The sequence below is a fragment of the Sulfuricurvum sp. genome (assembly GCF_028710345.1).
GTDB lineage: Bacteria > Campylobacterota > Campylobacteria > Campylobacterales > Sulfurimonadaceae > Sulfuricurvum.
Map to the genome: position 1 here is coordinate 1 of NZ_JAQTUH010000002.1, position 57,671 is coordinate 57,671.

Genomic DNA, 57,671 nt, shown 5'->3' on the forward strand with positions numbered 1-57,671 from the left:
TGGCTATAGAGAGGGGGAAACGCCCGGTCCCATTCCGAACCCGGAAGCTAAGACCCTCTTCGCTCATAATACTGCATCTTTCAGGTGTGGAAACGTAGGTCGCCGCCTGGCCTTAGAATTTCTCCTTTATTAATAATCACAACCCCTTCTTTTTACAATCACAAATGTTTCTTCTTGCAAATTAAAATCCATCTATTGGCTTTATATTGCTATAACTTAAACATAATTGGCGTATTATAAATAAGTTTTATTTGATAGAATACTCTACTTACTATTTGATTAATACTTATCAATTATAGTATGACCTTTAAAGGAAATTTAATGAATCAACTTGTTTTACCATTAACATTTGAAGATATTAACAATCGTTTTAACGCAGTAGATGTTGATTCAAAAATGATGGAGTTTGTTTCACCAGTTATTGAAACTGAAAAAGAAATTTCAATAATTGCATCTAATATTGATAAATCTGGAAAATTAACTTTTATTTTGGGTCACCCTGGTATTGGAAAGTCAACCTTTTTACATTCTTTAAAATGGCGTAAACATATACCAATACGAGAAGTAATTGATGTTAATGCAAATGATTATTTAGATAATGGTAATCTCAATTCTTTATATGAAAAAATAAATTTTATTTGTAAAAATGAAATAGTAAATAATGACAAAGGTGTATGTGCTATTGTTATTAATTATTTAGAATATTTGGATGAATATGGTGATGAAATTATTAAAGGATTTTTTAGGCGTTTAAACGGTCTATTGCGTGAAAATCCAGTTTTAATTTTGTGGCCTGTAACTGATAAGCATGACGTTGACAAGATGCTTTCGTTTTCTAAGCATGTTTCTGGGACTTTGTATCAACGTGATAAGCAAATTATAAATGTCACTGGTCCTGAGAAAAATGAATATGTAAATATTGCTAAAGCAACAATTAAAGTGCTAAATGATGGTGCAGAGTTATCCGATTTTGGATTAACACATGATGACTTAGTAGAAACATTTAATAATTTTGTAAAACTACCTTCTATTCAGCAAAATCTACGTGAGTATTATTCTCATGTTATATCTAAGTGGGAATCAAATAGTAATTATTTGTCTTCTTTAGAGGACAAAATACCAAAACCAACAGAAATATGGTTTATTTTTCCATTTAAAGAAGCAGAATCTATTGTGAACCAATTTGCTAGAAGAGGAACAAGAATTGATGATGCTTGGACGGCTATTTCAGATAAATTTTCTGATTATATTACTGGTAATACACAAAGAGCAGCAAAATGGAATTCTACAAGATTGCAGCTTGCACTACATGGAGCATTTAAAACTAGAATAATGTATATTCCTACTAATTTAGTTGTTACTTCAGCAGCCACTTTTTCTGATAATGTAGATTTATTAACTCTTATCAATAAGCATACTTTAGATCAACATTGGAAAGATAAAACAGTAACTAAAAAATCTATAATGTCATCTGCTATTTATAAACAGTTAATCAGCGAACAATTTCCAGCAGGCAAACGCAAAGGCGGATTAACAGAACAGGCGCTTATTAAAGCTGATCCAATATATAAAGATATCGTTTCATGGATTAGCTCTGGGGGGTCAGGTAGTGATACTCATTTAAATAAGGCTTTTAGCAAGGGTTTAGAAGCTACTGGTATAAGTAATCTTAAAGTTGAGAAGAAACACCCGTGGATTGATAATATTTTCCCAGACATTCAAATTGATTTAGGACATAAAATTATATGTATTGAATTTCATTATACAAATAAAGATGAGCCTTATATTATTGCTGATTATGTATTGCGTAAATTAGATACGTATATGACACAAATAGAGAATATAAAATAAGTTGAATTATATTTGTCTAAAATTACTATCTCTACAATAGGAGTCATGTATTCAATCTTCACTTTTTAACTTCATTTCCTTTAATCATTTCTCCTGAACGAATGGAGAAGTGTTACAGTTCACCCCAACTCAGAAGAGTGTTGAGCGAGTAAAAAAGAATAAACTTATGTCTGCTATAATTATATAAAAATGAAATCATTTTGAATTCTTGAAGTGGAGAAGTTTTGGATTATAATTTTGAATGGGATTCCAACAAAGCCAAAAGTAATAGTGTAAAACACAAGATTGATTTTGACCGTGCTGTATCCGTGTTCAAAGACAAAAATGCTATCTCCATTTATGATGATGAACACAGTGAGAGCGAGGATCGTTGGGTAACAATCGGCATGGATTATGAAACAAGAACTTTGGTCGTTGTCCATACTTTTATCAGTATTGATGAAAACAATTGTAATATACGAATAATAAGTGCCAGAAAAGCAACGAAAAATGAACAAAAAATATACACGGAGCAATGAGATGAAAAAAGAGTATGATTTTTCAAAAGGTGTTCGCGGGAAATTTTATAATGAAAATGCACGGTTTAATATCCCCGTCTATTTGGAGCCTGAGGTTGAAAGTTTTATCGCCAAACTAGCGAAAGAACAAAAAACAAATATGAGCCAAATCGTCAATGCTCTATTGTTTAAAGACAAAGAACTGATTGAAATGGGAAGTGCACGTTAAGCTTTTACTTTCACCCATTTTCTCAAATATTACGGTATATAAATCTTATCTATCATCTCTTGATATTCTTTGCGACAATCACTCTCAGATGTAATACCACCACCACTTTTATAGACTAACTTTCCATTATTATTTTCGATAAATCGTATCGCAACGGCACTGTAGAGGTTTTTGCCATCACAGTAGCCAAAGACTCCTGTAAAATAACCTCTCTCATATGCTTCTATTTCTTGTATGATTTCTGTCGTTTTTTTCTTGGGTGTACCGCTGATGCTTCCCGCTGGAAGTAGTGATTTGAGGAGTGAGCCGATATTTTTATCCCAATCAGATGCTAATGTGCCGCTAATGTGTGAACTTACCTGATGGAGCGTTTTCTCTCCTGTGTTGATGGTGGTGATGGAACGGAACTCTTCGACCGTGATATTGGTTGCGACAATCCCTAAATCATTGCGGAGTAAATCAACAATCATCGTATGTTCGGCGAACTCTTTGGGGTCGTTTAAAATCGTCTCGATGGCATTGGGGTGAGATGCATCGATGGTTCCTTTCATCGGATAGGTGTGGATTTTTTCTTCTTCGATGATGATAAAGGGTTCGGGTGAAAAACAGACAAAGTGATCTTTTACCCGTAGTTTATAGGGGGCGTGTGCCATAGAGTATATCTCAGCTAACGAGTATGTTGATGTAATCGGTGTCGGCTGTGTGAGGTTTAGGAGATAGCTGTTACCTGCTTTGATATGCTCTTGGACGAGGGAAAATTTATTGTGGTACTCGTGAAAAGAGATGGGTGTATATAGGGGTTTGTGGGGGAGATTGTTAGAGGGGGCTGGGCTATTAAAACTAAACTCAATATCGTGGTTCTCTAGCTTCTCCAGTGGATAGCAATGGAGTTTTGAACCGGTAAAATCGGTATAAAAAAAACAAGGAACCCCTTTTGAGACGAGTTCGCTGAGTCTATCAAACATTAGGCAATGAGTGCTTTTAAGACAGCCATACGGATGGAGACGCCGTTTTTTACTTGTTCGAGCACTTTGCAACGGGAATCTTTGAGAAGAGCATCGTCTATATCAATGTTACGGTGTACGGGTCCTGGATGGAGGATAATGATGTTACGTTTACCCAGTAACTCTTGAGTGATACAAAAATCGCTGGCGTAATCTTTGAGTGAACCGTAGGTTTGGTGAGAGTGTCGTTCGGTTTGGGTGCGTAGCGACATAATCGCATCGACGTTGTCTATGACATCGTGGAGTGAGTGGGTGGTTGGTAGAGAAGTGGTCGGTAAAAAATGTGGAGGGGCTACAAGGGTGATATCCATCCCAAAACGGGTGAGAAGCTCGATGTTACTGTTGGCGACACGCGAGTTTTTGATGTCGCCGACGATAGCGATTTTTTTCCCTTTTATCTCCCCAAAATGTTGTTTGAGGGTGAACAGATCGAGGAGTGCTTGGGTGGGATGAGCATGAGCGCCGTCACCCGCATTGATAATAGAGGCTTTGGTGTGTTCTGCTAGAATATTTGGGACTCCGGCATGGGCATGACGGACAATCATCGCGTGAGGACCCATAGCATCGAGGTTGAGAGCGGTATCGACGAGGCTCTCCCCTTTTTGGGTAGAACTTTTTTGTACATCGAGATGAACCACTTCGGCTCCAAGGCGTTTTGCGGCGATTTCAAACGAGCTTTTGGTGCGGGTAGAGTTTTCAAAAAAGAGGGTGATAATGATTTTTTCCCGTAAAATAGGATCAAAGTGTCCATCGCTAAATTGTAAGGCATCGTTTAAAACGCTATTGATTTGCTCTACTGAAAAGTCATCGGTTCGGATGAGATGTTTCATTCGTTATCCTTAGAGTGTGGTGTAATTTTATCCAATAATGCTTGAGCGAGTGCTGGTGTATTGTGTCCGATAAAGTAGAGGTTTTCAAAACTATTTTTAAAATAGGGGAGAGAGGTTTGTTTAAAGCTCTCATCATCATGTCGGCAGTTAAAAGTCCATAAATAAGGGATGTCTACGTGTGATAATTTCTCTAAATTCAATAGTGTATCGTTGATACATCCAAGTCGGCAATGGGTTACGAGAAGGATAGTAGCGTCAAAATGGGTCGCTAAATCAACCATCATGAGTTTATCATCCAAAGGGGTCATTAACCCTCCCGCCCCCTCTATCAAGACGATATCACACAATTTTTCAATTTTTTCCAACGCATCATCAAAGATTTTAAGATTCAGAGATTTATTTTTATTGGCAACATAGGGTGCGGCAGGAAGTGATAATGCTAAAGTGACGACATCCCCAACCCGTAATGATTTAAGGGCCAGATTGAGGGTTGATGCGTGTTTTAAAAGTAAACTGCCATCGGCAGGTAAACCGTTCACACCTGTCTCGATGGGTTTATAGACTCCGACACGGTAACCCATCTGGGTATAGGCGTCGAGCAACTGAAGGGTAGTATAAGTTTTACCGATATCGGTATTGGTAGCGCTAATAAAAATTCGTTTAGACAAGGTTGGGCTCTTTTAGCTATAATTGGCGACATTTTAATACAGGTTAGATGATGAATCGCTTTGAAGAGTATACAACACAATTTGTTCAGCAAGTAGGAAAAAAAGAGGGACCGATTAGCCCTGTGATGATTAACTCGGCATCCTTTGGGTATGGAGATTGTGAAAACGGTGAGGGAATCTTTGATGGCTCTGTAAAAAAACCGCTTTATTCACGCATGGGAAATCCAACGTCGGCGCAATTGGAGCAGATTTTAGCTCAGATGGACGGTGGTGTTGGTGCGGTCGCGGCATCCAGCGGTATGGGGGCTACGGCGATGGCAACGTTGAGTCTCCTCAAAAGTGGTGATGAAATCATCAGTATCGGTGGATTATTCGGGGGGACGTATTCGTATTTTTCCGAAACGCTGGTGCGTTTTGGGATTATGACGAAATTTTTTGATGTGGACGAATTGGACGCTATCGAAGCTTCTATTACTGATAAAACAAAAATACTTTTTTTAGAGAGTGTCGGAAACCCCAATATGAGACTTCCCGATATACAAGCCATTGCCGCCATTGCCCAACAATATGGGGTGGTATTGATAGTGGATAATACCATTACCCCATTATGTGTCAAACCGATTGCATTGGGTGCCGATATCGTGGTGTATTCGACAACGAAAATTATTACGGGCAATGCGTCTGCTCTGGGTGGGGCGGTTATTTTTCGTGCTATTAATGAAGGAGAGGATAAGTTTAAAACCACTCGATACGGTGAAGTCCATCCGTTTATCAAAAAAATGGGGGCAATGGCGCTCATAGCAAATGCTAAAAAAAGGGCATTACGCGATTTTGGGATGTCGGCAAACGGATTTGGAAGTTACATGACGATGTTAGGGTTAGAGACCTTACCGCTTCGTATGGATAGAATCGTCTCTAGTGTTGAGAAAATAGCCCTTGCGCTCGATAGTGCAGGATTTGCAATCAATCACCCTGTGTTACCAAGTCACCCTCATTATGCTCGTTATAAAGAGCAGTTTTCATCAGGTTGCGGAACATTGTTAACTATCGATATGGGCTCCAAAGAGGCGGCGTTTGCATTTTTAAATTGTTCAAAATTAATCACGATTACCGCCAATATAGGAGATACCAGAACTCTTGGACTTCATATGGCATCGACGATTTATCGTGATTTCGATGATGCTACACGAAAATTTTTAGGGATTACGGAGGGGCTTATCCGAATTTCTATCGGTTTGGAAAACCCTGATGATATTATTAATGACTTTATCCGTGCACGTGGGTAATATTTATGTTAATTATTCCTTTTAAGCCAAAAAAAACGTGAGGCTTGATAAAGTATTTTTTTAAAGCTGAGGATAACCGTGAGTACAAAAACAGAGCATCAACATGAACATTCTTTGGATCTTCGAGAACCAAAAAAATATCATGTCTATTTATTAAATGATGATTATACGTCGATGGAGTTTGTAATCGATATCTTGATGGGGATTTTTCGCAAAAGTTATTCCCAAGCGCATCAGATTATGATGCAAGTGCATCAAAGCGGTCGAGGATTGTGCGGAACCTATTCGTATGAGATTGCGGAGACGAAAATCCATCAGGTGAGCTCGCTGGCACGTGAGAGTGGATATCCGCTAAAAGCGATACTAGAGGAGGCGTCATGATTAGTGCTGAACTCAATACCATTTTTCAAAAGGCGGTGGCATTAGCACGCCATCAGCGACACGAATATCTCACCATAGAGCACGTCATGCTCTCCCTATTAAACTCGGCGGAAGGTGCATCGATTATCCAAACATGCGGTGGTGATATCGAGGTAATCCGCGAATCTTTGGGGCAGTATTTATTGCAAACACTAGAGCCTTTACCCGATGAGGTCAATCAAGAGCCGTTTGAGACGGTGGCGTTAGCGCGGATGATTGATGAGATGATGCGCCATGTTAAAAGTGCTCAAAAACAGCATGCCGATGTGGGGGATTTTATCGCGGCGGTGTATGAAGAACACCATACGTATGCGTGTATGTTGCTCGAAGAGTTTGGGATTACACGGGTTGATTTACTCGAAGCGATTTCACATCGTGAGATAGAGACCGTAGTTGAATCGAATGAAACTGAGGGTGCATTGGCAAAATACGCGATTAATCTCAACGAACAAGCAAAACAAGGGAAAATAGACCCCGTAATCGGACGTGTTAATGAAATCGAACGCTCTATTCAAACCCTTTGCCGTCGTCGAAAAAATAATCCCCTTTTGATTGGAGAACCGGGTGTCGGTAAAACGGCGATTGCAGAGGGATTGGCACTGAGAATACTCTCCGGCGATGTTCCGAAAATCCTCCAAAATGCAGAAATTTTTGCCCTTGATCTGGGGGCGATGTTGGCAGGGACGAAATATCGGGGTGATTTTGAAAAACGGCTCAAAGCGGTAATCGATGAAGCCAAAGAGCACCCTAATGCAGTTTTGTTTATCGATGAAATACATACCATAGTCGGTGCAGGTGCGGTTGGCGGGGGGAGTATGGATGCCTCTAATCAGCTCAAACCGGCACTTGCTTCGGGTACATTAAAATGTATGGGGGCAACGACTCATGCTGAATATCGAAGTGTTTTTGAAAAAGATCGCGCATTAAGCCGACGATTTGCCCGTATCGATGTGAATGAACCTAGCAGTGAAGAGAGTTTTTTAATCCTCAAAGGGCTTAGAGAACGGTATGAAAAACATCACGGGGTAAAATATACCGATAAAGCATTGCGCAGTGCGGTAGAACTCTCTAAAAAATACATTACCGATCGATTTTTACCCGATGTTGCGATTGATTTAATCGATGAAGCGGGAGCTTCTTTTCATCTTCATCATCATAAACGAACCACCGTATCGCATAGTGATATTGAGACGATTATTGCCAAAATGACAGGTGTACCAATCTCTAAAATGTCAGGTGATGATACCCTTAAGCTAGCTGGGTTGGAAGGGGAATTACAATCATTGGTCATCGGACAAAACAGTGCAATTACTCAAGTGGTTCGCTCAATAAAACGCTCATACGCCGGATTGTCACAGCCGAATAAACCGATTGCCTCCTTTTTATTTTCAGGGCCTACGGGGGTTGGAAAAACAGAGCTAGCTAAATCGCTTGCCTTCTGTATGGGAATCCACTTTGAGCGGTTCGATATGTCCGAATACATGGAAAAACACTCGGTGAGTCGTCTTATCGGTGCACCTCCGGGATATGTGGGTTTTGAGCAGGGGGGATTGCTCAGTGAAGCGATTCGTAAACACCCTTATACCGTTTTGTTGCTGGATGAGATTGAGAAAGCCCATCCCGATCTTGTTAATGTATTGCTTCAGGTAATGGACAATGCTACATTGACCGATAATAACGGCTATAAAGCCAATTTTTCCAATGTTGTACTTATTATGACCTCTAATGTAGGAGCAACTGAGCGAACCGTGATGGGATTTAATGCCGACAGTTCCATTTCACGTCATGAAGCATTGAAGAGCTTTTTTACCCCTGAATTTCGTAATCGTCTTGATGCTGTTGTTGAGTTTGCACCGTTGCCGATGTCGGTGGTAGAGGGAATTGTCGATAAATTTATCCGTGAACTCAATATTCAGCTCAAAGCTAAAAAAGTATCCATCGAATTAAGTGCCCGTGCAAAAGGGTATTTAGCCTCTATCGGTTATGATAAAGCAATGGGTGCACGCCCTTTATCGCGCGTGATTCAAGAGAAAATCAAAGATCCGTTAGTCGATGAGGTATTGTTTGGAAAACTCCTCAAAGGTGGCAGTGTGACAATCGATTTTGACGAGATTCTTAGGTTTGATTTTCACTGATTGATGATTCCACGTCTTAATCACCAACTCTCATTTCCACATCCTGCCACAGCATCCGAAGAGGGGATTGTTGCTTATGGCGGTGATCTTTCCCCTTCTCGACTTATGCTAGCGTATCGAAATGGGATTTTTCCTTGGTACGGTGCGGGTGATCCCATACTGTGGTGGTCACCGAACCCACGTCTTATTTTAGAATTGGATGAGTTTAAACTTCACCGCACTCTTCGTAAAAAAATACCTCAATTTGAGGTTCGATTTGACACTGCTTTTTCAGATGTGATTCGTGAATGCTCTTCTGCTCCAAGAGCAGGGCAAAAAGGGAGTTGGCTATTACCTGAAATGGTAGAGGCATACGAAACTCTTCATGCTCTAGGGTATGCACATAGTGTGGAATCGTATCAAAATGGCGTACTGGTTGGCGGATTATACGGTGTGATGGTCGGAAAAATATTTTGCGGTGAGTCGATGTTTGCTAAAGTGAGTGATGCCTCCAAAGTCGCTTTGGCAGTATTGGTCGAACGATTAAAAAAGGAAGGATTTATTTGCATCGATTGTCAAGTACCGACGGCTCATCTTAAAAGTCTGGGGGCTAAAGAGATTTCACGGAATGAATTTTTGGAACGACTTATAGGTGCAAATACCTAAACTGTTATTTCTTTGTGAGTCTAGTCACTATTTTAACTATTTTTTTGGCATAATAATTTTTACTTTTAATAAACTCTTTGGAGCACAACCTTATGTATATCCCTACTGAACGTTTTTCCCTCTGGGCTGATTTTATCGAACGAACATTTTTAGAAGAGGGGTTTAAAGAACTCGTCACAAATGGGATAATTAATGGAGCAACATCGAATCCAGCGATTTTTAAAAGTGCTATTTTGACATCAAGTGCCTATAAAGAGCAGATTGAGACCTTAGTCGATCTGACTCCAAAAGAGAAATATGAGGCAATCGCTATTTATGATATTCAAAAAGCAGCCGATATTTTGCGCCCTTTATATAATGTAGGAGATGATGGGTATGTAAGCATCGAAGTTGATCCATTTTTGTGTGATGATGCCGATGCTACGATCGCAGAGGGGATTCGATTGTTTGAAACAATTAGTAGACCTAATGTAATGATTAAAGTTCCTGCAACGGAGGCGGGATATAGCGCAATGGAAGTATTGGCTGCGCAAGGTATCCCTGTTAATGCAACATTGATTTTCTCATTACAGCAAGCATTGAAGTGTGCAGAAGCTTTTGCGCTTGCAGCATCTAAAAGTGGCGATGTTGTGGATACTGTAATCAGTGTATTTGTCAGTCGAATAGATCGTGCTATTGATGAAAAACTTATTGCATCAAAGATTGAACCGGGATTGATGGGGATTATGAATGCTGCGGAGATTTATAATCATGTAGAAGAATTACATATTCCAAAATGTCGAATTCTTTTTGCCAGCACCGGTGTAAAAGGGGATGATTTGCGGGCATCATATTACATCGATGAGTTACTTGCATCCAATAGTGTTAATACTGCACCTATTGCTACGATTGAAGCATATGTTGCACGGGGAGATAAGATGATAAAGTTACCTCTAAGTTATGAAAAGATAGATGCACATAAAGTAAAAGTGACCAATGCAGGTGTTGATATGGATCGCGTTATTGAGGTACAGATTCAAGAAGGTTTAGATGCCTTTAAAGTAGCGTTTACAGAAATTTTGAGTGCATTGGAGTAGAAAAAATGGAAGAACAGTATCATATAAATGTAGAAGAACTAAAATTTGATGTACTTAAAAAAATACGGGGATATTTGCGCCGTATGGTGGATGCGGGTGGAAGTGATTTGCATATTAAAGCAAACGGAGTCGTCAGAGCAAGGGTTAATGGTGAGGTAATTCCCCTCTCCGGTGAGATATTTTCAAAAGAAGATGCGTTGACGTTTGCAAAAGAGCTTTTACGATCAAGATTTCATGAGTTGGTGGAAAAGAAAGAGCTCGATTTAGTTTACCCTTTTGATGAACAGACACGTTTTCGTATTAATATCTTTTTTCAAATGGAAGGGATATCAGCAGTATTTCGTCTGATCCCGGTGAAGATTTTAACCATAGATGAGCTCAATTTACCACAGATTGTCCACAGTTTTCCTCAAATGGAACGTGGGTTGGTTTTGGTAACAGGGGTTACTGGTAGTGGTAAATCAACGACACTTGCTGCAATTATTAATGAGATTAATTGGAATAAGCGTAAGCATATTATCACCATTGAAGATCCGATCGAGTTTGTTCATAAAGATCGAAAATGTATTGTTAATCAACGCAGTATTGGGCAAGATACTCACAGTTTTGGTGCCGCATTACGTGCTGCGTTACGTGAAGATCCTGATATTATCCTTGTCGGGGAGATGCGTGATATGGAAACAATCGAAATTGCACTTCATGCTGCCGATACAGGACATTTGGTTTTTTCAACCTTGCATACTTTGGATGCGAAAGAGACAATTAACCGTATTGTTTCTGTATTTCCATCGGTTGAACAAAATCGTGTCCGCATAACGCTCTCATCGGTTATTAAAGGGGTAATTTCTCAACGACTGATTCCTACAGTAGATGGGAAACGTGCGGCAGCGTTAGAAGTGCTGGTACGTACGTCACGTATAGAGCAATTGATAGCAGAAAATCGTGATATTGAGATTCCGGATACGATTGCTGAGGGGAAAGAGCTTTATGGATCGCAAACATTCGATCAAGGTATATTAGATCTCTACCTTTCTGGGCGTATTAGCCGTGAAGAAGCGTTGAATTATGCAACATCACCGTCGGATCTAAAGCTGAAAATGGAAGGCCTTGCTGGTGTAATTGACAAAAACCAACTTAATAAAGAAGATGAACCGAAAGAGTTTACTGAACATGAAGTATTTGCCCTTAAAAGGTAAATGATATTTATAATATTTTAAACAAATTTTAAGTACAATTCGCCTCATTTTATTTTTGAAGGACACATTATGCTAGAAGGCATTCTTAGAGAGAGTATTGGCAAGCCGGTTACAAAAGGGCTTCGTCGTGATGGTTATCTTATTGCCAACATCTATGGAAAAGGGCTTGAAAATATTCATGCTGCGTTCAAAATGAACGACTTTATCCGTACTGTACGTAACAAAGAGAGCGTTGCATTTCCTGTGAGTATTGCAGGTAATGAGATGAACCTTGTAGTTCAAGGGTATGAGTCTCACCCCGTTTCTGGAAACTTGTTACACGTAGATTTGATGGTAGCACAACCAGGTGTCGTAACCCATTATCATATCCCTGTTAAACCTGTTGGAAGTCCAATCGGTTTGAAAAACAAAGGGATGTTGTTTGTGGCTAAAAAACGCCTTCGCGTAAAAGCAGCGATTGAGAATATTCCTAACTTCATTGAAATCAATGTTGCACCACTTGATTTGGGTGATTCTGTATTGGTTCGAGATCTTCCACGTATCGAAAACGTTACATTTACCGATTCTGAGCGTGTAGCGGTTCTCAGCGTTATCAAAGCGAAATAATCATGCTAATCGTCGGACTGGGAAATCCCGGCTCGGCATACACATCCACCCGTCATAATATCGGGTTTATGGTGATTGATGAATTGTGCCGTCGACATAGTGTTCACGATGTTTCAAAGAGCTCTTTTGATGGAGAGTTGTTTAAAATGAGTGGACATTTTCTCCTCAAACCTACTACTTATATGAATCTCTCCGGTAAATCAATCCTTGCGGTTAAAAATTTTTATAAAATTGATGATGTCATTATTATACACGATGATTTAGACCTCCCTTTCGGTGCTCTTCGTTTTAAACATGGCGGAGGACATGGCGGTCATAATGGACTGAAATCTGCGGATAGTGTTTTAACCCCAGCATATACACGTGTACGAATGGGGATAGGGAAGCCTGAACATAAATCGCAAGTTGCGGATTATGTATTGCACCCTTTTTCAACACAAGAGCAAGGAATTTTGAAGGGATGGATTTCTAAAGCTGCCGATGCTGTTGAGTTATTATTAATTTCTCCTCTTGAAGAGGTCTCATCAAAGTGTTCTCTCAAAGCTTTAGAGGTATAATAAAAGTAATACACGTAGTTTAATAAATGGATTTGGTATGCTTTTTTTTAAAACAATAGCGTTTTTATATCTTCGTTATTGTTTCATCATACTGATTGCCCTTACTGGTTTTATGGTGGGTTTTGATATGATGAACAATAGTGAGGGGCTCCCTCATTCTGCCAATTTATTAATTTTATACAGCCTCTATAAATGGCTCTATGCCCTCGATATGATGTTACCTATTACGTTAGTATTTGCATTTATAGCAACTATCATAGAGCTGATTCGTTCCAATGCACTTACCTCTTTTTATGCCCTAGGCTATTCACGATTTAAAGTATTGTTTCCTATTTTAACAATAAGTATATCGATATTATTTTGCTATATTGCTGCACATACTACCTCTTTTGCCCGTGCAAACGAATATGCAGATAATCTGCGGGACAGCTCACAATTTTTGATACCGACAAATAACCTTTTTTTTACTCATGAGGGAAATTATATCTATTTTGGGACACTCAATCCATTGACACAACAAGCACATAATATTCGAGTATTTACCTTTCATAATGGGACACTTAAGGAGGCATTAAGTGGTGAAGAGGCTTATTACGCTGATCATTATTGGAATATTCCCAATGCGCATTCGTTAAGACCTCCTGAAGATTTAGATTTAGAATCTTCGGCAGTTGAGATAAAAGATCTTAAAAATATCCGTGTTTTACACAACTTTCGTCCTAAAATTTTGGATCAGATTTATGAGGGCAAGGTAAATTATACGATTATTGATGCTTTGGATGCTATGAATCTCTTGGAAAAACAAAATATTGATCTCTCAAAAGTAAAAAGCTCGTTGTACCGTAATTTTGTCACCCCTTGGTTTGCTTTGATTATGATAGTAGTGATCTATGCAGTTGCCCCTATTAGTCCTCGGTTCGCGAATCTTTCGTTGTACAGTTTCGGAGCTATTCTCATTACATTAATCGTCTGGGGTCTTTTATTTATGAGTGGAGAACTCGCTAATAATAAAACACTCTCCCCTGAAACCGGAATTTTAGTTCCAATCGGTTTATTGGGAATTTTTAGCACACTTTATCTAAGCTCATTTTGGATAAAATCGCGAATAAATTTAATTCAAAAAGGGTGATGCGTGATACCATTTGAATCGTTAGCACAAACCTATCAAACTCCTTTGTATCTTTATGATTTTGATGCGATGAGTGAACAATATGAAAAACTCAAAGAGGCATTTCGAGGACGTAAATCGATTTTGGCGTATGCGGTGAAAGCCAATTCCAATCTTAGTGTTATTAAACATTTTGCTTCGTTGGGCTCGGGTGCCGATTGTGTCTCTATCGGAGAGGTGCGCCGTGCATTAATGGCGGGAGTTCCGCCGTATCGTATTTTATTTAGCGGTGTCGGTAAGCGTGATGATGAGATTCGTGAAGCGATTGAGAGCGATATATTGTATATCAATGTCGAGAGTGAGGGCGAACTGGATCGTGTTGAGATGGTAGCGCGTGAATTAGGTAAAACTGCCCGCATTAGTGTCCGTGTGAATCCAAATATTGACCCTAAAACACATCCGTATATCTCTACCGGATTACACGATAATAAATTCGGGGTAGAGATTAATGCCGCAAAACGGATGTATATCAAAGCGAAAAATTCCGATCACTTAGATCCTGTAGGGATCCACTTTCACATTGGAAGCCAATTAACGGAACTAGAGCCGATTTACGAAGCGGCAGTCATTGTTGCCGATTTGATGCGTTCACTCAGTGCGATTGACGTCAATCTTAAATTTTTTGATATCGGTGGGGGGTTGGGTGTCCGTTATAACGAAGAGATTACGATTGAACCCTATGAGTACGCACAAGCGATTTTAGGTGCGCTCAAAGGGCTTGATGTAACGGTTATTTGTGAGCCGGGACGATTTTTAACGGCAAATGCCGGTTATTTTTTGACAAAAGTTTTGTATGAAAAGCAAAATGGTTCCAAACGGTTCGTGGTGGTTGATGGTGCGATGAATGATTTGATCCGTCCGAGTTTATACAAAGCGTATCACCGTATTGAAGCCTTAGACAAAGAGGGTGAACTATCGCTAGCAGATGTCGTAGGACCGGTGTGTGAAAGCGGTGACTTTTTAGCCAAAGATTATCCGTTGCCACGACTAAATCATAATGATCTTTTGGTCGTTCATAGTGCCGGAGCTTATGGATTTGGAATGGGGAGTAACTACAATACGCGAGGTCGCTCCGCAGAGATAGCGTTTCAAAACGGTGAGGGGCGATTAATCCGTCAACGTGAAAGTTTCGATGATATTATAGCTCTAGAGCGTGAGTACCTATAATGTATTTTATTGACGTACAGGGGACATTGATAGACGATCATACCAAACTTCCGATTCGTGGTGCGGTAGAGTTTATCGATCATTTAAATAGTTCAAAAATCCCCTATATGGTCATCACTAACAGCACTAAAAATCCTAGCGTAGAATTTTTAGCGTATCTCAATTCCATCGGACTCAATATCCCTCAACGCCATTATTTGGATCCATTGATGGTTTTAGAAGAACATATTGCCAAAAATGAAACAATAGCGGCGTATGGTTCAGACGAATTTTTAAATGTTCTCAAATCGATGGGATACGCTCTCGATTTTGCCTCTCCAGATGTTGTTTTAATCGCTATTAAAGAGAATTTCACTTCTGATGAATATGCCCAAATGATTGAGTTTATATTGGGCGGTGCAAAGCTTATCGGTATGCATGAAACATCATTGTATGCAAAAAATCATAAACGTTATCCCGGAGTAGGGGCAATTTTAAAAATGGTCGAATTTGCAACACAACGTTCCTATACGGTGGTTGGAAAACCGAGTAGAGCTTTTTTTAAGGCGTCATTGGAAGGGTTGAATCAGCAAGGGGTGCATCACAGTTTTTCGGATGTGACTATTATTAGTGATGATGTAACCGGTGATATTCTCCCCGCGCAAGAGTTAGGGATGAAGGGTGTATTCGTCCTAAGCGGTAAATACCGCGTGGCTGAGGAGATTATTCCCAATTTAAAAGTGCAACCTGATGCAATTTATGCGGATATGCAAGCAGTACTGGAGAGTCTATGAAAACATTAGAAGAGTGTCGAGAGATTATTGATGCATTGGATAATGAGGTTATCCAACTTTTAAATCGTCGTATGGAAGTGGTACGACGAGTCGGTGAGATAAAGCATCAAAATAATGGTGCAGTCTATCGTCCGGAGCGGGAAAAAGCGATTGTCGATCGTTTAAGCAAATTGAGCCATGATGCGGGGGGGCTACTCAACGCACAAGCAATAGAGGCTATTTTTTTAGAAATATTTGCTGTTGCCCGTAATCTTGAGTTACCTGAAAAAATAGCTTATCTTGGGCCAGAGGGGAGTTTCACCCATCAAGCGGCGGAATCACGTTTTGGTGCGATGAGCGATTATCTCTCATTAGGCTCTATTGATGCCGTTTTTAAAACGCTTGAAGCTTCCCGTGCGAAATTCGGAGTTGTCCCTATCGAGAATTCTCGTGATGGCGTTGTGGGAGAAACACTCGATTTACTGGGCAAAAGCAGCGTTAAAATTGTGGCAGAACTCTATATGCCGATTCATATGGCATTTGCGAGCAAAGCTGAAAAGGTACACCATATCAAACGAATCTATTCCAAAGATAAAGGGTTTGGTCAGTGTCGAGAATTTCTACAAGAACACGGCCTTGATCGGGTAGAGCATATACCTGTAGAATCAACAGCAAAAGCGGCAGTTTTAGCATCAAAAGATCCTGAATCGGCTGCAATATGTTCCCATATCGCGGCAAAATTATACGGCGTTCCGACACTGTTTGAAAACATCGAAGATACCCATAATAATGCGACCCGTTTTTTTATTTTGAGTGATTTTAAAAATGCTCCGAGCGGTCAGGATAAAACATCAATATTGGTTCGATTGAAAGATGCCCAAGAATCGGGTGCATTGTTTCACTTTTTGGAAGATTTTAACAAAGCGCGCATTAATCTTAGTAAAATTGAGAGTCGTCCTGCACGGGATAATGAAGGGTTTGGGTACTGGTTCTTTATCGATTTCTTTGGTCATATTGATGAAGAAAAAGTTAATGAAATAATGGTTAAACATACCGATGAAGTGACATGGCTTGGAAGCTACGTAAAAGGAGAATTATGAAATTTAATAGCACATTAGACTCGATTAAAAGTTATGAAGCGGGTAAGCCGATTGAGTTAGTGGTTCGTGAATACGGTATCAACAAAGAGGATATCGTCAAACTAGCAAGTAATGAAAATCCGTTTGGATGTTCCCCGAAAGTAAAAGAGGCGGTACGTTCAATTATCGACAATATGGCACTCTATCCTGATGATTCAATGGTCAAACTTAAAACAGCTTTATCCAATAAATACGGCATTAAAAGTAATGAATTAATCATCGGTGCAGGAAGCGATCAGGTGATAGAATTTGCTATTCATGCCAAAGCACATGAAGGTTCTTGTGTTTTGATGAACAGCGTAACGTTTGCCATGTATGAAATCTATGCAAAACAAGTGGGTGCACAAATCATCCGTACCGCATCTCGCGAACATAAAATGGAGGAGTTCTATACTCTGTATTTGGAACATAAGCCTTCTATTATTTTTCTTTGTACCCCTAATAATCCTACCGGTGATGGGCTATTGGCTGAGGAAATGCTCGCTTTTATCGATAAAATTGATAACGATACACTCGTCATTATCGATGGTGCGTATATGGAATATGCCCGTTTTAAAGATACTGCTTATGCCGTGGAACCACGTGATTTGGTTGCAAAATATGAGAATGTTTTGTTTTTAGGAACATTTTCAAAAGCGTATGGATTAGGGGGGATGCGTGTTGGATATGGTATCGCGTCAGCGCCTATTATCGAGGCACTTTATAAAGTCCGTCCGCCGTTTAATATTACTACACTCTCTCTTGAAGCAGCATCGGTTGCTCTTGAAGATGAGGCGTTTGTTCAAGAATGTATTGCGGATAATTTTAAAGAGATGGCTCGATATGAAGAGTTCGCAAGCGTAAAGGGGATCGATGTGATTGAGAGTTATACCAATTTCGTCACTTTATCGCTTCCTGAAGAAAAAAATTCATCAAAAATTGCGCAAGAACTCTTAAAAAAGGGTATGATTGTACGTGATTTAAGCAGTTACGGATTGAACGCAATTCGCGTAACCATTGGTACATCGGCTCAAAATGACCGATTCTTTCAACTAACAGAACCTTTATTGTAAAGTAGGCATTCAGCGGTATGGATTTTAAGGCACTTTTTTTACAGCTTGTTGTCGTATTTGGAAAACTTACGAAAGCCCAAAAAACGATTATTGGTGCAGCTGTATCAGGAATCGTCGCATTTTTAATTTTTTTAGTTGTCTACACATCCGATTCCCCTAAAGAGAGCGGTAAGGGGTATCAAGTTCTTTTTGATTCGCTCACTCCAAAAGATGCGGCGCAGGTCGTAGACCAGCTCGAAAAAGATAAAATACCCTATCGTATCCCACGTGATAATGTTATCGAAGTTCCTAAGGAAGTTGTTTACAAAGAGCGTATTACAATCGCCTCAATGGGAATTCCAAAAGAGGGACATGTAGGATTTGAACTCTTTGATAAACAAGAGTTCGGTGCAACCAATTTTGACCAAGATGTTAAGTTTAGACGTGCATTAGAGGGTGAATTAGCTCGCTCAATCGATTCGCTTGCCCCGGTTGAGAAATCGAGTGTCTCTTTGGCTCTTCCTAAGGAGACACTATTTGTTTCAGAAGAGGTTCCCCCCTCTGCATCCGTTATGGTACAGTTACGCGAAGAGAGTAAACTTACCCCTAAGCAGATTCGTGGAATCAAAAAACTGGTTGCTGCCGCTGTCCCTAAACTCAAAGTAGAAAATGTAACATTAATTGATTCCGAGGGTGAAAGTTTAGGTGATAATGACGCTGAGTCGATGATGGGTGAACTCTCTCAACTTCAGCAACAATACAAAACCAAAGAAGAAAAAAAGCAAGAAGAAAAAATTATTAACGTCCTCTCCCCGTTTATCGGTGGAAAAGAGCGTGTCGTAGCGAAAGTAACGATAGAGTATGATTTCTCAGAACAAAGTTCAACGTCGGAAAAATTTGATCCTGAAAACGTTGTGCGCAGTGAACAAACCAGTGAAGAGAAACGTACTGGATCTGCACCGGCTAGCGTCGGTGGTGTTCCCGGGGCAGTTAGCAATATCGGTCCTGCTCCGGATATGAATAATTCTTCTTCCGGCAGTGGAGAAAAATACGAAAAAACAACCGGAACAACCAACTTTGAAATTTCTAAAACTGTTTCAACAACCAAGATGGAATTTGCACGAATTAAGCGTATTACTGCTGCGGTTGTTGTGGATGGAAAGTATGAGCCAAAAAAAGGCTCTAACGGTGAAGCAGGTGATGAGATTGAGTATGTAGCTTTGGATCAAACGCAGATTGATGCCATTACCTCTTTGGTTAAGCAATCGATAGGGATAGATGATAAGAGAGGTGATTTAGTTACGGTTCGAAATTTTGAGTTTCAAGGCACAAAAGGGAGCTTAAATTCACAAAGTGGAGCTTCGAAAACTACTGCATTTTTAACGAACTATATTGAACCGCTAACGCCGATTTTAAAATATATTGTTGTGGCTATTATCCTCTTTATTGCTTATAAAAAAGTTATTCTTCCTTTTGCAGATCGTATGCTAGAATTTACGCGAGAAGAGGAAGAATTCGAAAAACCTGTCCTGGAAATTACTGATGATGAAGATGAAGATTTGGTTGAAAAAGTGCAGCAAATGCGTAAAAAAGTTGAAAATCAACTTGGTCTTGGCGAAGGGTTTAATGAAGATGAACTCAAATATGATGTATTGTTAGAAAAAATACGTGAGATTGCAGAAGATCGCCCAGATGAGATTGCATCGTTGATTCAAGCGTTAATCAATGAAGAAGCCTTACCAATACGTGGTCAGTAGGAGGTTGAGATGACATTAACACAACAGCAGCAGGCACATTTTGATGAGATGGGGATGGCCGAAAAAGTAGCCATATTATTATTGCAACTTGGAGAAGACGCAACGGCACAAATTTTTGGACGGATGAATGTAGAATCGATTACAGAAGTGTCGAAATTTATTGCTAATAATAATTCGATAGAAAAAAATGTGGGTGCTGCCGTACTCGAAGAGTTTTATGCCATTATCCAATCGAATCAATATCTCAATACGGGTGGTTTAGAATACGCAAAAGAGATTTTGTATAAAGCATTGGGACCAGAAGAGGCAAAAAAAATATTAGAGCGTCTCTCAAAAACGATGCAAGGTTCTCAAAACTTTTCATACCTTTCTAAAATTAAACCACAACAACTTGCCGATTTTATTGCTACCGAACATCCACAAACAATTGCCCTGATTTTAGCCCATATGGATCCATCGGCTGCGGCTGAAACGCTCTATATTTTTCCACAGGAACTTCGTGGTGAAGTAGTGATGCGTATGGCAAAACTCGGAGATATCTCACCAGCTATCATTAAACGTGTAAGTGCCGTATTAGAATCTAAACTCGAATCTCTTGCAACCTATAAAGTGGAAGTGGGTGGACCACGTGCCGTTGCGGATGTCTTTAACCGTTTGGGTGCTAAAGTTTCTAAAGAGACGTTGTCACAAATCGAACAGCTTGACCAAGAACTTGCGGCATCGATTAAAGAGATGATGTTTACGTTTGAAGATATTGTTAATCTCGATATTAACAGTGTCCGCGAAATTCTTAAAGCAGTTGATAAAAATGACCTTATGCTGGCAATGAAAAGTTCCCCTGAAGAGCTTAAAGAGAAGTTCTATGCGTGTATGTCTCAACGTGCGAAAGACACGTTTGTGGAAGAGTTACAGTACTTGGGTGCCGTTAAAATGAAAGAGGTTGAGACGGCTCAGCGTAAGATTGTTGATGCCGTACAAGCCTTGGCAGAACAAGGTGTACTTGAACTCGGTGCAACCGAAGAGATGATTGATTAGAGATGGAAATGGAAGAGGTTGTCATTACGAAAGAAAATCTCCCAGGACACTCAATAGGGAAGTACCAATTTAAAATCCTTTCAGGATTAAGTGGTTCGAGTGTTCATGAAGCGGCTGAGGAGCTGGCGATTCAACAGCATCATCATGAATCTCGCGATACAGATGAATCCTCTCATAAAACTTCAGCAAAAGATGAGCTGATTGAGTCCCTTCTAAAAAAAGCGGATGATATGAGTTCCAATGTCATTAAAATGCAGATGCGTTTAGAATCGCTTCAAGAAGAGCATGCCCTTGCATTAGAAGAGGTCAAAAAAAGTAGTTATGAAGAGGGTGTTGCCGCTGGGATTGCGCAAGAACAAGCACAAAGCAGTAGTCGTAATACTAATGCCCAAGATCAGTTGTCCAACTCGGTAAAAACGTTAGAAGCTGCTGCTGCACAGTATGCGCAAACCTTGGAAAATATTCAACGTGAGTTGACCCATACCGCTTTGGATATTGCTAAAGAGGTAATTGCCATCGAAACACACGAAAACAGTGGAAAAATCGCGGCAAAACTCTCAGAGTCATTGATTGAAGAGCTTTCAGATGCTTCAAAAATCACGTTACGGGTTAATCCTGCCGATCATGGGGTAATATCTGAAAAGGTGGGGTCATTAGCCCATGTGGAAGTGTTGTCGGATCGTGCTATCAGTGTTGGCGGTGTGGTTGCGATTAGTGATTTGGGGAATATTGATTCGCAGATTAAAAAACGATTTGAACGGTTAAAGCGATCATTATTGCTTGAATCATAATTAGGTTTACTATGGATATTAAAAAATTTACGTTGAGTGAACTCGAAGTACTCTCCCAAAAAATTCGTGATCGGATTTTAGAAGTCGTGAGTTCCAATGGCGGTCATTTAAGCTCTACATTGGGAGCAACAGAGATTATTGTTGCCATGCACAAAGTCTTTGACTCGACACGAGACCCTTTTATTTTTGATGTTTCTCATCAAGCGTATGCCCATAAACTGCTTACAGATCGTTGGGATGAATTTTCTACTTTACGACAATTTGGAGGGATGAGCGGTTATACCAAACCTTCTGAATCTCAAAGCGATTATTTTGTGGCGGGACACAGTTCTACCTCTATCTCATTGGGTGTGGGGGCTGCCAAAGCGATAGCTCTTAAAAATGAGCAAGAGAGTCGTGTCTCTGTAGTGGTGATTGGTGATGGTGCGATGTCGGCAGGGATGGCGTATGAAGCGATGAATGAGTTGGGTGATCGTAAATATCCGATGGTGATTATCCTTAACGATAATGAGATGTCTATCGCTAAGCCTATCGGTGCAATCAGTCGAATGCTTAGTTCTGCTATGGCAAGCCCTTTTTATCAACGTTTTAAACGTAAAACAGAACAGTTTGTTGATAATTTTGGGGATAGTGCCCATTATCTCGCGAAAAGGTTTGAAGAGTCGTTTAAACTGATTACTCCTGGGATATTGTTCGAAGAGATGGGGATTGAGTATATTGGACCGATTGACGGACATGATTTAAAATCACTCATCGAGACCTTTGAAATTGCCAAAGGGATGGGTAAACCAGTTCTCGTTCATGTACAGACGATTAAAGGGAAAGGGTATGAGATTGCTGAGGGGAAACATGAAAAATGGCATGGTGTCTCCCCGTTTGATCTTAAAAGCGGTACAGCGAATGCAAAAAGTTCGGTAAAAAGTGCTACCCAAATATACGCCGATGCCTTGATGAATCAGGCGGATAAAAACCCAAAAATTGTTGGTGTGACGGCTGCTATGCCTAGCGGTACGGGATTGTCTGCTTTGATGGAGAAATATCCTGAGCGTTTTTGGGATGTTGCGATAGCGGAGCAGCACGCAGTAACGTCGATGGGAGCTTTGGCTAAAGAGGGATTTAAACCGTTCTGTACGATTTATTCTACCTTTTTACAGCGGGGATTTGATCAAGTGATTCATGATGTGTGTTTGATGGATTTACCTGTGGTGTTTGCACTCGATCGTGCGGGGATCGTCGGCGAAGACGGTGAAACTCATCAAGGTGTGTTTGATATTAGTTTTTTACGACTTATCCCTAACATAACTTTGTGTGCACCGCGTGATGAGCAATCCTTTCATCAAATTATTGATTTCGCTTCATCGTATCAGCATCCATGCGCACTCCGTTATCCGAGAGGGGCATTTTTTGAAGCGGATTTACCGGAATCGGTCCCGTATGAGAGTGGAAAATCGCAACTGTTACTCTCCAATGATTCTGATCGGTTATTTATCGGATATGGTAACGGTGTAGGACGTGCGGCGCAAACGATAGAGCTTATGGAGGAAAAACCCTCATTACTCGATTTGCGTTTTGTAAAACCTCTGGATCATGAGATGTTGGCTCAAATGGCACAAAAATATAAGCAATGGTATGTGTTTAGTGATTCGGCACGTATTGGCGGTGTCGGGAGTGCCTTGCTTGAGTGGTTATCAGAAGAAAAAATTACCGATGTCCAGTTAGTTACATTCGAATATGACGATGAATTTATTAAGCACGGTAGTACAAAACTCGTCGAGGAATCACTAGGACTTCTCCCAGAACAATTAGCTCAAAGAGTTATCGGAGCATTATAACGCCGGCAATTCGTCCGGTGACCTTTTTGTCGGCACGATACGAAAAGTAGGTGTTATTTTGGCAAGAGGTACAGTGATCTATCACCTCAAAATTTTCTATCTTCAACGCTTTTAACTGTTCCAGTAGGATCGTATTCACATCCAAAAAAAGCTTTTTATCTTCTTTTCGTAACGCACTAGTGTATCCTTGAACTTCACACTCGATAGCTATGGCTTCATTGATCTCATAGCAGCATCCGTGAATAGAAGGACCCAAGATGATATGTATATCTTTGTGCGTACTATCATAGGTATTGATCATCTTTTGAATCGTTTTTACTAAAATTTTATTTAGCGCCCCCGCGCGTCCAGCGTGGACAACTCCTATAACCTGTTTGTTCGGGTCATATAAGAGAATGGGTGTGCAATCAGCACTCATCACCATCAGTGGAATATTGGGTTTATCTGTAATAAGTGCATCACATTCGGGTGGTGTATCGAAGCGTATATTCTCATCGACGATGACAATGGTATCGGAGTGAATTTGTCGCATATGGATGAGTGAGTGACGATTGTATCCGACGAGAGAGGCGAGGATATCATGATTGGCTATAACATCCATCGGATTATCACCGACATGAAAGGCGAGATTGGCACTTGAATAGGGTGTTCTTGAGACTCCACCCTCCCGTGTAGTAAAGGCAGAGATAACGTTAGGGAAAGTAGATAAGAGGGTGGAAGTAACTATTTTCATTAAATGAGTATACAGCGACTCTCTTTCAGATAGGGTTAATGAGCCTACGTTCTATACGTCGATATCTGAGCCGTCATACTTTCAGCTACATGTTGTAAATGTTCGGCTGCAGCTGCAATCTCTTCAACACTGCGTGCATTGGATATAGACATAATACTAATTTTATTAATCTCTTCGATGATATCATCATTTCGTTTTGTATTATTTTTAGATTTGAGTACAACTTGATTCATCTCATCAACAGCTGATGTAAGAGTATTCACCGCCATCTCAGTATTTGCTTCTGCTTCACTAGAGAGGGAAGAGAGTTCCTGCATACGCATAGTATTGTTGTTCATCTGTTCTGACATATCCATAATGGATTGGACAATAACATTAACCGTAGCGTTGGTTTCGCTCAAACTTTTTTGTGTTCTCTCAGCTAGTTTACGTACTTCGTCAGCAACGACGGCAAATCCTCGCCCGTGTTCGCCTGCACGAGCTGCTTCAATAGCTGCATTGAGAGCTAAAAGGTTCGTTTGGTCGGCAATATCAGAAATAACGGTGAGGACGTTTTTGACTTGTTCAGCTTCATGTGTAAGAGAATTAAGTCGACCGTTCATATTTGCTTCAATCTCTACTGTTTGGTTCAGTGATTCAATGGTTTCTCTAAGAGAGAGTTGCGCAGTTATAAGGTTATTCCGTGCTTGAATAGACATTTGACTTACTTCATTTGTTTCTATAAGAGTTAAGTTCATCTCATTTTTGATAATGTTAGCATTTTCTGTTGTATGCGTAACAATTTGAGATGTCATTTCTACCTGTTTTCCAATAGAAATTGTAGTTGCAGAAAGTTCAGTTGCAACGGATAAATTTTCAGTTGATGCATTCTGACTATTAGCAAAAGTAGTTCGTAATGCATTGGTCAAATCATTAATATTATCTGCTACTTCTGTCAGTTCATTTTTACCCGATAGTACTATTGTATGAGTAAGGTCTTTGGTGCTTACCATGGTGTGAACACTTTTATTGAGAGTTTTTACAGAGTGACTGATTATAGTAATTGTTAAATAAGCAACAATAAACCCAGCTATGGTAGAAATAACTCCCAATATAAATATAATAGTTGCTGAGAAATCTGATTTATCCCTAGAAAGAGTTAAATTAGTTGATGCTTCTTTAACTTGATCTTCTTTTAATTTATCAATATTTTTTGCTAATTTTAAGGTCATTTCATCAAATTTTTCCATAGCGTTATTCCCTTCGGAGTCACTTTTTCCATAGGCCTCTTTCATCGCTTTACCAGTCTCGACTAATAATATTGCATCTTTTTTGAGCGCTTCAATGTTATTTAATCCCAGTGTATTGCCCTCATTTTTGAACATGGTTTCAAAGGAAACCATATCTTCTAAAAAAAGTGAGTACGCTTTATCAGCTTCTTTAACAGCTTCTTCTTCTTGGGTTAATGAAGCATCGGTCAAAAATTGCTGAATTTGGCAGGACTGAAATTTGGCATCGGATGCTATAAAAGCTTGCGGTACTGATTCGGTTGATACTTTATTGATCATGGTGCTAACACTATGGCTATTAATTGTTCCAATAATGGCATTAAGTGCTACCAAAAAAATAACAGAACCGATTCCATAGGTTAGTTGTTGTTTTATAGTCATTAGTAAACTCCCATATTAATAAATTAAGATATATAATATCTAAAACTAATCATATTCTGATCACATATGAAAAAAAATAATAAAACTAATATCAATTTGTCCCTTAACTCCCTTTTTAGGTAAAATTAATCGACATTTTATTATTCTAGCACTTCACTTTTTTACGTCGGGGCGTAGCGCAGTTTGGCTAGCGCACTACCTTGGGGTGGTAGAGGTCGCCTGTTCGAGTCAGGTCGCTCCGACCATGTAGAAAGCCTATAAATAGGGCTTTTGACATTTACAAATCATCTCAACTCTCTTCTTGGGTCTCCTCAATGCTGTAATACCCTTTTAACGGATAGTTTTATATAATTAAGAAAACCTTATTTATGAAAGCATTACGTGAAGAAAAAATTACATACTGAGTTTTACACCAATCAATCCTATTTTTATTTCGGTACATTGATATCGATTTTGACGATGTTGCCGCAGTTGATGTTTTCTCCTAATTCGACACACACTCTCTTTTTAGCGATTACACTTCTCTTGTTAATCACGATTCCAAAATTCAGCAAAATACTTTTTTCTGTGTTTATTATCTTTATCAATCTAAGCAATATCGTGATCGGGCATATTGCATTGCATTGGGGATATGCATTGGCGGATATTAAACCAAGAATCGAAGTTGCGTTTTTATCACCGATGTATGAGAGTAGAGAATACATCGCACGTTATATCGATTACCGAGATTATGGGTTAGCCCTTTTTTCGTTGTTTGTGTTGTTTCTATTGTTCAAATTTTTGCGCCATTTTACCCACTCGTACAGAGTTTTCAGGATCATCGGAGCAGGGGTTTTTGTTTTAATCCTTCTGAGTGTTACGTTTTATATCAATCCGATTCGAGAGTTTGAACCGTTTAGCGTTCCGTGTGAAATTTGTACCGTGTTGGATGATAAGGAGAAGATTGATCAAATCATAAAAGCCAGAGAAGAGTATATAGCACATATTGCTATTCCCAAAGCGAGTACGAAAAATCAGCTTTATGACAAGATTATCATCGTCATGGGAGAGAGTGTCAATAAAAGCCACATGGCACTCTATGGATATACATTACCAACTACCCCGTTTCTAAGCTCACTGCAAGCTTCCAAAAAACTTTACGCTTTTAATGCGATTGCTCCGACCAATCAAACACGCTACTCCATCCCTATCGATTTGACGGATGCGAATGTTCACTATTTTGAGAAACGGTATTTGCACTCTTGCTCGATTATAACCCATTTTAAAGCCAATCAATACGATACCTATTGGATTTCGAATCAAGGGAGTGTCGGGAAAAATGACTCCTCCATAGCTTCCATCGCGTATGAAGCAAATACGACCTTTTATGCCAATGTAAACTATCTCGATGCAAAAACGGATGAGGTACTTCTGAACTATTTAAACTCTCTTCAACCCAACTCGAAAAAAGAGATGATGGTTTTGCATCTGATGGGGTCTCATTCGGACTATGTCAACCGATACAACAAAGAGACGGCATTGTTTAAAAACGCTAAAAATATCGTCGAAGAGTATGATAACTCTATCCACTACAGCGACACTATTTTAAGCCAAATTTTCGAGAAATTTAAACATCAGAAACTATTGCTAATTTATCTCTCCGATCATGGGGAAAATATTAACCTTGAAAACAACGGACACGGCTTTTCACCGTCATTTAAAGACGAATATACGGTTCCGTTCGTAATCTACAGTAGTGTCAAAAACCCACGATTGGATGAGATTTATCGAGATAATAAAAAAGGGACTTTTAATCTGGAAAATTTCAACTCAATGATCCAATACATCAGTGGTATCTCTAACCATAAAAATCTATCCTATTCTCATGATGTTATCTCGGTTGAACCGAGTAATATCGTTGATTTTGATCAGATGGAATTTTACAATTAACGATTCCCTCGACGTTAAAATAGAATCTCTTGATGATACGGTACAATACAAATTATATATTGTGAAGAGATTGTTTAATGAATCAAAAGCAAACCTATTCCGTCCGTTTGGATGGAGATGACATTGAAACAAAACGGCGTGAAGTTCGCTCCTATTTTCACCAAAGCTACGATTTGTTTGAATCGTTGTTTGAATTGCTAAAGAGCGATAAAGTCTATTATCTGCAATCCGAGCCGACCCGCCATCCGATGATTTTTTATTTCGGGCATACGGCGATTTTTTATATTAATAAATTAGTCGCTTCGGGTGCATTAAAAGAGCGTATTAACCCCCATTTCGAAGAGCTGTTTGCCGTCGGTGTGGACGAGATGACGTGGGATGCCAGCAGTGATTCCTTCAGATGGCCGAGTGTGGATGCCGTGAGGGAATACCGTAACCGTGTGCGTGAACTTGTCGATTCGATGATAACCTCTTTACCGATGAATTTACCGATTACCCAAGCAGATCCGTTTTGGGCGATTTGGATGGGGATAGAGCATGAGCGTATCCACATCGAGACATCGAGTGTCCTGCACCGTCAGATGCCGCTTGAGCATATCCGTGAGAGTGAAAAATTTCCGATGTGTCCGGTTGCAGGGGATGCATTGGAAAATGGATTGGTTATTTTTAAACCCCAGACGATTCGTTTGGGCAAAGGGGATGGTGATAATGGTCGGTATGGTTGGGATAATGAATACGGAGAGCAATCCTATGAAGTTGGGCCGTTTCAAGCCTCGAAATATTTGGTGAGTAACGGCGAGTTTATGGATTTTGTGGTGGCGAAGGGGTATGAAACATCGCGTTGGTGGGATGAAGAGGGGTTGAAATTTTTAGAGATACGTAGCGCTATTTGTCCCCCTTTTTGGATACCCCAAGAGGATGGAAGTTATAAATTTCGTACGTTGAGCAGTGAAATAGAGATGCCCTATAATTGGCCGGTAGAGGTCAATGCCCTCGAAGCTGAAGCGTTTTGCCGATGGAAAAGTGTCCAAGAGGGGATAGTGTATCGCCTCCCCAGTGAAGCGGAATACGCTGTGTTGGTTGAGGTGTGTGAAGTGGATGAGGCGGTATTTGATGATACGCACTCAAATCTCAATTTCGCCCATTACGCCTCATCGGTTCCGGTGGATACCTATGCGCATGGGAAATTGTACGATGTGATTGGAAACGTGTGGCAGTGGACACAGACCCAGATGGCACCGTTCGAGGGATTTTTTACCCATCCGTGGTATGCTGATTTTACCGAGCCGACGTTTGATGGGAAACACAACATGATAAAAGGGGGTTCTTGGGCATCAACAGGCAACGAGATACTCAAGAGTTCACGCTATGCGTTTCGTCGCCATTTTACGCAACATGCTGGTTTTCGGTATGTGGTAGGTGAGGGTGAAAACGAGAGCAAAAAATATGAAAATATAGCGCAGATGTTTGATGGGTGGAAAAAACGGTATGGATGAGTTTCGTTTCATTGACCGCTCTACTACCAATGCCGAAAAATATACCCTGCGCGAGAAGCTTTTCGGAGTGAATGAGGTGCAGCCTCTGTGGGTTGCCGATATGGATTTTGCAACTCCGAAATGTGTTTTAGATGCGGTGAGTGAGCGGTTAAAACATCCGATAATCGGGTATGAGATACTGCCTTCCTCTGCTTACGAAGCACAAATCGAGTGGTTTAAAGAGCATCATGATTTTGTGATGGAGCGGGAGTGGTTGAGCTACTCTCCATCGGTTGTTGCTTCACTGGGGTGTGCGATACGTGCATTGAGTGAGGTAGATGATGAGGTGATCGTGATGGATCCCGTCTATCCCCCATTTTACTCGATGGTGCGGGATAATCATCGTCGTTTGATTCTTCATCCGTTGCACCAAGATGATGAAGGTGTTTACCGCTTTGACATTGAAAAGTTACGCTCTCAAATCACCTCGAAAACCAAACTCTTAGTCCTCTGTTCACCGCATAATCCGATAGGACGTGTATGGTCACGTGAGGAGTTGGTTGAATTAAGCGGCTTGTGTTTGGAATATGGCATTGTGATTATCAGCGATGAGATACATTGTGATTTGGTTTACCCTGAACACAAACATATCCCGATAGCCTCTCTCTCATCTGATGTGTGTAATGCGACCGTTACCCTTATGGGGAGTGGTAAAACCTTTAATATGGCGGGATTTTCGATTTCGACGGTGTGTATTGCTGATGAAACGATGCGAAAACGCTATGCTGAAGAGCAACACCGTCTCCATTGGGGTGATGGTGCACTCCTCTCTCATGTGGCGTTTGAAGCGGCCTATCGGCACGGTGGTGAGTGGCATCAAAAACTGCTATATCGTTTGGATGAAAACCGTCAAAAAGTGGTACGTGCGTTTGAAAATACGGAAATAAGAGTAAATGCCCCGCAAGCAACCTATCTGGCATGGCTTGATTGTCGTGCACTGGGGATGGGTAATCGGGCATTACGGGAGTTTTTTGTGCAACAAGCGGGGGTAGGGTTGAGTGCAGGGATCAGTTTCGGACGGGAAGGATCTGGCTTTATGCGTCTGAACTTTGCCCTCTCCTTTGAAATGCTGGAGCGTGCATTGGAGAAAATTACCCACGCACTAGAAAATTTGGAGCGATGATGAGCGAGACATTAGCCAAGATAGAGGATTTTTTATCCGAACACCATCTCCTCTCCTTGGCAACCATAGGGGATGAATTATGGTGCTGTTCTCTTTTTTACGTTTTTGATGCGGATACGGTAGCCTTTATCGTCGCAACCGACCCTGAGACACTTCACGGACAAAATATACGCTACAACCACACGGTAGCCGGAACAGTAGCGTTAGAGACCAAAACGGTCGGGAAGATTCAAGGGATTCAGTTTCGCGGTGTGATGCGTTTAGCCGATGAGCATAAAGAGCTTTATTACAAAGCGTACCCTTATGCGTTGGCAATGAATCCGACGTTGTGGAGTATCCGTCTCGATGAGATAAAATTTACTGATAATCGATTGGGATTTGGGAAAAAACTCACTTGGAAGAGGGAAGAGTTTTAAGCTCAAACAATACGCAACTTTTCCCGCTCGAACTAAGGACGACTTGTGAGGGTATAAATTTACTTTTAAACCCATAGGCTCTGCATCCATGAGGCTGGTGTGGCTCCCATGTGACAAAATAATGGACACATTTTTGACAGATAATTTTTTGCATAGGAAATTTTACCTATAATTTGCATAAATTTAAAATCTGATTATAGGATACTCATGAATAAACTACTCAGTATGCTCACATTGCAGCAAGAACTTAATGACTCTACCAACGGGATAGGTTGGGAAAAAGGGGTTACCAAGAACGGGAAAGTCATCAATTGGCGTCGATGTATCACGATGGAGTGTGCGGAGATGATTGATTCGTTCGGATGGAAACACTGGAAAAGCATTGCCCAAGAGACTGATTATGCTAATCTGCAAATCGAGATTGTCGATGTGTGGCATTTTGTGATGAGTTTAGTCCTCGAATTTACCAAAAATAGCGGTGCTGAGTCCATCGAAGAGTTGGCAACTCGTATTTCTCAAACCCCAGAGTATCAAAAATTAGTCGATAATGCACCACTTGCTTTTGCCGAAGATACACTGTTGATGGTAAAGATTGAAAACGTGATGCGCCTCTCTCTCATTCCAATCTCTCCCGAAATGATTGGTGCATTAATCGAGGAGTTTTTTGAATTGGTGTACATGGGTGGATTGAATCTGACACAACTTTATCGTCTGTATGTGGGTAAAAATATCCTCAACCAATTCCGTCAAGATCATGGCTACAAAGAGGGGACGTATCTCAAAATGTGGGATGGGTTAGAAGATAATGCAGTCATGAAACGTGCATGGGAAGATGAGCCCGACATGAGCCCGCAAGAATTATACGCTGTTTTAAAAACCGTTTATCCGGCGTAAAATTTTCAACTTCAACGCCAAAGGAATCCATCCTTTTGGCTACGCTAATCGCTTGGATTACTAAAGCCTGCCCTATCGGGCAGAATATATTTCTTGATACTCACCCTTCCATCGCTTGTGACACCAGAACCATAGTTTTGGATGTTCGCGAATCACCTTTTCGAGTCCGTTCACTTGTTTTTGGGTTGCTTCTATAATCGAGTGTTCATCACTATTTTCTACGCTAATGGGCTCTTCAAAACGGAGCGTGTAGTGTTCTTCATCCTCACTTGTGATATAGACACCCACGATAGGGGCATTAAATTTTGCCGATAAAGATGCTGCCGATGAAGTGTGGTAAGTTTCATGTCCGAAAAAGAGGGTTTTGACCCCGACGCGTGCGTTACTCGCTTGGTCGATCATGAGAAGAATCGAACGACCGTTTTTAAGTGCTTTGGCGACGTGTTTGAGTGCGCCATTTTTTTCGGCAAGCTCCATACGGTGATTGGTACGGGCTTCGAGGAGATAGGGGTCAAATGACGATGTACTAAACTCTTTGTAGATGGATGAGACGGGAGTAATCAGTGATGAGAGTGCGGCACCACCAAGCTCCCAGTTTCCAAAATGGGCAGATACAAAGATGATCCCTCTGTGCTGAGCTAATAGCGCATCGACTTTTGAGCGATTTTCAAAGCTCACTACTGATGCAACCTCTTCTGCACTATTACGTCTGTTTTCCATCGTTTGGAGAAAATTGAGGGCAAGATTACGGTAACAGTACGATTCAATCTCTTTTTTTATTTGGGGATTCAGTGACTCTCCAAACGCAAAATTTACATTGGCTTTAATGATCCGATTACGAGAGTGTGCTAGATGATGAACGAGAGATGCGAGGGAGGTAAAGATGGACTTTCTCCAGCTTTTCGGTAGATGCATCAAGCACCAATCAAAGAGTAAAAAAAGGCGGTATCCAATCATAAAAGCTCCTTGAGCAATTTCACAATCGATTCAGGGGAGATGTCACGAATCGAAAAATCGTTACGGTTAATTTTAAAAATATTGACTTGTGAGGGGGATTTGATAAAACGGTTGATTGACGTTGGATAAATCATCCGCTCATTTGTGGGTCCAAAGAGGGTGATAGAGGCTCGGTTCATCGCCCACGCGATGTGGGTTGGCCCCGTGTCATTACCGATAGTAAGACGGCATTGATCGATAAAATCAACCAATTCGATGAGGGACATTTTTGGGGCAATGGTTGCATTGTTACAGTGTTGGGCTATCCATTGGGCATCTTCATATTCCGTTGAACTCCCCCAAATCAGATGACACGGATAGGGGAGGAGATCGCAGAGGGTGGCGAACTGCTCTTTTGGATAACATTTTGATGGCCATGATGCCCCGATTACAAGGGCGATTTTAGCCTCATTAGGAGAGGATAAACCTGAAAAAATAGGTATTTTTTCCTCTATCAATGCATCGGAGTAGGGGATGTTTAATGCTTCGCAGATTACCATCACATTGCGTTTGATGACATTAAGATCATAAGCGATAGTGGAGGTGGTGTCATAAAACCATGAGGCAACCCCTTCACGGGCACTTTTGAAATCAAAACCGTGTACTTTACCGGGTAAAAATGTCGCAACGAGTGCCGATTTGAGTAATCCTTGTGCATCGATAATGTAATCGTATTTCTCCCGTGATCGAAGGGTATGGACCATCTCTTTGAGAAGTGAAAAATGTTTTGTTTTTTTGAGCCGTTTGAGAGGGATAGGGATCACTTCATGGATAAGGGGGTGGTTTTTTAGTATGGGAGCAAACGCCTCTTCGACAAACCAATCGATACGTGCATTGGGGTAATAGGCGTGGATAATTTGCAATACTACAGCGGTGTTGACAATGTCTCCAAGTGCGCTGAGACGGACGATGGCGATACGGAGTTTGGAATTATTCATAAGGATAACTATAGCGCAACTAAGCTATAATCACCATAATACTCAATGTTATACACCAAAACGAATACATCCGTTTTGGTGGCAGGGACAAATGTCCCTACAACCCCCTGAAGCTACAAAAAAACTATGTTTTTTTGAGAATTTAAGGGTTTAGTTATAAAATATAAGAAGGTAAAAAATGGTCGTTCAAGACATACAGCAGTTTTCTGAAATTCGTCCCAAAGCACGTGCCTATTTTTGTTATCTTTTCCAAAAAAATCTTCCGAACCATCTCCCCTCAGCAACCGTAGAAGCAATCACAGCACGTTTGCGTAAAATCAAAGGGGATTTACAAGGAACCGAAGCGGTTTATCTTCTTGATGAGACGGGAACTCAAGTGGGACCCACCTATCTCAAAGAGGGGAAGAAAGAGGATGATAACGGAAAAAATCGCTCAACTCGCGCCTATTATTACCGTGCGATGCATGAGCGACGATGTACGATTACCGATCCTTACCCTTCATTACTCAACGATGAACTAACGGTTACGGCATCAGAGCCTATTTTTGACGAGCACGGCGAGATTATTTATGTCGCCTGTTTGGATATGCCGCTTACCGAAGTGCTCCGTATTGCCCATCCATTAGCCGCCGAATCGATTGCCGGAAAATTCTTTCGCACTATCTATGCCCTTTTTTCCCTCGCATTAGCGTTTGTTGCCCTCCTGTTGTTTGTCAAAGGATTTGAGGGATTTTTGTCTCACGGTATCGGCGGTTATGATAAGATTGAGATCAAAGATATTTTTGAATCGACGATTTTACTCACCCTCTCTCTTGCTACGTTTGATTTGGTCAAAACGTTGTTTGAAGAGGAGGTATTAGGTCGGAGTAAAAAAGATCCTGAATCGGAAGTGCATAAAACGATGGTACGCTTTTTGGGCTCAATCATTATCGCCCTCTCCATCGAAGCGCTAATGCTCGTCTTTAAATTTGCGATGACCGATCCAGCTATGCTGATTAATGCCATTTATATTATCGGAGGGGTTTCTACCTTGCTTATCGGATTGGCAGTCTATATAAAACTTACACGTTTAAAGGATCCTTCGTGATAGGGATAGTCGATTACAATATGGGCAATCTTGCCAGTGTTAAAAATGCATTTGATCTGTTGGGTGAGAAGGTTGTTGTGGAATCCGATCCTCATAAACTTATCCAGTATGATCGACTGATTTTACCCGGTGTGGGAGCATTCGGGGATGCGATGGAGCATCTAAAAATGCACGGGATGGATGAAGCAGTACGTGAATATGCCGCAAGCGGGAAATATCTTTTGGGTATTTGTTTGGGGATGCAGTTATTGTTTGATTCAAGTGAAGAATTTGGACTCTCCAACGGACTTGGATTGGTAAAAGGGCGCGTTGTAGCGTTTGACAGCAGCCGTTTTCATACACCATTAAAAGTTCCCCACATGGGCTGGAACCGAATGTTTACTAAAGAACACCCGCTATTTAGCGGATTAGATGAAGCCCATTATCTCTATTTTGTCCACTCGTATCATGCTTTGTGTGAAAACGAAAAGGATAGCATCGGAGAGTCTGTGTATGGTTACCGTTTTACCAGTGCTGTTGCTCATAACAACGTGATGGGGATTCAGCCTCATCCTGAAAAAAGCCACCAAAACGGTTTAAAGATTCTTAAAAATTTTATCAATTTATAAAAGGGTATGAATGACAATATTTCCGGCAATCGATCTTAAAGACGGTAAAGCGGTACGTTTGACCAAAGGGCTTATGGAGAGTGCAAAAATCTACTCCGATACCCCTTGGGAATTGGTGAAAACGTTTGAAGAGATGGGGGCGCAGTGGGTTCACTTGGTCGATCTTAACGGTGCATTTGCGGGTGAGCCGAAAAACTTAGAACAAATTCGTCTGATTCGTGAAAATTGTAATGTTAAACTACAGCTTGGTGGCGGTATCCGTGATGAAGAGACGATTAAACGGTATTTGGAACTCGGTATTGATCGTCTTATCCTTGGCTCCATTGCCCTACGTAACCCTGAATTCGTAAAAACGATGGCGGCGAAGTACCCTATCGTCGTCGGAATCGATGCGATTGATGGTTTTGTCGCGGTTGAGGGATGGGGTGAAGTGAGTGAGATGCGCGCTACCGATTTGGCACGCGCTTTTGCCGATGCGGGAGTAGAAGCGATTATTTGTACCGATGTGGGACGTGATGGTACACTTTCGGGTGTAAATGTCGATTTTACATTGGAGATTGCACGTGCTTCTGGTGTACCAACGATTGCCAGCGGTGGTGTAAAAGGTGATTCGGATATCGAAGCGTTGCTCCAAAGTGGCGAAATATCGGGTGTAATCGTCGGAAAAGCTTTTTATGAGGGAAGAATTGAGCTAAAACGGTTCTTTTAAACTTCACACAAACTTCATTTGGCTATTATTTGTATAATTAATCTTGAATAAGACATCGATTACAAAGGAAAAACTTTGAAATTATTGGTTGTAGACGATAGCTCAACAATGCGTCGTATCATTAAAAATACTCTTTCACGTCTTGGTTATGAAGATGTTCTTGAAGGTGAAGACGGCCTTCAAGGGTGGGCAGCACTCAATGAAAATAGCGATGTTGGTATGTTGATTACCGATTGGAATATGCCGGAGATGAATGGACTTGAATTGGTTAGAAAAGTGCGCGGTGATGCACGTTTTTCTGATTTACCGATTATTATGGTTACAACAGAAGGTGGAAAAGCGGAAGTTATTACTGCCCTGAAAGCTGGCGTTAATAACTATATCGTAAAACCTTTCACCCCTCAAGTCCTCAAAGAAAAACTTGCAGCAGTCCTTGGCACAGAGGGTTGATGCAAGATTACTATTATATGTTGGTGGTTAAACCATCATCTCATTTGGAACTTTTTAGCGATTTTTTAGTTGATATTCTCCCTGTCGGATTTGAAGAGATCGATGATGGATTTATAATCCGTAGTGAAGAAGATTTAGAGACAGTAAGTTGGGGGATTGAACAGTTTGCTGAAGCTCTCCAAAGTGCGTTAGGTCAAGTAATCGATTTAGATCTTACCTTAACGAAAGAAAAAAATGATGATTGGATTGCGCAGTATCAAAGTGCAATTACACCTATTGAAATTGCCCCCTTTTATATCCATCCGACGTGGGAAGAACCTCGAGAGGGGATGCTTAACATTGCGATAGATCCTGCTCTAGCGTTCGGAACGGGTCACCATCCGACAACAGCGTCATGTCTTCGAGGTATTGCCAAATATATCAAAGAGGGTGATGCTGTCATGGATGTCGGTTGTGGTAGCGGTATCTTAGCAATGGCGGCAATCAAAAAAGGAGCTATTGTTGATGCGTGCGATACCGATCCATTATCGGTTGAAAATGCAATTGTCAATGCAGAACAAAACCACCTCTCATATCGACGTCTTTGGGAAGGGCCTATTCAAGAGACCAATGATGTTTATGATGTTATCGTTGCCAACATTGTTGCCGATGTTCTTGTATTTATTGCCAGCGACCTGAAAAAACGGTTACGCGAGGGAGGGATATTGATCCTCTCAGGAATAATGGATAAATATGAAGATAAAGTTCTAAAAGCGTATAAAGGCTATGAATTAACCGAGCGAATCGTAGAAAATGAATGGGTGACGCTCGTAGTAACCAAAAAGGAATGATGCCGTGGCACAACCAGAACAACCAACTCCTCCAAATAAGAATGATAATTTTTTTAATAAAAATCCCCTTATTACTTTCGCCCTTTTTTCAATTGTCGTCATTATGCTTTTCAAAGTATTTATCGGGGATGAGAGTGATTTAGCATCAAAAGTTAGTGGTTCTCAAGTAACTAAAACCCAAGAGGTAAGTTACGCAGAGCTAAAAAAACTAATTGAAAATAAGCAAGTTGAAAAAGTAGCTATCGGACAAACCTATATCCGAGCATTGGGTAATAGCGGGGGCACTAAAATTGCTTACACCACACGTCGCATTTTAGGGGAAGATACCTCTCTTATTGTTTTATTGGACAAACAACAAATTGATTACAGCGGATTTAATGAGAGCAATTGGTTTACCGAGATGTTTGGATGGTTGTTTCCTTTCCTTATTATTATTGCTATTTGGATGTTTTTTGCCGGACGGATGCAAAAAAGTATGGGTGGTGGAATTTTAGGGATGGGAAGTTCTAAAAAACTGGTAAATTCTGAAAAACCCAAAACCAAATTTGATGATGTTGCCGGTGCACAAGAGGCAAAAGAAGAGGTACTTGAAATCGTTGATTTTCTCCGCTCACCCGATCGTTATGTCGAACTTGGGGCAAAAATACCTAAAGGGGTTTTGCTTGTCGGTAGTCCGGGTACGGGTAAAACGTTACTTGCTAAAGCAGTAGCGGGTGAAGCGGAAGTACCGTTTTTCTCGGTATCGGGTTCTAGCTTTATTGAGATGTTCGTTGGTGTTGGTGCAGCGCGTGTACGTGATTTGTTTGAACAAGCCAAAAAAGATGCCCCTTCAATTATCTTTATTGATGAGATCGATGCTATCGGTAAGAGCCGTGCTGCCGGAGGTATGATGGGGGGAAATGATGAGCGTGAACAAACTCTCAATCAACTTCTCGCAGAGATGGACGGTTTTGGAACTGATACCCCTATTATTATTTTAGCGGCAACGAATCGACCAGAAATATTAGACCCTGCATTGCTCCGTCCGGGGCGATTCGATCGTCAAGTATTGGTTGACAAACCTGATTACCAAGGGCGTATCGATATTCTCAATGTTCACGTTAAAGGGGTCAAAATTGACAGTGATACTGATCTTGAAGAGATTGCTCGCCTTACAGCCGGTCTTGCCGGTGCAGATTTAGCGAATATCGTCAATGAAGCGGCATTGTTAGCAGGTCGCAAAAGTCAAAAAACGGTTCGACAGAGCGATTTACGTGAAGCGGTTGAACGTGCCATTGCCGGATTATCTAAAAAGAGCCGTCGTATTGATGAAAAAGAGAAACGTATTGTTGCGTATCATGAAAGTGGCCATGCATTGTTGGCAGAGACGACCAAGGGAGCTAAAAAAGTCTCTAAAGTCTCTATCGTCCCTCGTGGTCTTGCGGCATTAGGATATACCCTTAACACCCCTGAAGAGAACAAATATCTAATGCAACGACATGAATTGATTGCTGAAATTGATGTATTGCTCGGTGGACGAGCTGCCGAAGAGGTCTTTATCGGTGAAATCTCGACTGGTGCAGCAAACGATTTGGAACGTACTACTGATATATTAAAAGCAATGGTGCAAATGTACGGTATGAGTGATGTTGCGGGATTGATGGTACTTGAAAAACAACGCAGCAGCTTTTTGGGTGGTGGTATGACTCAAGCCAAAGAGTACAGTGAAAAGATGTCGGAAGAGATGGATGGGTTTATTAAAAATACCCTCTCTGAACGTTATATTATCGTAAAAGAGCGTCTTGAAGAGTATCGCGATGCTATCGAAAAAATGGTAGAATTATTGTATTTAAAAGAAAATATAACGGGTGATCAAGTTCGTGAGATTATTGAAGCTTTTGAAAAAGAAAACTCAATCGATACAAAACTTACGCCGCGTAAAGAGACACCCTCTAGTAATAAAATAGTCATTGACGAATAATAGGAGTTATTAAATGAGTGTTCAAAACGATACCTTTATCCTCTCCAAGCAAGGGTGGTTACCGATTGCTCTAGCCGGAACTTTGTTTATTTTTTTCAGCATGACGGCATTGCACCTTTTCCAATTTATTTTCGGTGCATTGTTGATCGCTTTTTTAATCTTATTTCGTAACCCTGAGCGTAGTGCTGCTTTAGGTGAAACCTCGAGTATTATCAGCAGTGTAGATGGGGTTGTTTTGGGTATCGAAGAGACGCTTATTAATGATAAAACAATGAAAAAAGTAACCATACTTAATAGCTTGTGGAATGTCTCAATGTTACGTGCTCCATTTGATGGTGTAATGGAGTGGTGTAAAGTTCGACACGGTGTATCCTTAGGCTTGTATCACCCACTAGCGGAAATGTTGAATGAGAAAATATTAATCGCATTCAAATCACTTTCCGGTCATGAAGTGTTTATTGAGCATACGAGTGCTCAAAGCTGTTTTTCTATCGCTGTAGAGAATGAAGAAGCACAAAAGATGAAAGAGGGGTCACGTTATGGTTTTTTAGCCCGTGGTCGTACTGTGATGTATATTCCTAATGAAGTAACATTAAATGTTCATGCAGGGGCAGATGTACGTGCGGGTGAAAGCGTAATCGGACGCTTTGATGCGTAAAGATCCACCCCCCATCGCCTATCTTTTTCCTAACTTTTTTACTGCTGCTTCTATTTTTTCCGGATTTTATTCTATCACCCTCGCTTTGCAACACTCCTTTGATATAGCTGCATGGTTTATCTTTCTTGCCCTTATTTTTGATGGTTTAGATGGACGAGTTGCCCGTTTGACCAATACGGCTAGCCATTTTGGTGTTGAATTTGATTCCTTAGCCGATATTGTTGCGTTCGGGGTTGCTCCGGCATTTTTGATGTATCTGTATGTTGGAGTTGACTATGGTCGTCTTGGGATTGTCGCGAGCGCTTTGTTTATTATTTTTGGTGCGGTTCGATTAGCCCGTTTTAATGTGATGACCTCTCGAATTGAACCCTCTGTCTTTATTGGATTGCCGATTCCAACTGCAGCTGTAATGATTGCTACGGCTATTTTATTGTTAGAACATTATCCTCATCTCCTTTATCTTAAACTCTTTTTGCTAGTTCTTTCGGTAGTACTTGCTATTTTGATGGTGAGTAATATCCGCTACCCAAGTTTTAAAAAACTCAATATGCGTAGTATCCATTTTACCCGTTTTTTAATCGGAGCAATTGTTCTTGCTTTAATGGTATTTATCTATCCGATAGAGGGGATGGCAATTTTAGGGGCATTGTATTTGGTATATGGTCCATTGAGAGCCTCTTACTATCTGCTCCGCCGACTGTTTGGGATTAAAAACAGTTAAAGTGGATGATAGGTATTGGGTTCGCTTGCGAGCTTATCGGTATCGATACTAAAATCAAACATATTGGATTTGAATCCGCTATTCCCCATTTTATTAAACTGGATAATGGCTGCAGGATTGTTTTGTACTTGCATATAGAGTAATCCTAGTGCGTAGCGATTTTCTAGATAGTTTGGATTGGTCATTTTAGAGAGTTCGAGCAGTGCAATGGCATTTTGAACATGTTCAGCTCCGATGGATGCAGAAGCAGCCATGAAGAGTGTACGTTCATCTTGTACCCCATAAGTATCGACCACCTCATTATACAGAGTGTACGATTTTTCAAAATCTTGGTTGTAAAAATAGGCCAATGCCAAGGCAGAGGCAATATTAGCACGATTCTCTGTTGTGTTTTGATATTTAGTTTCCAGTCTTTGTATCATTGGTGCTAACATCCCTGTAATGGCAGCGATAGTGATTCCTCTCTCACGAACAATTTGGGGACCAAAATAGAGGTCGTCATAAGTGAGTTTTTGATTTTTAAGATAATTGAGTGCCGATCTCGCGTATGCTTTTGGTGCTTCATCTTTATAGTGAGTATCGATGTAAAGTAAATGGGGCAGAAGATCATGTGGTTGCATATAGGTGAGTTTCTCAGACGCTTTACGGGCGCTATCGTCGATTCCGAGCTCGGTAGCAATAATAATTTTCATCACTTGATACAACGGTCGTTCTTTGTAATGATTGTCTAACCAACGGCTCGCTGAGGGGTAATTATTTTCAGACATTGCAAAGAGGGTTCGATAGAGGTCAAACTCTTCTGTTGTCCCTTCTTGCAGTAGATTGTCTTTTATGATAGAGATAAGCTTCGGATTTTTTTTCATTATCATTTCAGAAGACATAACGGCAAAGATACCTGAGAGATAATTGTTAGCATCTGCATGGTAGGAGCGCAAAAAATAGTCGTTTGCTTTTGTGTAGTCTCCTAACTGAGCATAGGTGAGAGCTAAATCATAATTTAAAATTGAATGACTTGGATGCTCTTTAACCAATTTCAAAAATTGTGCATTTGCATCCCGAAGGTGATAACTGAGTGCTTTTTGGATGGCAAGTGCGATTCCGTAATCGACATCCGAAGCGTTAGAACTTTTTTCGAGATACTCTTTAGCGGATGCAACATCATCGATATAGATATTTGCATTTCCTTTTCGAATATAACTGATTGTTTGAGAAGCGTTAAAAATTTTATATGGGGCAAAGGCAAATATTTTAGGATACGTTTGAGGATGTACCTTTGCATTGAGAGTGCGATATGCTTTTTGCAGTGAATCGGGAGAAAAGAGGGTAGGTCTGAGTGTTACTTTGATAGGATAGGGGGTATAGACATCATCAGGATAACTATCGGTCACTTTTTTTAAAATTCCTCCAGCCTCTTGATGCTGACCAAGTTTTAGATCGACAAAGGCGAGTGAGAGGTACTCTTGTATTGGTTTTTTACTTTGAAAGACGGCGTTATTGAGGTATTCACGCGCACGGATAAGATTACCGTTATTGGCATAGAGGAGACCTAGTGAAAAAGAGTCAGTCTCTTGAAGTGGTTTTTCAAGACTTCCGATTGCTCCCGTGTAATTTCCATATAGGGTGTCGATAGAGGCTTTGAGTTTGTTTTGGGTGAGTTGATATTCTGATGTGCTAGGGTGGTTTAGTGCACTGAGTGCCTCAAAATAGTTCCCACGGTAGTAGTTAATTAAAGAATAATAATAAGAGTAGAGAGGTGAATTAGTTTCCGAACTTAAATAGGCTTGTGCAAGATCGATATAGTAATTAAAATTCTCTTTTTGTTCCAAATGAAGACAACAAACTGCCGCATTGATAGCACTGACACAGCGATTTTCAGACATGGAGATAGAGCGTTTAAAGTTTTCAAGAGCAGCTTGATACTCTTTTTCTTTGAGACGGACAACTCCGAGGTTGTACTGAGAGATGGACTCAGAGTAAAGGGCGATTTTTTCAAACAGTTTTAATGCTTCACCTTGATTGCCGTTAGCATACATATAGTTCGCACGTTCAATCATATTTTCAAGCTGGCTTGGTTCTATTGCAGGTTCTTGTTCTTTATTTGAGGCTATTAGGGGCTCTTCTTGTACTATTGCTTCACCGTTACCTGAATGAGAAAGAAAAGCAAAGGTTAGCCCACCGCCCCCAAGTAAGAGGAGAAGTGCACCAGCGATAATGGCAATTTTCTTTTTATTAAGAGGAGTTTTAGTAGCAGCTGAATCACCTTCTGTGCTCGATTGGGCTTCGACGCCGGCGGCATCGGCCTCTTCGATGATGATAATCTCTTCTTGATCAGCCATAAGCTCTCTTTCGTAGAATTAGAGGTATTTTTGCAATACAGCAGGGATGATGATACTGCCGTCTTCTTGTTGGAAATTTTCCATAATAGCTATCATCGTCCGTCCGACCGCTAAACTTGAACCGTTTAAGGTGTGCGCGAGGATATTTTTTCCCTCTTCTTTATAGCGGATTTTTGCACGACGTGCTTGGAAGTCCCGTGTGTTGGAGACGGAGCTGATTTCACGGTAAGTGTTTTGCCCCGGAAGCCACACTTCGAGGTCTACCGTCCTAGCCGCACCGAATCCTAGATCCCCAGTGCAGAGGGTAACGAGACGGTGAGGAAGTCCCAGCGCTGCGAGGAGATCAGAAGCACACGCAACCATCTCTTCAAAAATAGCATCACTTTGATCGGCGCGGGTGATCGAGACGAGTTCGACTTTGTGAAACTGATGCTGACGGATCATACCGCGCACGTCACGTCCGCCGCTTCCTGCCTCTTTACGAAAACACGACGTATATCCTGTCATTTTGATCGGTAACTCCGCACCGTTTAGGATTTCGTCTTGGTAGAGGTTGGTGAGAGGGACTTCTGCCGTCGGGATGAGATAGAGCTCTTCCTCTTCGACTTTGAAGAGATCCTCTTCGAACTTCGGAAGCTGACCTGTCCCCTCTAACGCACGACGATTGACGAGCATCGGAACGCTGAACTCTTGAAAACCGCGCTCACGGTTAAAATCGAGCATAAAATTGATAAGGGCACGTTCCAACCGAGCACCCATTCCGCCCACGACGCTGAAACGGCTTTTTGCGAGTTTAACCCCCCGTTCGAAATCGATCCAACCGTTAGCTTCGGCGAGTTCCCAGTGCTCTTTTGGAGTGAATGTGAATGTTGGAGGGGTGAGGACTTTGCGAATTTCGATGTTGTCGTTTTCATCTTCACCATCAGGTACGTCCGCATCGGGGATATTAGGGACACGCATGATGATTGCATCGAGGGCTTCTTCGGCAGAGCGTTGTGTATCGAGGAGATCACCCAGGGTTACTTTGTTCGCATCGACTTCGATTTTCAACTCGTCGGTACTTTTTCCCTCTTTTTTGTATTGACCGAAAAGTTTGCTCAACTCATTTTGTTTGGCTTGCAATGTCTCGTAGGCTAGTTTGGCGGTTTTGAGGGTTTCGTTGGCGGATTTTAGCTCTGCAATCGTCTCGGCGGAGACTTTTTTGCGCATAAGTGCGCTTGCGGTTTCGTCAAAATTTTTCTGGAGAAGTTTTACATCGATCATAAAGGCTCATTTCATGGATTTAATAATGATCGATTATAGCCAAAAGAGGCTGAAATTAGGTGAAAGATGGATCGATGAAAAAGCATGAAAAAACAAGATAAAATAGCGTTAATTTTGTAAAAAAATTGCATAGAAAATGAGTATCATTCCAATGTTAATCTAAAATTTGAAACAAAAAGGTGTATTAAAAATGATTAAAGTTTTTTTCAAAAAAATAGTAGCAAATATTATCCCTTTGAGTGTATTTACAGCTGTATTTGGAATTATTATTTTTCAGTTATTTGCTTTTTTTGAACCTTATTTGTATCCTTTACACTGGTTACAAGCTGATGCAAAAGTGGTAAATTCAAATGTAATAATAGGTGCTTATCCTAGGGAAAATGATTTGTATACTCTAAAAAATAAGCTCCATGTTACAACGGTAATTTCATTGTTAAATACGTCTGGAATTCCACAAGAAAAAGATTTGTATGATGTAGAAAAAGAAAATTGTAAAGCATCTCATTTAAAGGTAATGAATTTTCCATTAGATTCTGATAAATTAAATACGGTAGGTGCACAAGAAGAGATCAATAAAATTATTGGATATGTACAAACACATAAAGAGGAAAAAATTTATATCCATTGTTATTTGGGGAAGCATAGAGCAATAAAAGTTGGTCAAGCAATAGAAGCAACGTTGAAATAGTTTCAATAATATGTGTTACGTTGTGATCTCTTTACGATTGATTTTTCCCCAACCTTTGCGCCAAAATTGGAATGTTGCAATAAAGCGTTCAATAGTCATAAGTTGACGGTAGCCAAAAGATTCCATTAAGCCAAAGAGTGCGAGTTTAAGCAAATCTTTACTTGATGAATAACGTTTATGGATAAAATTATCCAAGAAAATCGAGCTTAAAGTGATATAGCTTCCCCATGTAAATGCAAATAAAAAGATATAGATACTGATTTCTCTATCGATTAAGCCAAAAATATAAAAGATAATAAAACTGATGTATCCAAACATTTCTATGGTTGGTCCGAGTGCTTCGACAAAGAAAAAATAGGTCATTCCAAGCAACCCCACCTTTTTATACTTGGGATTGAGCATCATAACTTTGTTATACCATAAAACATCAATCAATCCTCTGTGCCATCGGTTGCGTTGTTTCATAAGTGATGTCCAGTCATCCGGTACTTGTGTCCAGCATATAGGGTCGGGAACCGATAAAATTTTATAAGGAATATCATGTTCAATACAGTAACGATGTGTTCTAACAACTAAGTCCATATCTTCTCCTACGGTATGTCGGTATCCTCCAATTTTTAAAACGATATCTTTACGAAAAATTCCAAAAGCACCTGAAATGATAAGTAAAGCATCAAAGAGATTCCATGCTGATCGTCCTGCTAAAAATCCTCGTGTGTATTCAACGGATTGAAAAAGTTCGATCCATTTGGAGGGTGTTTTGATAGAGGTGACTTGCCCGTTGACAACGGTGCAACCGTTTAGTGGACGAACAGTTCCTCCGACTGCTACTACTTCTTTATCGTGAGCAAAAATAGATCCTGCACGTAAAAGGCTATCATGTTCTAATAAAGAGTCAGCATCAACAACACAAAATAAAGGGTAGTTACAAGCATTGATTCCACAATTGATTGCATCAAATTTTCCGCCGTTGTCTTTATCGATAAGCCATAAATTTGGGTTTAATAAAGAGATATAAACTTGTCGGATTGGCTGATGATATATTTCAAGTTTTACCGGTTTGTCAACAGGGATAAAATGAAATGCATCGATTAAGCGACTTATTGTTTCATCTTTTGATCCATCGTTAACGATAATTATCTCGTACTCAGGATAGTGCAAAGCTAGCTGAGAACGGATACTACTAACTATAGTTGCTTGTTCGTTGTAAGCAGGAACAATTAGGGAAATTGGTCTGTATAAAGAAGTAGAAAGTGTTTGGTGAAGTCTGAATCGACTACCGTATACTTCTCGTTTGATAATATCGTCTAATGCAATAAAGGTAAAGGCGGAATAGGTACTATTAAGAATGAGAAAGTAGATAAAAATAATGATCTGGATAATAATAACGATAATGAATAGTAGATCAAGCATGTGCATCTTCGATTAAGTGAAGTGAAAAAATGGCACATTCTTTAGCATATAAATCTTGTCCGGAAGTAGCAATGGTATGTAGAATATCAATACCACCATTTAGTTTGGAGAGAGAACGTGAAATATTGTATCGAACGTAAAATGAATCATCACTAAGATGGAGAGAAGAGAGATAGGTTAAATCGTCTCCTTTATAAGATGATAGACTTTTTGCCGCTACAATACGGAGAGTCTCATTATTGCTTTTTAAGGCATTAGCTAAAATGGTTTTATCAGTTATATGTCCAAAAGCTCCTAAAGCTCTTACAATCGTTATTTTGATACTATCATGAACCGTCATAAAATATAGTTCTTGTAATTCCGGAATAATCGATTCATACCCAATAATCGAGATAGCTTCAATAAAAGCTTTGAGTGTTAAATAGTTCGATTGTAATTGCAACCAATAAAATATTGTAATAATCGCCATGTGATTATCGAGTTCGATAAATCTTTGTATTGTATTGCTTAATAGATATTCGGTAAATTTACCGGATGTATCGGTTTTGTTTAGAGCTGATAAGAACAGTTCAGATTCTTCAGGATTTAGAATAAAACTAAGACCTGTCAATGCACTATTACGGATAGAGATATCGGCTGAAGGGTCATTTATAAGAGATAAAAAGAATGGATGATTCTGTTCATAATGACACATTGCAAGACGATCTACTGCATTAAGCCGTTGATTTGTATTTTGGTTTGATATGGCTATATTGAGATAATGATCCAATACACCGTATTGTATAAGTGCATTATGTAATACAGATTTATACAAAGGGTCATTAAAGGTTTCAAGAAGCTCAATAACAATATCACTGAATGCTTCATATTCAAGCTCTTTGTGCAGTGTTGGGATAGTGTGCTCTGGTAACTCAGCAAAGAGTGAGAGTGTTAACTGATCTCGATAAAAATTTTTTAAATTTTCGATTTTTATTATTTTTGATTCAATTTTTATTTTATGAATAAATAAGACAATAATTGTTATTAAAGAGAGAGCGACAAAAAAGAGGATGCCGATTATCAGGAAGTGGCGGAAAAAAAGTGTTATTGACTTTGAATGATTGATGATAGAGATGTATGTCGATTTAGGAGGTTCAATTGATGGGATTTTTTTATTTTCTGTGACAGGTGAGAATGTACTTACCGATTGAGGATATTTTGGCATTTGTGTGATCTCTTCAGTTTGCATATGCCAAGTTGTCGTTGGCATAATGATGGCATGTTCAAAACCTATTGCAATATACTTTTTTAAATCTCTATTGAGTTCATTAGGTGTTTTGCTTATACCGTATTGGGCAACAATATAAGATCCGATTTTGTAAAGTTTAATCTCTTTATGATTTGCTAAAGAATGTTGTTGCAGTTCATTTTTGGAAGCTTCGATCGAGGTTGAAGAAAAAAGTCTGATTGTATAGACCCGTTCTTTTGAGATAGATGGTGATGTTTGTGCATAAAGTAGATAAGGCAATAGTAAGAAGTAGAATAGGGTAGTATTTTTTTTTATTTTATAGGAAAAAAATTGCATTTACCAAAAATATTTGAGAAAAATTTCTCCACCACTTCTTCGATATAAATTGGTTCTTCTCCCATCTGTTAATGATGATCCTACTGACCATGAAGGGCTAAATCGCCAATCTCCACCTATTGTTTGAGAGAAAGTACGTGTATGTAAAAGCGGATCAACTCCGGTGACTTCATAACCATTTCCGAGGGTAAGGGCATAGTAAAGGTGAAGATGCTCTATCTGATCATAAGCTAATGTAGAAACGCTGGCATAAGAGTGGGAAGAAGGGACCCAATAAAGGTCTTCAGTTAATCGCATACCGTTATTCCATGGTAGCGGAAGTGCAATAGAAGGTTTGTATATATCGACTGAAGTATTTTGAAATATCATGTGACGGTATACTAATCCAAGTTCGGTATCGTGAAAGACTCCTTGATAAATTCCAGCAGAGTAATCTAACGTAGGTAAAAAATATGGATTTGAAGATTGATATACAGAAAGAAATCCCCATCTCTTAGAACTTTTATCGCCTAAATCGCTATATATTTCTAAGCCGTTTTGTCGATCTGTTAGGGCATAACGATGAATGGAAGCTGTGCTTCCTATCCATGTCATTCCTAATGCGTGTATTCCTGCTTGAAGGGTGAAGTCTTGTTCAGAATTATGATTTGCTCCATAACTATAAGCTTCACCTTTTAGTAAGACAAAGTTCTTTTTTGCAGCGAATTGATCATTTAATGAAGTATTTGAAACTTCATCCATTTTGACCAAGTAGGATCTATTGTGGGTCATATCATAAAGTGTTTGATAATAAAAAGTTGCCTTTGGATAGTTGTGGCTCCAATATTGCAACGATGCTAAAAGTTCAATGATTTCAACATTTTTTGGATAGTGTTTATCCATTGCTTCCAGCCGATTTATTGCTTGTGGAAAATCATTTTTAGAAATTAAAGCAGAAATATTTTTAATACTTTCATCATAGTTTTCGATAGAATAGTTAGAGGAACTATCGGTTAATGATTCTCCTCTGAGAGATAATGATAGGATGAATAAGATAAAAAGGGTACTAAAATTATGCATGTAAACGTTTTGACTCTTTTAAGGTATTGTCAATGACTGATAATAGTTTTGCAGGGTTAACAGGTTTGGTAAGATAATCATAGACATTTCTTAGCTCATGTCGCTCTTTGTTATGGGCTTGTGAAAGTGCAGAAAGGATCACAATGGGAATGTTGATTAATTCAGGGTCGTTGTGTGCAGCATAAGCAACATCAAATCCCGTCATTTTAGGCATATTAAGATCCAATAAGGTTAAATCAGGATGGAACTCTTTCATTTTTGCAAGCCCCTCTTCTCCGTCGAAGGCAGTGAGTATTTGATACCCGTTACGTGATAAATAGTTGACGAGAAAAGAGATAATTGTTTTGTTGTCATCAACGCATAATATTAAAGGCTGTGTTTGCATAGGTAGTAAAACTTTAAGTTATAAAATAATTATTGACATTATACTCTATTGTAGGTTAGCCAATAATTAACTAATTATTATATGACTAGATATCATCAAGACTGTGAAATACCCATCCTTTGAAGGAGGTGTGGTGAATACTCATCATTAGAACCTCTTCTAATCTATCCTTATGATTAAAAAATGATAGCTGTTGAGCATTTGATTCTTTGGATGGGGAGAGATCAACTGCTAGAAAGATCGATTTTTTAGAGGTATCGGCATAGTTTAGTTCGTGTTCAACTGTTGCCAATAAATCATTGGGATTAGTACGATAGGACATAATAACGGTTTCATCAGCAATGTCAATTACTTGATCGCTCAGTGGACGATGGTTGATACTGATTGAATCAAGCCAAAAAGGGATAGAAATAGAGAGTTTTAACCCTTTTTTGTGTAATTCTTCAGAAACTGCTTTCAGTTTTAAGAGATAACGGTGCCATAAATTCTCTTGGCTAGCAGGAGTATAGTCAGGTCGGGTATAGATCTCAATATCAAGATGAAGACCTTGGATAGCTATATGTTCTTTGAGTGCTTGATCAAGAATTGATAAATCGTATTGGATAGATGAGGGATCGTCAATGGACGCTGTATTACCATCTAAAAGCCAAAAGGAATAGTGATTAAGTTGTCGAGCGTCTTGACGAAAAGATTCGTCTATCTCTGTATTATGTCGTTGTAGATATACGGTACTGATGGAATAGAGTGACGTTTTGGAAAGATTATCCAAACGGTTCCATGCCCATACTCCATTGGTTGTTTCTTTTAAAGGAATAGTAGGTTTAGAACATCCATAAAATAAAAGTAATGTGAAGAGTATTTGGATGAGAGTATGTAACTTAAGGAACAATGTCAAATACCCATTGATTTTTTCCGCTATGTAAGTCACCGATAATTTTTTGATTCTGAACTTGTACGTCTGATGTAATAGCGCGTAAATGGACTTTGCTGTTAACGGTAAATGTTATCCCTTTAAAATCAGCAGGAGCATTAGTGGTGATAATAAGGTGGTTGCCTTGATATTGATAATTCCAATTAAGCGTATCTCTAAAATGCCAAAAATCTCCTGCTTGTGACATAGTTGTGCGCCAAACATCATTTGGTAGAGCATGAAGAAATTTTTCTTCAAACGATAAATCTAGGTTTTTAAGTTTCCACCATGTGCAATCAGGGTGTATTAATAACACAAAAACGGCACCATTGTTATGAAGTTTAGTAAATAGTTGTATTGCTTTATTAAGACGAAAAATGAGGGGAGGCAACATTTCATCTTCATAACTCAATGGAAATTCAAATATTTTGCTTTCTAGATTTAGGGTATATTTATCATAAGGATAACGATAAGGAAAATAAGAGAGAACATCTTCAGCCGAAAAGTTAGAACCTTGTTGATATTCCAGCTGCTCCATAATAGTGGGTAACTCTTTGTGGTATAAAAGTTCACCGCTTCTAAAGGATGCGACCTTTCCCCCCTTCATCCCATCTATAAGCTCTTTGCTCACTTTTAATTCACCGCAAAGAGTTGGATTGTTGTGATCTTCAGTATCGTTGAAACTGATTGGCTGATATTCAGGATAAGATTCTTTACATGTACCTATAGGGAGCTTGTTGAAATTTCGTGTGTGAATTACAGTATGGGAACCTATTTCAAATCCATTCTTTATCAACCAAGGGAAAATATGTGTTGTTTTAGGGGTAAAAAAAGCGATATCTTTATCATCAGTGAGATATTTTGTTTGGATAAAAAAAGTGCTTGGGGTATGTTCACGGATTTCAGTTTCGGCAAACTTTTTCACCCCCTCTTCAATGGAATATCGGTAATCAATGTCATGTGTAATCAAAAGTGTTGATTGGTATCCATGTGGGGCAGTATGGAGGGTTACTCCTATCGGAAATGTTGATTCATACATCCCTTTTACAAACAAAGAAAGATAGTCAGAAAGCGGTTCAAAATCGTTACAATAGTGATGATTGGCATTGTAATCTCTCCCAACTAAATTTCGAAGTCGTAAATCGTAGGAAGATATTCCAATTAAGGTAATATCCCCTTTTTTATACGTATAACGAATGGCGGCGGCATTGCCATCTTCATAACGTGCAAGTGTAATATCATTTGGGTGGGTTGTAATGGAAGTTGTATAAGGTGCTTTATCTTCCATAGTAGATAAGGTGTAGTTCTGCTCATTGGGATCATCGAAATATCGGTGACATGTATCGGGCTGAAGAGAAAAACTTTTGTGTATGTGTCCAGTGTTAAGAGATCGTGATTGCAAAATTGGGGCAAGTTTTGATTCAAGATCATGGTTGGCACCGACGATAATTAAACGACCACCTTTGTCTAAAAAATCTTCTAACATTTTCACTCGTTCAGAAGTAAACCAGTTTGGAAGAAAAGATCCTGCATCTAAATAGGCTATTTTTCCGGAAAAAAAAGCTAGATTTTCAGAGAAAACGAATGGTACACCGGAGATTCGTAATATTCTACTAATCATTGATGAAGACTCTGGATTACATAATAATGCGATTGATGTTTCCGTTGTTGCTAAATCTTCTGAGATGCTTGGTGTAGTTAACTGCGATAAAGTGATGGGTATTGAAGTCAGAGTGTCAATTTTTGCGATAGGTTTTGGATTAAAAAAAGAGTAAAGCATCATTAATAGTACAATGATTGGGAGTAAAATAATTAAAAAAATGCGCATTCTTTCTCCGAACAATTAATGAAAAAAGTTTTCTTGCGTGTATTATCGACAATAAGGACTTAATATTTAGCTCAAAATCACTTAAGAGACCCGTACTCGCCCCGTCGTGATTTTATGGATGACATGGGTGATATAGGTTTGATAAGGGATTCCCTCATTGAGTGCCATCGCCTTGAGTTTCGTGATATCGTCTTCGAATAGACGGATACTGATTGCTTTACGCTTGGAACGTTGTTTAATCGTCTCAGAAGCTGCGATTTTTAGCGATTTTTTGAGTTGCTCTAATTCATCGATAGGTAGTGAAATATACTCACCATTTTCCACCGCGTTGACGATGGCTAGCTCTTCATCCGTGTAGAGTGTTTTGGTACGCATCGGTTACTCCTTAAAGTATTTTTTGGTTTCTTTTCGGCTGGGATAGATCGTTTTGAGAAAAAACGTATCTCCCTCTTTGACAAACGGAACGATATAGGCGTAATTCATAATTTCGACAATTAAACAGTATTGACCCTGATGGTTAGCACTTGGGTTTTTGACGATGTCGAGAAGTTTGTTGTCTTGGATGCTGGTGACGACATCCTCGAAACAGACATTTCGGCTCTCTTTTAGGAGGGTGTTTTTTTCATCGTTCCAATCAAAAACCATTTGATCCCCCACCTGCTAAAGATATTGTTTTATAATTGTATATCAATTGTATGTAAAAGGACATAAGATTCTTGAAAACTTTTGAAAAAAGCTGGATTCCCAATCAAGTCGGGAATGAAGAGCGAGTGAAAGGGGCTGAAAATAGGTCAAATTCGTTCCGTAGCCACCTACGTTCACCCTGAGCTTGTCGAAGGCTGAATTCATGGTTCTTCGACATACCTGAAGGGCACGTGAGCTCACCATGAATGGAAAATTTGGTTATTAAAGAAGTAAAGTAATTTAAAGAGAGAAAAGTATATTATGGTATTCAACGTTTAAAGATTTAATATCACTATTACCCACGGATTCAAGATGCATCATGTATTAGATGTGTGTGATGACGAAAATTAATTTCCACCTAAAGGTAGCCTAATGAAAAAGATATTAACGCTTATTTTTCCCCTAACTATTACACTATATGGGGCGAGTTTCGATTGTATGAAAGCAAATTCTAACGTTGAGAAAATAATCTGTTCGGATAACGGGCTATCGGTACTAGATGAAAATCTCTCCAAAGCATTTAAAGAAGCAGTAAAAAGCACTAACGACAAAAACCGGCTCAAAAATGAGCAGTTTACATGGTTGAAAAAGCGGAATGAATGTAAAGATTCTAGTTGTCTGTATGAGGCTTATACAATTCAGCTAAAATACCTTAAAAATAAAGTGCAAACCCCATTTTCAACGACACAAAAAGCTCTCACACGTCCAGCATTAATGTCCGAAACACTTTATACTGATACCTATTATTCTCAAGCACCGAGTGACTCACTGGTATGGGCAAAAGCACTTTTGGGCTTAAATATTTCCGGATTTGCCCCTCATATAGAATCCAATACATGGACTGAATGCAACTATAAGAGCGGATTGATGACGTTGAGGGAAATTCAATCTCAATCAGGTAAGGATAAAACGTATCTGAAATTGTGGGCGGAGAATCAAAACCGGGTCTTTTCAGCATGTGAAGGAGGACCAGAGGACGATGTAATACCGATTCAACCTGTGGGGAAATTACCGCAGAGGGCACAAGGAGATTTTCTCTATCAACTCGGAAGTTGGAATTTTTATCGAAAAGACTACGTTGCGGCAATGGAAAACTATAAAGAGGTCGAAAAGCTGAACGATTCACCGCAGCGGCCGATGGCAGCCTATATGGTTGTGCGTACGCTTGCGTATCAAAACCATGCCGAAGAAGCGTATCATAAAATCGGAGAGATTTTAGCCGATCCTTCCTTGCAAAGCATTCACGATATCGCTAGAAATTATCGCTTTGTTATTATGAGTAATATGCGCTCTTTTAATTTGGAACTTACCCCAGAACTGGCAATGGAGCATTTAAACTGGCTTCAAAAGATTGTTCGCCTCTCTGCTGAAAATATAGAGCAACCGGAGAAATCGTTTACTGAGCAAAAAGATGCTTTGGCACAGTTCAATGTTTATTTTGCACCTTATGCACCTGATGGGAAAGGGGTTGATTGGTGGTTAACCTCTTATGAACCAGAAGGGCCCCGAATGCGTGCCGTAAAAGCTCTGGCATCTCAAAATCCTCTCATCGACTGGATGCAGGCAAAATGGGCATATAACGTATTCAATTACGATTGGCTTTGGTCGTTGCATCAACAAGACAACCCTTATTGGGAACAAAACCGGCATATAGTTACCCATGCACTTACGCAGTGGAAAAAGACCAAAGACGGATCGTGGTTGCAAATTGCTATTCAACGCGTCCATCCAAAGGATGATTTGGCTTCTAAAATTCTCTCCGATGCCGAACCTTATCTGAATAGTGCATGGAAAAACGAAACCCCAGAATATCGGATTTGGCTCTTTGATCTATGGAACAATGCTGTACGTATCCGCTTAGGACGAGATGAAATTGACAAAGCTGATGCACTGATTTTCGGGCATTGGGATTATTTTGAAAAAGAGTTGCTCTATTTTCCAGAATCGATGGAGTACAGCTATCGTAGAGATGATGTTAGACGAGTGTTAAATAAAACATTGCAGTGGTTAATCTATACAGGTAGGATTCAAAATGCACGCTCTTTGCTCGACGGTATACAAAAAAAGCTTCCTAACGAGTTTAATCAGTGGAAAAGCTTATTAGCGACAACACCGGATGAATCGGTCAGTGTCGCGATACTCACTGATTTTTATCGTTATGAATTTTATAAGTACGATAATGACGATAAAGTTTGGCGCGAGATGATCGAACTTTTACCGTTTCAAATGCTTTATTCCATGACGACGGACGATCGGATTAAGCGAGAGTATCGAGGGATGATCGCTCGCACCCTCTTTACAAGAGCGGTATTGCTCCGATACGATAACGATCAGATCGATAAATACGCAGCTTTGGCCGCCAAGCTCAATCCTTCGATTCGTGAGTCGCTTTTGGCGAGTGTCGCCGGGCATAATCGGGATAAATACATCGCATTTCTTCTAAAAATGCCTCGTTTTCGCCCGGCACTCTATTTGGAGTATGCGGATGATCCGGAACGTAAAGGTGAAGAAAAAGGGATAAGACTCGATGCCATCGACGTATACAATCACAACGATAACAACTGGTGGTGCCGATTTGATGAGGAAATGTTTAAAAAACGCATTTTCAATGCCATGGTGATCGTTCCAAACGACAACAATATCCTCTCATTTCACACCAGAAATACAATAGAAGATCAAAGCCGAAGGGGTGAGTTGGAACCTTATCTCGATAATCAGCAAAAATTGCTAAATAATCATCCCTATATGGCATTTATAGATAAAAAAGAGATAGAGGCGTTGGAAAATATTCCATTGGGACCGCAATATCTCAGCGAAGCGGTGATCAAACGTGAAATGGAATCAGGTCTTGCTAAAACTGCTGAAGACCAAAACGAGCGGGCAGCCAATTTAAATCGTGCTGTCAGAACGACACGATACGGATGTAATCGTAATTGTCTGCATGGCGAATACTCTAAAAAAGCCTATGATCTGTTACACGAGCGGTATGAAGACACCCCATGGGCAAAAGCAACGCCGTATTGGTTTAAATAGTGGGTGTAATTAGCTCAGGACAAAATCGCCTTGGCTAACTCAAACTGATTGGCAGTCATAATATGAATTTTCGGATGGAGTGCTTTGAGCTCTTCGAAAAGGGTTTTGCTAAGGCTAAATCCGACACGGTACTCTTCTTCTGGGCTGATGAGTGAGGCTTCTTCGAGGGCTTCGACCCACTCATGCGGTACAAATATCCCCGGTACATTTTCATCCAAAAAGCGGGCAGTACGGAGTTTAGTTATCGGGAAATAGCCCAAAACAAGAACGCAATTTGCGTTATTTTCGCGGTTGGCTTCGCTCATCATATCGAGCAGTTTGCGGGCATTTTCGAGATCGTAGACGGGTTGGGAAATGATGGCGATGGCTCCGTGGGCTACTTTTTTCGCCATCCTTTTTTGAAGCGTTGCGGCACTTTTGGCATAGGCATCGATAACGGCGAAGGGATAAATCTCTTGGACGGGGGCGAGAAGTTTTTGTTCTGCCAAGTCGGTTCCGTTGTTGAGTGCTGTGATGATATCGAGGAGGAGTTTGCTATTTCCCTCGAAAACCCCTTTGGCGTGCGGTTGATCGGAGTAGTGGGCGCTGTCGCCTGTGAGGGCGAGGATGGCGCGGACGTTGGATTCGTTGGCACCGAGGAGATCGGATTGGAGGGCAATGCGGTTACGGTCGCGCATGCTCATCGTGGCGAGCGTGGGGAGTCCGAAACGATCTTGGAGTTTCATCGCGGCAAAGAGGGCGTTGTATTTGAGTTTAGCCAGCGGGTTATCGGTGGTGCTGAACCCATCGACAAGTTTATCGAGACCCAGTGCAGCGATTTTCTCGATTGTCGGGGTGAACTGGGCTGAACGTGACGGTGTCGTCTCTAAGGTGATATAGGTTCCGTGACGGAGTTTATGGAGTAATGATTCGAACAAAAGCTACCCTTGGATATAATTACATCATTATAACAAAAGTAGGAAGTTAATTTTGATAAAGTTAGCGGTATTTGATTTTGATTCGACGTTGATGGATGGCGAGACCATCGATTTTTTTGCCGAAGCGCTCGGAATCGGTGAGCAGGTGAGTGCTATTACGGAGCGGGCGATGAATGGGGAACTTGATTTTTTCGAGTCACTTCAACAACGTGTCGGGCTTTTAAAAGGGTTGGAATTTGGTCTCGTCGAAGAGATTTGCCAAAACTTGCCCTATATGAACGGTGCTATTGAGACGATTGCAGAACTCAAAAAACGAGAGATTAAAGTAATCTGTTTTAGCGGTGGGTTTCGCACTGCTACCTCGTATGCTAAAAATATCCTCGGATACGATGCCGATTTCTCAAATGTTTTGCACGCCAAAGATGGGAAACTCACGGGACTGGTCGGCGGAGATATGATGTTCGATTATTCCAAAGGGGATATGTTGCAACGTCTGCAAGGGCTTTTTGGAATCAGTGAAGAGGAGACGATGGTTGTCGGTGATGGGGCAAATGATCGATCGATGTTTGCCCATGCGGGGACACGCGTTGCGTTTTGCGCCAAAGAGATTTTAAAAAAAGAGGCGAATGTTATCATTGATACAAAAGACCTCACCCAGATTATCACAAAGGTATTTACATGTT

54 protein-coding genes, 1 tRNA gene, 1 rRNA gene and 1 pseudogene (2 of these 57 only partly in view) are annotated in these 57,671 nt (G+C 40.2%); 39 read left to right on the top strand and 18 right to left on the bottom strand.

What is annotated here, in order from left to right; translation table 11 throughout:
• The 4 genes from rrf to PHC76_RS02565 form a co-directional block, all read left to right on the top strand.
• Nucleotides 1-111, top strand: a 5S ribosomal RNA gene (gene rrf, locus PHC76_RS02550); the annotation flags it as partial.
• 210 nt (nt 112-321) lie between these two features.
• Nucleotides 322-1,851: a hypothetical protein gene (locus tag PHC76_RS02555; RefSeq protein WP_299973262.1), complete on the top strand. Its 1,530-nt coding sequence runs from the start codon at nt 322-324 to the stop codon at nt 1,849-1,851.
• Nucleotides 1,852-2,075: 224 nt separating this feature from the next.
• Nucleotides 2,076-2,369 (top strand): BrnT family toxin, encoded by a 294-nt coding sequence (locus tag PHC76_RS02560; protein WP_299973259.1) that lies wholly within the window; start codon nt 2,076-2,078, stop codon nt 2,367-2,369.
• Between the two features lies 1 nt (nt 2,370).
• Nucleotides 2,371-2,577 (top strand): hypothetical protein, encoded by a 207-nt coding sequence (locus PHC76_RS02565; protein ID WP_299973256.1) that lies wholly within the window; start codon nt 2,371-2,373, stop codon nt 2,575-2,577.
• Between the two features lie 29 nt (nt 2,578-2,606).
• Here PHC76_RS02565 and PHC76_RS02570 read toward each other — a convergent pair whose 3' ends face one another.
• Genes PHC76_RS02570 through bioD form a run of 3 tightly spaced genes read right to left on the bottom strand, consistent with a single transcriptional unit; the run spans nt 2,607 to nt 5,079 of the window.
• Nucleotides 2,607-3,542 (bottom strand): aminodeoxychorismate synthase component I, encoded by a 936-nt coding sequence (locus PHC76_RS02570; RefSeq protein ID WP_299973253.1) that lies wholly within the window; start codon nt 3,540-3,542, stop codon nt 2,607-2,609.
• Nucleotides 3,542-4,411 (bottom strand): aspartate carbamoyltransferase catalytic subunit, encoded by an 870-nt coding sequence (locus tag PHC76_RS02575; RefSeq protein ID WP_299973250.1) that lies wholly within the window; start codon nt 4,409-4,411, stop codon nt 3,542-3,544. The genes PHC76_RS02570 and PHC76_RS02575 overlap by 1 nt, the downstream gene beginning before the upstream one ends.
• Nucleotides 4,408-5,079, bottom strand: coding sequence for a dethiobiotin synthase (gene bioD, locus PHC76_RS02580; protein WP_299973247.1), 672 nt, complete (start codon nt 5,077-5,079; stop codon nt 4,408-4,410). The genes PHC76_RS02575 and bioD overlap by 4 nt, the downstream gene beginning before the upstream one ends.
• A 47-nt stretch (nt 5,080-5,126) precedes the next feature.
• Between bioD and PHC76_RS02585 the strand changes: the two genes are divergently transcribed.
• The 17 genes from PHC76_RS02585 to dxs all read left to right on the top strand — a co-directional run bounded on the left by PHC76_RS02585 (nt 5,127) and on the right by dxs (nt 23,672).
• Nucleotides 5,127-6,365, top strand: a complete 1,239-nt coding sequence (locus PHC76_RS02585; RefSeq protein ID WP_299973244.1) for an aminotransferase class I/II-fold pyridoxal phosphate-dependent enzyme — start codon at nt 5,127-5,129, stop codon at nt 6,363-6,365.
• A gap of 78 nt (nt 6,366-6,443) precedes the next feature.
• Nucleotides 6,444-6,746, top strand: coding sequence for an ATP-dependent Clp protease adaptor ClpS (locus PHC76_RS02590; RefSeq protein WP_299973241.1), 303 nt, complete (start codon nt 6,444-6,446; stop codon nt 6,744-6,746).
• A complete protein-coding gene (clpA, locus tag PHC76_RS02595; protein ID WP_299973237.1) occupies nt 6,743-8,920 on the top strand; it encodes an ATP-dependent Clp protease ATP-binding subunit ClpA in 2,178 nt (725 codons plus the stop codon). The genes PHC76_RS02590 and clpA overlap by 4 nt, the downstream gene beginning before the upstream one ends.
• Nucleotides 8,921-8,923: 3 nt before the next feature.
• Nucleotides 8,924-9,565, top strand: a complete 642-nt coding sequence (aat, locus tag PHC76_RS02600) for a leucyl/phenylalanyl-tRNA--protein transferase (protein WP_299973234.1) — start codon at nt 8,924-8,926, stop codon at nt 9,563-9,565.
• 92 nt (nt 9,566-9,657) lie between these two features.
• Nucleotides 9,658-10,641, top strand: a complete 984-nt coding sequence (locus PHC76_RS02605; protein WP_299973231.1) for a transaldolase — start codon at nt 9,658-9,660, stop codon at nt 10,639-10,641.
• A 5-nt stretch (nt 10,642-10,646) separates the two neighbouring features.
• Nucleotides 10,647-11,837 (top strand): type IV pilus twitching motility protein PilT, encoded by a 1,191-nt coding sequence (locus tag PHC76_RS02610; RefSeq protein WP_299973229.1) that lies wholly within the window; start codon nt 10,647-10,649, stop codon nt 11,835-11,837.
• A gap of 69 nt (nt 11,838-11,906) precedes the next feature.
• Entirely contained in the window at nt 11,907-12,443 is a 537-nt protein-coding gene (locus PHC76_RS02615) for a 50S ribosomal protein L25/general stress protein Ctc (protein WP_299973226.1), read from the top strand.
• Nucleotides 12,444-12,445: 2 nt separating this feature from the next.
• A complete protein-coding gene (pth, locus tag PHC76_RS02620; protein WP_299973223.1) occupies nt 12,446-13,000 on the top strand; it encodes an aminoacyl-tRNA hydrolase in 555 nt (184 codons plus the stop codon).
• Between the two features lie 37 nt (nt 13,001-13,037).
• Nucleotides 13,038-14,129: an LptF/LptG family permease gene (locus tag PHC76_RS02625; protein ID WP_299973220.1), complete on the top strand. Its 1,092-nt coding sequence runs from the start codon at nt 13,038-13,040 to the stop codon at nt 14,127-14,129.
• A 3-nt stretch (nt 14,130-14,132) separates the two neighbouring features.
• Nucleotides 14,133-15,335 carry a diaminopimelate decarboxylase gene (gene lysA / locus PHC76_RS02630; protein ID WP_299973218.1) on the top strand — a complete coding sequence of 401 codons (1,203 nt, stop codon included), beginning with the start codon at nt 14,133-14,135 and terminating at the stop codon, nt 15,333-15,335.
• Nucleotides 15,335-16,108: an HAD-IIA family hydrolase gene (locus PHC76_RS02635; RefSeq protein WP_299973215.1), complete on the top strand. Its 774-nt coding sequence runs from the start codon at nt 15,335-15,337 to the stop codon at nt 16,106-16,108. The genes lysA and PHC76_RS02635 overlap by 1 nt, the downstream gene beginning before the upstream one ends.
• Nucleotides 16,105-17,187, top strand: coding sequence for a prephenate dehydratase (gene pheA, locus PHC76_RS02640; protein WP_299973212.1), 1,083 nt, complete (start codon nt 16,105-16,107; stop codon nt 17,185-17,187). The genes PHC76_RS02635 and pheA overlap by 4 nt, the downstream gene beginning before the upstream one ends.
• Nucleotides 17,184-18,278 carry a histidinol-phosphate transaminase gene (gene hisC / locus PHC76_RS02645; RefSeq protein WP_299973209.1) on the top strand — a complete coding sequence of 365 codons (1,095 nt, stop codon included), beginning with the start codon at nt 17,184-17,186 and terminating at the stop codon, nt 18,276-18,278. The genes pheA and hisC overlap by 4 nt, the downstream gene beginning before the upstream one ends.
• A gap of 17 nt (nt 18,279-18,295) precedes the next feature.
• Nucleotides 18,296-20,014, top strand: a complete 1,719-nt coding sequence (fliF, locus tag PHC76_RS02650) for a flagellar basal-body MS-ring/collar protein FliF (protein WP_299973206.1) — start codon at nt 18,296-18,298, stop codon at nt 20,012-20,014.
• A gap of 9 nt (nt 20,015-20,023) precedes the next feature.
• Nucleotides 20,024-21,049, top strand: a complete 1,026-nt coding sequence (gene fliG / locus PHC76_RS02655; protein WP_299973203.1) for a flagellar motor switch protein FliG — start codon at nt 20,024-20,026, stop codon at nt 21,047-21,049.
• A 2-nt stretch (nt 21,050-21,051) separates the two neighbouring features.
• Complete coding sequence (gene fliH, locus PHC76_RS02660; RefSeq protein WP_299973200.1) at nt 21,052-21,840, top strand: flagellar assembly protein FliH; 789 nt, start codon at nt 21,052-21,054, stop codon at nt 21,838-21,840.
• 11 nt (nt 21,841-21,851) lie between these two features.
• Nucleotides 21,852-23,672 carry a 1-deoxy-D-xylulose-5-phosphate synthase gene (dxs, locus tag PHC76_RS02665; protein ID WP_299973197.1) on the top strand — a complete coding sequence of 607 codons (1,821 nt, stop codon included), beginning with the start codon at nt 21,852-21,854 and terminating at the stop codon, nt 23,670-23,672.
• Here the strand turns inward: dxs and pgeF are convergent.
• The gene (gene pgeF / locus PHC76_RS02670; RefSeq protein WP_299973194.1) at nt 23,656-24,405 is read right to left on the bottom strand and encodes a peptidoglycan editing factor PgeF; all 750 of its coding nucleotides are present in this window, start codon (nt 24,403-24,405) and stop codon (nt 23,656-23,658) included. The genes dxs and pgeF overlap by 17 nt on opposite strands.
• A gap of 44 nt (nt 24,406-24,449) precedes the next feature.
• Complete coding sequence (locus PHC76_RS02675) at nt 24,450-26,054, bottom strand: methyl-accepting chemotaxis protein (protein WP_299973192.1); 1,605 nt, start codon at nt 26,052-26,054, stop codon at nt 24,450-24,452.
• Between the two features lie 167 nt (nt 26,055-26,221).
• On the opposite strand from PHC76_RS02675, the gene PHC76_RS02680 reads away from it, so the two are divergent.
• From PHC76_RS02680 to PHC76_RS02705, 6 genes are all read left to right on the top strand, one after another.
• Nucleotides 26,222-26,299 (top strand) — tRNA-Pro (locus PHC76_RS02680).
• A gap of 136 nt (nt 26,300-26,435) precedes the next feature.
• Nucleotides 26,436-27,983 carry a phosphoethanolamine transferase gene (locus PHC76_RS02685; RefSeq protein ID WP_299973189.1) on the top strand — a complete coding sequence of 516 codons (1,548 nt, stop codon included), beginning with the start codon at nt 26,436-26,438 and terminating at the stop codon, nt 27,981-27,983.
• A gap of 77 nt (nt 27,984-28,060) precedes the next feature.
• The gene (gene ovoA, locus PHC76_RS02690; RefSeq protein ID WP_299973186.1) at nt 28,061-29,479 is read left to right on the top strand and encodes a 5-histidylcysteine sulfoxide synthase; all 1,419 of its coding nucleotides are present in this window, start codon (nt 28,061-28,063) and stop codon (nt 29,477-29,479) included.
• On the top strand, nt 29,454-30,641 hold the full coding sequence (locus PHC76_RS02695) for a PatB family C-S lyase (RefSeq protein ID WP_300209780.1): 1,188 nt from the start codon (nt 29,454-29,456) through the stop codon (nt 30,639-30,641). The genes ovoA and PHC76_RS02695 overlap by 26 nt, the downstream gene beginning before the upstream one ends.
• Nucleotides 30,641-31,057 carry a pyridoxamine 5'-phosphate oxidase family protein gene (locus PHC76_RS02700; RefSeq protein ID WP_299971386.1) on the top strand — a complete coding sequence of 139 codons (417 nt, stop codon included), beginning with the start codon at nt 30,641-30,643 and terminating at the stop codon, nt 31,055-31,057. The genes PHC76_RS02695 and PHC76_RS02700 overlap by 1 nt, the downstream gene beginning before the upstream one ends.
• A 207-nt stretch (nt 31,058-31,264) precedes the next feature.
• Nucleotides 31,265-31,951 (top strand): dUTP diphosphatase, encoded by a 687-nt coding sequence (locus PHC76_RS02705; protein ID WP_299971389.1) that lies wholly within the window; start codon nt 31,265-31,267, stop codon nt 31,949-31,951.
• Nucleotides 31,952-32,023: 72 nt separating this feature from the next.
• On the opposite strand, the gene PHC76_RS02710 is transcribed toward PHC76_RS02705, so the two are convergent.
• Both PHC76_RS02710 and waaC read right to left on the bottom strand, forming a co-directional pair.
• Nucleotides 32,024-32,908, bottom strand: coding sequence for a lipid A biosynthesis lauroyl acyltransferase (locus tag PHC76_RS02710; RefSeq protein WP_299971392.1), 885 nt, complete (start codon nt 32,906-32,908; stop codon nt 32,024-32,026).
• On the bottom strand, nt 32,905-33,885 hold the full coding sequence (gene waaC / locus PHC76_RS02715; RefSeq protein ID WP_300209782.1) for a lipopolysaccharide heptosyltransferase I: 981 nt from the start codon (nt 33,883-33,885) through the stop codon (nt 32,905-32,907). The genes PHC76_RS02710 and waaC overlap by 4 nt, the downstream gene beginning before the upstream one ends.
• Nucleotides 33,886-34,063: 178 nt before the next feature.
• Between waaC and PHC76_RS02720 the strand changes: the two genes are divergently transcribed.
• From PHC76_RS02720 to pssA, 8 genes are all read left to right on the top strand, one after another.
• Entirely contained in the window at nt 34,064-34,972 is a 909-nt protein-coding gene (locus tag PHC76_RS02720; RefSeq protein WP_299971398.1) for a PDC sensor domain-containing protein, read from the top strand.
• The gene (gene hisH, locus PHC76_RS02725; protein WP_299971401.1) at nt 34,969-35,580 is read left to right on the top strand and encodes an imidazole glycerol phosphate synthase subunit HisH; all 612 of its coding nucleotides are present in this window, start codon (nt 34,969-34,971) and stop codon (nt 35,578-35,580) included. The genes PHC76_RS02720 and hisH overlap by 4 nt, the downstream gene beginning before the upstream one ends.
• A 10-nt stretch (nt 35,581-35,590) precedes the next feature.
• Nucleotides 35,591-36,289, top strand: coding sequence for a 1-(5-phosphoribosyl)-5-[(5-phosphoribosylamino)methylideneamino]imidazole-4-carboxamide isomerase (gene hisA, locus PHC76_RS02730; protein ID WP_299971404.1), 699 nt, complete (start codon nt 35,591-35,593; stop codon nt 36,287-36,289).
• A gap of 75 nt (nt 36,290-36,364) precedes the next feature.
• Nucleotides 36,365-36,739, top strand: a complete 375-nt coding sequence (locus tag PHC76_RS02735) for a chemotaxis response regulator CheY (protein ID WP_299971407.1) — start codon at nt 36,365-36,367, stop codon at nt 36,737-36,739.
• Nucleotides 36,739-37,569, top strand: coding sequence for a 50S ribosomal protein L11 methyltransferase (locus PHC76_RS02740; protein ID WP_299971410.1), 831 nt, complete (start codon nt 36,739-36,741; stop codon nt 37,567-37,569). The genes PHC76_RS02735 and PHC76_RS02740 overlap by 1 nt, the downstream gene beginning before the upstream one ends.
• 4 nt (nt 37,570-37,573) lie before the next feature.
• On the top strand, nt 37,574-39,529 hold the full coding sequence (gene ftsH / locus PHC76_RS02745) for an ATP-dependent zinc metalloprotease FtsH (RefSeq protein ID WP_299971412.1): 1,956 nt from the start codon (nt 37,574-37,576) through the stop codon (nt 39,527-39,529).
• A 13-nt stretch (nt 39,530-39,542) separates the two neighbouring features.
• Entirely contained in the window at nt 39,543-40,187 is a 645-nt protein-coding gene (locus tag PHC76_RS02750) for a phosphatidylserine decarboxylase (protein ID WP_299971414.1), read from the top strand.
• Entirely contained in the window at nt 40,180-40,908 is a 729-nt protein-coding gene (gene pssA, locus PHC76_RS02755) for a CDP-diacylglycerol--serine O-phosphatidyltransferase (RefSeq protein ID WP_299971415.1), read from the top strand. The genes PHC76_RS02750 and pssA overlap by 8 nt, the downstream gene beginning before the upstream one ends.
• On the opposite strand, the gene PHC76_RS02760 is transcribed toward pssA, so the two are convergent.
• Together PHC76_RS02760 and serS are read right to left on the bottom strand one after the other, a co-directional pair.
• Nucleotides 40,905-43,244: a tetratricopeptide repeat protein gene (locus tag PHC76_RS02760; protein WP_299971418.1), complete on the bottom strand. Its 2,340-nt coding sequence runs from the start codon at nt 43,242-43,244 to the stop codon at nt 40,905-40,907. The genes pssA and PHC76_RS02760 overlap by 4 nt on opposite strands.
• 18 nt (nt 43,245-43,262) lie before the next feature.
• Nucleotides 43,263-44,507 carry a serine--tRNA ligase gene (serS, locus tag PHC76_RS02765; protein ID WP_299971421.1) on the bottom strand — a complete coding sequence of 415 codons (1,245 nt, stop codon included), beginning with the start codon at nt 44,505-44,507 and terminating at the stop codon, nt 43,263-43,265.
• Between the two features lie 190 nt (nt 44,508-44,697).
• Here serS and PHC76_RS02770 point away from each other — a divergent pair, with 190 nt between their 5' ends.
• Entirely contained in the window at nt 44,698-45,195 is a 498-nt protein-coding gene (locus PHC76_RS02770) for a hypothetical protein (RefSeq protein ID WP_299971425.1), read from the top strand.
• A 15-nt stretch (nt 45,196-45,210) separates the two neighbouring features.
• Here the strand turns inward: PHC76_RS02770 and PHC76_RS02775 are convergent, their stop codons facing one another.
• The 8 genes from PHC76_RS02775 to PHC76_RS02810 all read right to left on the bottom strand — a co-directional run bounded on the left by PHC76_RS02775 (nt 45,211) and on the right by PHC76_RS02810 (nt 52,999).
• The gene (locus PHC76_RS02775; protein WP_299971427.1) at nt 45,211-46,608 is read right to left on the bottom strand and encodes a glycosyltransferase family 2 protein; all 1,398 of its coding nucleotides are present in this window, start codon (nt 46,606-46,608) and stop codon (nt 45,211-45,213) included.
• Nucleotides 46,601-48,115 carry a HEAT repeat domain-containing protein gene (locus tag PHC76_RS02780; RefSeq protein ID WP_299971429.1) on the bottom strand — a complete coding sequence of 505 codons (1,515 nt, stop codon included), beginning with the start codon at nt 48,113-48,115 and terminating at the stop codon, nt 46,601-46,603. The genes PHC76_RS02775 and PHC76_RS02780 overlap by 8 nt, the downstream gene beginning before the upstream one ends.
• Before the next feature lie 57 nt (nt 48,116-48,172).
• Nucleotides 48,173-49,231: a YaiO family outer membrane beta-barrel protein gene (locus PHC76_RS02785; RefSeq protein WP_299971432.1), complete on the bottom strand. Its 1,059-nt coding sequence runs from the start codon at nt 49,229-49,231 to the stop codon at nt 48,173-48,175.
• Entirely contained in the window at nt 49,224-49,616 is a 393-nt protein-coding gene (locus PHC76_RS02790) for a response regulator (protein WP_299971435.1), read from the bottom strand. The genes PHC76_RS02785 and PHC76_RS02790 overlap by 8 nt, the downstream gene beginning before the upstream one ends.
• A gap of 85 nt (nt 49,617-49,701) precedes the next feature.
• Nucleotides 49,702-50,544: a hypothetical protein gene (locus PHC76_RS02795; protein WP_299971438.1), complete on the bottom strand. Its 843-nt coding sequence runs from the start codon at nt 50,542-50,544 to the stop codon at nt 49,702-49,704.
• On the bottom strand, nt 50,495-52,354 hold the full coding sequence (locus PHC76_RS02800) for a hypothetical protein (RefSeq protein ID WP_299971441.1): 1,860 nt from the start codon (nt 52,352-52,354) through the stop codon (nt 50,495-50,497). The genes PHC76_RS02795 and PHC76_RS02800 overlap by 50 nt, the downstream gene beginning before the upstream one ends.
• 81 nt (nt 52,355-52,435) lie before the next feature.
• Nucleotides 52,436-52,729: a hypothetical protein gene (locus PHC76_RS02805; RefSeq protein ID WP_299971444.1), complete on the bottom strand. Its 294-nt coding sequence runs from the start codon at nt 52,727-52,729 to the stop codon at nt 52,436-52,438.
• Between the two features lie 3 nt (nt 52,730-52,732).
• Nucleotides 52,733-52,999, bottom strand: coding sequence for a toxin (locus tag PHC76_RS02810; protein ID WP_299971447.1), 267 nt, complete (start codon nt 52,997-52,999; stop codon nt 52,733-52,735).
• A gap of 411 nt (nt 53,000-53,410) precedes the next feature.
• On the opposite strand from PHC76_RS02810, the gene PHC76_RS02815 reads away from it, so the two are divergent.
• Nucleotides 53,411-56,071 carry a hypothetical protein gene (locus PHC76_RS02815; protein WP_299971450.1) on the top strand — a complete coding sequence of 887 codons (2,661 nt, stop codon included), beginning with the start codon at nt 53,411-53,413 and terminating at the stop codon, nt 56,069-56,071.
• A 14-nt stretch (nt 56,072-56,085) separates the two neighbouring features.
• Here the strand turns inward: PHC76_RS02815 and PHC76_RS02820 are convergent, their stop codons facing one another.
• Nucleotides 56,086-56,988: a methylenetetrahydrofolate reductase gene (locus PHC76_RS02820; protein ID WP_299971453.1), complete on the bottom strand. Its 903-nt coding sequence runs from the start codon at nt 56,986-56,988 to the stop codon at nt 56,086-56,088.
• Nucleotides 56,989-57,031: 43 nt separating this feature from the next.
• On the opposite strand from PHC76_RS02820, the pseudogene serB reads away from it, so the two are divergent.
• A pseudogene (serB, locus tag PHC76_RS02825) lies at nt 57,032-57,671 on the top strand (phosphoserine phosphatase SerB) (its annotated part continues 2 nt past the right edge of the window); the annotation flags it as partial.
• On the top strand, nt 57,667-57,671 hold the beginning of the coding sequence (locus PHC76_RS02830; protein WP_299971456.1) for a hypothetical protein. The gene runs 331 nt beyond the window's last position; the window shows 5 of its 336 coding nt (coding positions 1-5); it begins with the start codon at nt 57,667-57,669; its stop codon lies beyond the right edge, outside the window. The pseudogene serB and the gene PHC76_RS02830, both read left to right, overlap by 7 nt.

Excerpts from the sequence above, each read along its gene's own strand:
- PHC76_RS02555 (WP_299973262.1), top strand. The coding sequence starts at position 322 with ATGAATCAACTTGTTTTACCATTAACATTTGAAGATATTAACAATCGT.
- PHC76_RS02565 (WP_299973256.1), top strand. The coding sequence starts at position 2,371 with ATGAAAAAAGAGTATGATTTTTCAAAAGGTGTTCGCGGGAAATTTTAT.
- PHC76_RS02570 (WP_299973253.1), bottom strand. The coding sequence starts at position 3,542 with ATGTTTGATAGACTCAGCGAACTCGTCTCAAAAGGGGTTCCTTGTTTT.
- PHC76_RS02575 (WP_299973250.1), bottom strand. The coding sequence starts at position 4,411 with ATGAAACATCTCATCCGAACCGATGACTTTTCAGTAGAGCAAATCAAT.
- PHC76_RS02585 (WP_299973244.1), top strand. The coding sequence starts at position 5,127 with ATGATGAATCGCTTTGAAGAGTATACAACACAATTTGTTCAGCAAGTA.
- clpA (WP_299973237.1), top strand. The coding sequence starts at position 6,743 with ATGATTAGTGCTGAACTCAATACCATTTTTCAAAAGGCGGTGGCATTA.
- aat (WP_299973234.1), top strand. The coding sequence starts at position 8,924 with ATGATTCCACGTCTTAATCACCAACTCTCATTTCCACATCCTGCCACA.
- PHC76_RS02605 (WP_299973231.1), top strand. The coding sequence starts at position 9,658 with ATGTATATCCCTACTGAACGTTTTTCCCTCTGGGCTGATTTTATCGAA.
- PHC76_RS02610 (WP_299973229.1), top strand. The coding sequence starts at position 10,647 with ATGGAAGAACAGTATCATATAAATGTAGAAGAACTAAAATTTGATGTA.
- PHC76_RS02615 (WP_299973226.1), top strand. The coding sequence starts at position 11,907 with ATGCTAGAAGGCATTCTTAGAGAGAGTATTGGCAAGCCGGTTACAAAA.
- pth (WP_299973223.1), top strand. The coding sequence starts at position 12,446 with ATGCTAATCGTCGGACTGGGAAATCCCGGCTCGGCATACACATCCACC.
- PHC76_RS02625 (WP_299973220.1), top strand. The coding sequence starts at position 13,038 with ATGCTTTTTTTTAAAACAATAGCGTTTTTATATCTTCGTTATTGTTTC.
- PHC76_RS02635 (WP_299973215.1), top strand. The coding sequence starts at position 15,335 with ATGTATTTTATTGACGTACAGGGGACATTGATAGACGATCATACCAAA.
- pheA (WP_299973212.1), top strand. The coding sequence starts at position 16,105 with ATGAAAACATTAGAAGAGTGTCGAGAGATTATTGATGCATTGGATAAT.
- hisC (WP_299973209.1), top strand. The coding sequence starts at position 17,184 with ATGAAATTTAATAGCACATTAGACTCGATTAAAAGTTATGAAGCGGGT.
- fliF (WP_299973206.1), top strand. The coding sequence starts at position 18,296 with ATGGATTTTAAGGCACTTTTTTTACAGCTTGTTGTCGTATTTGGAAAA.
- fliG (WP_299973203.1), top strand. The coding sequence starts at position 20,024 with ATGACATTAACACAACAGCAGCAGGCACATTTTGATGAGATGGGGATG.
- fliH (WP_299973200.1), top strand. The coding sequence starts at position 21,052 with ATGGAAATGGAAGAGGTTGTCATTACGAAAGAAAATCTCCCAGGACAC.
- dxs (WP_299973197.1), top strand. The coding sequence starts at position 21,852 with ATGGATATTAAAAAATTTACGTTGAGTGAACTCGAAGTACTCTCCCAA.
- pgeF (WP_299973194.1), bottom strand. The coding sequence starts at position 24,405 with ATGAAAATAGTTACTTCCACCCTCTTATCTACTTTCCCTAACGTTATC.
- PHC76_RS02675 (WP_299973192.1), bottom strand. The coding sequence starts at position 26,054 with ATGACTATAAAACAACAACTAACCTATGGAATCGGTTCTGTTATTTTT.
- ovoA (WP_299973186.1), top strand. The coding sequence starts at position 28,061 with ATGAATCAAAAGCAAACCTATTCCGTCCGTTTGGATGGAGATGACATT.
- PHC76_RS02695 (WP_300209780.1), top strand. The coding sequence starts at position 29,454 with ATGGGTGGAAAAAACGGTATGGATGAGTTTCGTTTCATTGACCGCTCT.
- PHC76_RS02700 (WP_299971386.1), top strand. The coding sequence starts at position 30,641 with ATGAGCGAGACATTAGCCAAGATAGAGGATTTTTTATCCGAACACCAT.
- PHC76_RS02705 (WP_299971389.1), top strand. The coding sequence starts at position 31,265 with ATGAATAAACTACTCAGTATGCTCACATTGCAGCAAGAACTTAATGAC.
- PHC76_RS02710 (WP_299971392.1), bottom strand. The coding sequence starts at position 32,908 with ATGATTGGATACCGCCTTTTTTTACTCTTTGATTGGTGCTTGATGCAT.
- waaC (WP_300209782.1), bottom strand. The coding sequence starts at position 33,885 with ATGAATAATTCCAAACTCCGTATCGCCATCGTCCGTCTCAGCGCACTT.
- PHC76_RS02720 (WP_299971398.1), top strand. The coding sequence starts at position 34,064 with ATGGTCGTTCAAGACATACAGCAGTTTTCTGAAATTCGTCCCAAAGCA.
- hisA (WP_299971404.1), top strand. The coding sequence starts at position 35,591 with ATGACAATATTTCCGGCAATCGATCTTAAAGACGGTAAAGCGGTACGT.
- PHC76_RS02740 (WP_299971410.1), top strand. The coding sequence starts at position 36,739 with ATGCAAGATTACTATTATATGTTGGTGGTTAAACCATCATCTCATTTG.
- PHC76_RS02750 (WP_299971414.1), top strand. The coding sequence starts at position 39,543 with ATGAGTGTTCAAAACGATACCTTTATCCTCTCCAAGCAAGGGTGGTTA.
- pssA (WP_299971415.1), top strand. The coding sequence starts at position 40,180 with ATGCGTAAAGATCCACCCCCCATCGCCTATCTTTTTCCTAACTTTTTT.
- PHC76_RS02760 (WP_299971418.1), bottom strand. The coding sequence starts at position 43,244 with ATGGCTGATCAAGAAGAGATTATCATCATCGAAGAGGCCGATGCCGCC.
- serS (WP_299971421.1), bottom strand. The coding sequence starts at position 44,507 with ATGATCGATGTAAAACTTCTCCAGAAAAATTTTGACGAAACCGCAAGC.
- PHC76_RS02770 (WP_299971425.1), top strand. The coding sequence starts at position 44,698 with ATGATTAAAGTTTTTTTCAAAAAAATAGTAGCAAATATTATCCCTTTG.
- PHC76_RS02775 (WP_299971427.1), bottom strand. The coding sequence starts at position 46,608 with ATGCTTGATCTACTATTCATTATCGTTATTATTATCCAGATCATTATT.
- PHC76_RS02785 (WP_299971432.1), bottom strand. The coding sequence starts at position 49,231 with ATGCATAATTTTAGTACCCTTTTTATCTTATTCATCCTATCATTATCT.
- PHC76_RS02790 (WP_299971435.1), bottom strand. The coding sequence starts at position 49,616 with ATGCAAACACAGCCTTTAATATTATGCGTTGATGACAACAAAACAATT.
- PHC76_RS02800 (WP_299971441.1), bottom strand. The coding sequence starts at position 52,354 with ATGCGCATTTTTTTAATTATTTTACTCCCAATCATTGTACTATTAATG.
- PHC76_RS02805 (WP_299971444.1), bottom strand. The coding sequence starts at position 52,729 with ATGCGTACCAAAACACTCTACACGGATGAAGAGCTAGCCATCGTCAAC.
- PHC76_RS02810 (WP_299971447.1), bottom strand. The coding sequence starts at position 52,999 with ATGGTTTTTGATTGGAACGATGAAAAAAACACCCTCCTAAAAGAGAGC.
- PHC76_RS02815 (WP_299971450.1), top strand. The coding sequence starts at position 53,411 with ATGAAAAAGATATTAACGCTTATTTTTCCCCTAACTATTACACTATAT.